General features: G+C 63.3%; 50 protein-coding genes (2 of these 50 only partly in view). 37 read left to right on the top strand and 13 right to left on the bottom strand.

Going from position 1 to position 57671, the window contains the following annotated elements; all coding sequences use genetic code 11:
- Window positions 1-584, top strand: partial view of an efflux RND transporter permease subunit gene (locus tag ACLBKR_RS14840; protein WP_113487184.1) — the end only. It extends 2476 nt beyond the left edge of the window; only the last 584 of its 3060 coding nucleotides appear in the window; the start codon falls outside the window, past its left edge; its stop codon occupies window positions 582-584.
- A 16-nt stretch (window positions 585-600) separates the two neighbouring features.
- Here the strand turns inward: ACLBKR_RS14840 and ACLBKR_RS14845 are convergent, their stop codons facing one another.
- The 6 genes from ACLBKR_RS14845 to speB all read right to left on the bottom strand — a co-directional run bounded on the left by ACLBKR_RS14845 (window position 601) and on the right by speB (window position 6691).
- Window positions 601-879: a helix-turn-helix domain-containing protein gene (locus tag ACLBKR_RS14845; RefSeq protein WP_113487187.1), complete on the bottom strand. Its 279-nt coding sequence runs from the start codon at window positions 877-879 to the stop codon at window positions 601-603.
- Between the two features lie 793 nt (window positions 880-1672).
- A complete protein-coding gene (locus tag ACLBKR_RS14850; RefSeq protein WP_113424372.1) occupies window positions 1673-2473 on the bottom strand; it encodes an ABC transporter permease in 801 nt (266 codons plus the stop codon).
- On the bottom strand, window positions 2470-3324 hold the full coding sequence (locus tag ACLBKR_RS14855; protein ID WP_113424371.1) for an ABC transporter permease: 855 nt from the start codon (window positions 3322-3324) through the stop codon (window positions 2470-2472). Before ACLBKR_RS14855 ends, ACLBKR_RS14850 begins: the two co-directional genes overlap by 4 nt.
- Window positions 3321-4352 carry an ABC transporter ATP-binding protein gene (locus ACLBKR_RS14860; RefSeq protein WP_113424370.1) on the bottom strand — a complete coding sequence of 344 codons (1032 nt, stop codon included), beginning with the start codon at window positions 4350-4352 and terminating at the stop codon, window positions 3321-3323. Before ACLBKR_RS14860 ends, ACLBKR_RS14855 begins: the two co-directional genes overlap by 4 nt.
- A 95-nt stretch (window positions 4353-4447) precedes the next feature.
- Complete coding sequence (locus ACLBKR_RS14865) at window positions 4448-5536, bottom strand: ABC transporter substrate-binding protein (protein ID WP_112829192.1); 1089 nt, start codon at window positions 5534-5536, stop codon at window positions 4448-4450.
- Window positions 5537-5635: 99 nt separating this feature from the next.
- The gene (gene speB / locus ACLBKR_RS14870) at window positions 5636-6691 is read right to left on the bottom strand and encodes an agmatinase (protein ID WP_113438124.1); all 1056 of its coding nucleotides are present in this window, start codon (window positions 6689-6691) and stop codon (window positions 5636-5638) included.
- Window positions 6692-6870: 179 nt separating this feature from the next.
- Here speB and gcvA point away from each other — a divergent pair, with 179 nt between their 5' ends.
- The 12 genes from gcvA to ACLBKR_RS14930 all read left to right on the top strand — a co-directional run bounded on the left by gcvA (window position 6871) and on the right by ACLBKR_RS14930 (window position 19940).
- On the top strand, window positions 6871-7917 hold the full coding sequence (gene gcvA / locus ACLBKR_RS14875) for a transcriptional regulator GcvA (RefSeq protein ID WP_112829190.1): 1047 nt from the start codon (window positions 6871-6873) through the stop codon (window positions 7915-7917).
- A gap of 38 nt (window positions 7918-7955) precedes the next feature.
- Window positions 7956-9131 carry an aminotransferase gene (locus tag ACLBKR_RS14880; protein ID WP_414901799.1) on the top strand — a complete coding sequence of 392 codons (1176 nt, stop codon included), beginning with the start codon at window positions 7956-7958 and terminating at the stop codon, window positions 9129-9131.
- A 9-nt stretch (window positions 9132-9140) separates the two neighbouring features.
- The gene (locus ACLBKR_RS14885; RefSeq protein ID WP_113466402.1) at window positions 9141-10358 is read left to right on the top strand and encodes a TIGR03862 family flavoprotein; all 1218 of its coding nucleotides are present in this window, start codon (window positions 9141-9143) and stop codon (window positions 10356-10358) included.
- 107 nt (window positions 10359-10465) lie between these two features.
- Window positions 10466-11323 carry a PfkB family carbohydrate kinase gene (locus ACLBKR_RS14890; RefSeq protein WP_113487192.1) on the top strand — a complete coding sequence of 286 codons (858 nt, stop codon included), beginning with the start codon at window positions 10466-10468 and terminating at the stop codon, window positions 11321-11323.
- An 85-nt stretch (window positions 11324-11408) separates the two neighbouring features.
- Window positions 11409-11690, top strand: coding sequence for a DUF982 domain-containing protein (locus ACLBKR_RS14895; protein WP_113340885.1), 282 nt, complete (start codon window positions 11409-11411; stop codon window positions 11688-11690).
- 159 nt (window positions 11691-11849) lie between these two features.
- Complete coding sequence (locus ACLBKR_RS14900) at window positions 11850-12770, top strand: LysR family transcriptional regulator (protein ID WP_113340886.1); 921 nt, start codon at window positions 11850-11852, stop codon at window positions 12768-12770.
- Window positions 12771-12898: 128 nt separating this feature from the next.
- Complete coding sequence (locus tag ACLBKR_RS14905; protein ID WP_113447790.1) at window positions 12899-14431, top strand: ABC transporter substrate-binding protein; 1533 nt, start codon at window positions 12899-12901, stop codon at window positions 14429-14431.
- Window positions 14432-14733: 302 nt separating this feature from the next.
- The gene (locus ACLBKR_RS14910) at window positions 14734-15684 is read left to right on the top strand and encodes an ABC transporter permease (RefSeq protein WP_113447791.1); all 951 of its coding nucleotides are present in this window, start codon (window positions 14734-14736) and stop codon (window positions 15682-15684) included.
- Window positions 15681-16541: an ABC transporter permease gene (locus ACLBKR_RS14915; protein ID WP_112829182.1), complete on the top strand. Its 861-nt coding sequence runs from the start codon at window positions 15681-15683 to the stop codon at window positions 16539-16541. Before ACLBKR_RS14910 ends, ACLBKR_RS14915 begins: the two co-directional genes overlap by 4 nt.
- Window positions 16538-17521 (top strand): ABC transporter ATP-binding protein, encoded by a 984-nt coding sequence (locus ACLBKR_RS14920; protein WP_113447792.1) that lies wholly within the window; start codon window positions 16538-16540, stop codon window positions 17519-17521. Before ACLBKR_RS14915 ends, ACLBKR_RS14920 begins: the two co-directional genes overlap by 4 nt.
- The gene (locus tag ACLBKR_RS14925) at window positions 17518-18504 is read left to right on the top strand and encodes an ABC transporter ATP-binding protein (RefSeq protein ID WP_112829180.1); all 987 of its coding nucleotides are present in this window, start codon (window positions 17518-17520) and stop codon (window positions 18502-18504) included. Before ACLBKR_RS14920 ends, ACLBKR_RS14925 begins: the two co-directional genes overlap by 4 nt.
- A gap of 41 nt (window positions 18505-18545) precedes the next feature.
- Complete coding sequence (locus tag ACLBKR_RS14930) at window positions 18546-19940, top strand: amidase (RefSeq protein ID WP_113447793.1); 1395 nt, start codon at window positions 18546-18548, stop codon at window positions 19938-19940.
- A 6-nt stretch (window positions 19941-19946) separates the two neighbouring features.
- Here the strand turns inward: ACLBKR_RS14930 and ACLBKR_RS14935 are convergent, their stop codons facing one another.
- Entirely contained in the window at window positions 19947-22388 is a 2442-nt protein-coding gene (locus tag ACLBKR_RS14935; protein WP_113447794.1) for a GcvT family protein, read from the bottom strand.
- The gene (locus tag ACLBKR_RS14940) at window positions 22385-23308 is read right to left on the bottom strand and encodes a choline kinase family protein (protein ID WP_113438862.1); all 924 of its coding nucleotides are present in this window, start codon (window positions 23306-23308) and stop codon (window positions 22385-22387) included. Before ACLBKR_RS14940 ends, ACLBKR_RS14935 begins: the two co-directional genes overlap by 4 nt.
- Before the next feature lie 300 nt (window positions 23309-23608).
- Between ACLBKR_RS14940 and ACLBKR_RS14945 the strand changes: the two genes are divergently transcribed.
- The 4 genes from ACLBKR_RS14945 to ACLBKR_RS14960 all read left to right on the top strand — a co-directional run bounded on the left by ACLBKR_RS14945 (window position 23609) and on the right by ACLBKR_RS14960 (window position 29516).
- The gene (locus ACLBKR_RS14945) at window positions 23609-24385 is read left to right on the top strand and encodes a DeoR/GlpR family DNA-binding transcription regulator (protein ID WP_113340894.1); all 777 of its coding nucleotides are present in this window, start codon (window positions 23609-23611) and stop codon (window positions 24383-24385) included.
- A 155-nt stretch (window positions 24386-24540) separates the two neighbouring features.
- Complete coding sequence (locus ACLBKR_RS14950) at window positions 24541-25614, top strand: HlyD family secretion protein (protein WP_414899494.1); 1074 nt, start codon at window positions 24541-24543, stop codon at window positions 25612-25614.
- On the top strand, window positions 25611-28397 hold the full coding sequence (gene rbbA, locus ACLBKR_RS14955; RefSeq protein WP_113487196.1) for a ribosome-associated ATPase/putative transporter RbbA: 2787 nt from the start codon (window positions 25611-25613) through the stop codon (window positions 28395-28397). The genes ACLBKR_RS14950 and rbbA overlap by 4 nt, the downstream gene beginning before the upstream one ends.
- A 6-nt stretch (window positions 28398-28403) precedes the next feature.
- Entirely contained in the window at window positions 28404-29516 is a 1113-nt protein-coding gene (locus ACLBKR_RS14960; protein WP_112829175.1) for an ABC transporter permease, read from the top strand.
- Window positions 29517-29538: 22 nt separating this feature from the next.
- Here ACLBKR_RS14960 and ACLBKR_RS14965 read toward each other — a convergent pair whose 3' ends face one another.
- Window positions 29539-30930: a sensor histidine kinase gene (locus tag ACLBKR_RS14965; protein ID WP_113447795.1), complete on the bottom strand. Its 1392-nt coding sequence runs from the start codon at window positions 30928-30930 to the stop codon at window positions 29539-29541.
- Window positions 30927-31604 (bottom strand): response regulator transcription factor, encoded by a 678-nt coding sequence (locus ACLBKR_RS14970; RefSeq protein WP_113340896.1) that lies wholly within the window; start codon window positions 31602-31604, stop codon window positions 30927-30929. The genes ACLBKR_RS14965 and ACLBKR_RS14970 overlap by 4 nt, the downstream gene beginning before the upstream one ends.
- 88 nt (window positions 31605-31692) lie before the next feature.
- On the opposite strand from ACLBKR_RS14970, the gene ACLBKR_RS14975 reads away from it, so the two are divergent.
- From ACLBKR_RS14975 to ACLBKR_RS14995, 5 genes are all read left to right on the top strand, one after another.
- Entirely contained in the window at window positions 31693-32760 is a 1068-nt protein-coding gene (locus tag ACLBKR_RS14975; RefSeq protein WP_113447839.1) for an ABC transporter substrate-binding protein, read from the top strand.
- Between the two features lie 237 nt (window positions 32761-32997).
- Window positions 32998-33942 (top strand): Bug family tripartite tricarboxylate transporter substrate binding protein, encoded by a 945-nt coding sequence (locus ACLBKR_RS14980; protein WP_112829171.1) that lies wholly within the window; start codon window positions 32998-33000, stop codon window positions 33940-33942.
- Window positions 33939-34430, top strand: coding sequence for a tripartite tricarboxylate transporter TctB family protein (locus ACLBKR_RS14985; RefSeq protein WP_113447796.1), 492 nt, complete (start codon window positions 33939-33941; stop codon window positions 34428-34430). The genes ACLBKR_RS14980 and ACLBKR_RS14985 overlap by 4 nt, the downstream gene beginning before the upstream one ends.
- Before the next feature lie 13 nt (window positions 34431-34443).
- Window positions 34444-35961: a tripartite tricarboxylate transporter permease gene (locus tag ACLBKR_RS14990; RefSeq protein ID WP_112829169.1), complete on the top strand. Its 1518-nt coding sequence runs from the start codon at window positions 34444-34446 to the stop codon at window positions 35959-35961.
- Window positions 35962-36112: 151 nt separating this feature from the next.
- Window positions 36113-36286, top strand: coding sequence for a hypothetical protein (locus ACLBKR_RS14995; protein ID WP_244709726.1), 174 nt, complete (start codon window positions 36113-36115; stop codon window positions 36284-36286).
- A 74-nt stretch (window positions 36287-36360) separates the two neighbouring features.
- Here the strand turns inward: ACLBKR_RS14995 and ACLBKR_RS15000 are convergent, their stop codons facing one another.
- Entirely contained in the window at window positions 36361-37302 is a 942-nt protein-coding gene (locus ACLBKR_RS15000) for a UDP-glucose 4-epimerase family protein (RefSeq protein WP_414899499.1), read from the bottom strand.
- Window positions 37299-39275, bottom strand: a complete 1977-nt coding sequence (locus tag ACLBKR_RS15005) for a polysaccharide biosynthesis protein (RefSeq protein WP_113340900.1) — start codon at window positions 39273-39275, stop codon at window positions 37299-37301. Before ACLBKR_RS15005 ends, ACLBKR_RS15000 begins: the two co-directional genes overlap by 4 nt.
- A 262-nt stretch (window positions 39276-39537) precedes the next feature.
- On the opposite strand from ACLBKR_RS15005, the gene ACLBKR_RS15010 reads away from it, so the two are divergent.
- The 14 genes from ACLBKR_RS15010 to ACLBKR_RS15075 all read left to right on the top strand — a co-directional run bounded on the left by ACLBKR_RS15010 (window position 39538) and on the right by ACLBKR_RS15075 (window position 55628).
- Complete coding sequence (locus ACLBKR_RS15010; protein ID WP_414899502.1) at window positions 39538-40275, top strand: glycosyltransferase family 25 protein; 738 nt, start codon at window positions 39538-39540, stop codon at window positions 40273-40275.
- Window positions 40272-41594 carry an O-antigen ligase family protein gene (locus tag ACLBKR_RS15015; RefSeq protein ID WP_112829164.1) on the top strand — a complete coding sequence of 441 codons (1323 nt, stop codon included), beginning with the start codon at window positions 40272-40274 and terminating at the stop codon, window positions 41592-41594. Before ACLBKR_RS15010 ends, ACLBKR_RS15015 begins: the two co-directional genes overlap by 4 nt.
- Window positions 41591-42148, top strand: a complete 558-nt coding sequence (locus ACLBKR_RS15020; protein ID WP_112829163.1) for a sugar transferase — start codon at window positions 41591-41593, stop codon at window positions 42146-42148. Before ACLBKR_RS15015 ends, ACLBKR_RS15020 begins: the two co-directional genes overlap by 4 nt.
- A 107-nt stretch (window positions 42149-42255) precedes the next feature.
- A complete protein-coding gene (locus ACLBKR_RS15025) occupies window positions 42256-42843 on the top strand; it encodes an ANTAR domain-containing response regulator (RefSeq protein WP_112829367.1) in 588 nt (195 codons plus the stop codon).
- Window positions 42844-42882: 39 nt separating this feature from the next.
- A complete protein-coding gene (locus ACLBKR_RS15030; RefSeq protein WP_414899505.1) occupies window positions 42883-44166 on the top strand; it encodes a CmpA/NrtA family ABC transporter substrate-binding protein in 1284 nt (427 codons plus the stop codon).
- Between the two features lie 355 nt (window positions 44167-44521).
- Window positions 44522-45820, top strand: a complete 1299-nt coding sequence (locus ACLBKR_RS15035; RefSeq protein WP_113340904.1) for a CmpA/NrtA family ABC transporter substrate-binding protein — start codon at window positions 44522-44524, stop codon at window positions 45818-45820.
- Window positions 45821-45939: 119 nt separating this feature from the next.
- Window positions 45940-46836, top strand: coding sequence for a nitrate ABC transporter permease (ntrB, locus tag ACLBKR_RS15040; protein ID WP_112829160.1), 897 nt, complete (start codon window positions 45940-45942; stop codon window positions 46834-46836).
- 12 nt (window positions 46837-46848) lie between these two features.
- Window positions 46849-47646 (top strand): ABC transporter ATP-binding protein, encoded by a 798-nt coding sequence (locus tag ACLBKR_RS15045; protein WP_414899508.1) that lies wholly within the window; start codon window positions 46849-46851, stop codon window positions 47644-47646.
- Window positions 47647-47659: 13 nt separating this feature from the next.
- Window positions 47660-48094 (top strand): globin family protein, encoded by a 435-nt coding sequence (locus ACLBKR_RS15050; RefSeq protein WP_414899510.1) that lies wholly within the window; start codon window positions 47660-47662, stop codon window positions 48092-48094.
- A complete protein-coding gene (nirB, locus tag ACLBKR_RS15055; protein WP_113340906.1) occupies window positions 48091-50538 on the top strand; it encodes a nitrite reductase large subunit NirB in 2448 nt (815 codons plus the stop codon). Before ACLBKR_RS15050 ends, nirB begins: the two co-directional genes overlap by 4 nt.
- 159 nt (window positions 50539-50697) lie before the next feature.
- On the top strand, window positions 50698-51027 hold the full coding sequence (gene nirD / locus ACLBKR_RS15060) for a nitrite reductase small subunit NirD (RefSeq protein WP_113340907.1): 330 nt from the start codon (window positions 50698-50700) through the stop codon (window positions 51025-51027).
- 62 nt (window positions 51028-51089) lie between these two features.
- On the top strand, window positions 51090-53750 hold the full coding sequence (locus ACLBKR_RS15065; RefSeq protein WP_414899513.1) for a molybdopterin-dependent oxidoreductase: 2661 nt from the start codon (window positions 51090-51092) through the stop codon (window positions 53748-53750).
- The gene (gene cysG, locus ACLBKR_RS15070) at window positions 53722-55212 is read left to right on the top strand and encodes a siroheme synthase CysG (protein ID WP_113340975.1); all 1491 of its coding nucleotides are present in this window, start codon (window positions 53722-53724) and stop codon (window positions 55210-55212) included. Before ACLBKR_RS15065 ends, cysG begins: the two co-directional genes overlap by 29 nt.
- 188 nt (window positions 55213-55400) lie before the next feature.
- A complete protein-coding gene (locus tag ACLBKR_RS15075; protein ID WP_113340909.1) occupies window positions 55401-55628 on the top strand; it encodes a hypothetical protein in 228 nt (75 codons plus the stop codon).
- A 37-nt stretch (window positions 55629-55665) separates the two neighbouring features.
- On the opposite strand, the gene ACLBKR_RS15080 is transcribed toward ACLBKR_RS15075, so the two are convergent.
- Window positions 55666-56607 (bottom strand): LysR family transcriptional regulator, encoded by a 942-nt coding sequence (locus ACLBKR_RS15080; RefSeq protein WP_113340910.1) that lies wholly within the window; start codon window positions 56605-56607, stop codon window positions 55666-55668.
- Window positions 56608-56710: 103 nt separating this feature from the next.
- Here ACLBKR_RS15080 and ACLBKR_RS15085 point away from each other — a divergent pair, with 103 nt between their 5' ends.
- Window positions 56711-57671, top strand: partial view of a class 1 fructose-bisphosphatase gene (locus ACLBKR_RS15085; protein ID WP_113340911.1) — the 5' portion only. The gene runs 89 nt beyond the window's last position; the window shows 961 of its 1050 coding nt (coding positions 1-961); it begins with the start codon at window positions 56711-56713; its stop codon lies off the right edge, out of view.

Here is a 57671-nt window from a genome sequence, read left to right on the forward strand (position 1 = left end):
TTCACCTGGTCGAACAGGGCGAATTGCAGCGAAGTTCAGAGCTGTTCCAGAGTTTCGGGACAGCCATGGCAATCGGTGTCTTCTGCATCTATGCGGTCCTGGTGATCCTGTTCCACGATTTCCTGCAGCCACTGACCATCCTGATGGCGCTGCCGCTGTCGCTGGGCGGTGCGCTGTTGCCGCTGATTATAACTGACACCAGCTTCTCGATGCCCGCAGTCATCGGCCTTCTGATGCTGATGGGCGTGGTGACCAAGAATTCCATCCTGCTGGTGGAATACGCGATCATGTCAAGACGCAATGGCATGTCGCGTTTCGACGCGCTGGTCGACGCCTGCCACAAGCGGGCGCGTCCGATCATCATGACGACCATCGCCATGGGTTGCGGCATGCTGCCTGCGGCCCTGAGCCTCAGCGGCGGCGACTCCAGTTTCAGGCAACCGATGGCCATCGTCGTGATCGGCGGCCTGATCACCTCCACCTTCCTCAGCCTGCTCGTGATCCCGGTGATCTTCACCTTCATCGACGATTTCCTGCAGAAACTGCGGAGGCTGTTCGGATTCACCCCAAATCCGGCAGCCTGATGAGTTGCCCGGGCGGTCACGCCCGGGCAACTTTTCCCGACGTGAGCATCCAGGGCAAACCGTGTCGGAATACTTGCAACGGCAGCATCGTATCTGGCGTCAACGCAGGCCGGACACCAGACCCAGTTTCGGCGCCGTCTCTACTGCGAGATCCCAAAATGCCGGTCTCGCGCTTGAAGAAGTGGCTGACATAGGTCTGGTCGGAGAAACCGAGTTGGGTTGCGATATCCTGGACGGATCTTGCCGATCGTTCCAGGTGCTGGCTCGCTTTCTGGACAATGCGCTTTTGGATCAAACCTGAGAAATCAACTCATTCGATGCTCAGATCGTCACGCAGTAATCGACCATCGCCGAAGATCATTTCGAAGTTGGATAGCCAAGCCGATCGCGCTGGCCTGTGCCTCTTCTCGCTTTCCTGGTTGCCCACCGGACTAAAGGCCATGATGTCGAGTCGGCGGGCGAGAGGAGGCGCATCTATCCGGTACTTCCAGGAAAGACACGCGTACCGTCGAAAAAAGATGGGAGGAACATAACTTGGGGGGTGGGGACGTCATGTTCCTCCCACGGCATCTATCGTGGCTAGGGGCCCGTCCGCCATGCGGTGCGAAACGGTTCCGATAGATGCCGTACCGGTTCCCTGGGAACAGGGAACCGATCGTGTCTATCGGGGCCTCACCACGCGGCGAAAGACGCTCCGCCGGATCGCGATACGCCACCGTCGCATGCATGAAGCAGCGCCGGCAAACCCGCGGATACCCTGGCATTGAACTGGAAATCTCCGCGCCTGAAGCGCGTCGCTGAAACGCTTTTATCCCTGCCCTGCAGGGATTTCCGGCCGGTTTCCGGCCCCGGACCCAAAGATCCGATCACATCCGCGACGATCGCGGCCTGTCCTGTGCACGTCATGTGCCCCATTCCCCATCTCTCACCATCCGCCACGTCATGCGCGGAGTCCCGTCCTGGAACGGTAAAAGAGTTAGGCCGCAAATCTGAATGAATTGATAAAATGAGGATAAAATTCTTGGTTTCCGCAAAATAAAGATCGTGCCGGCGGCTGAGCCCCCCGCCGGCAATTCCGAGGCGGTCTGTCAGCGGTCGTCGGCCGCCATCGCCCCCAGAAGTTTCGGCAGGTCGCCGAATCTTGCGACGAGGCCGAAGACGATGGCAGCGACCACGACGAAAAGGATCGTCACGGAGGCCATGGTCGGCGTGTAGCCATAGCGGAGCGCGTTGAAGATCTTGATCGGCAGGGTCTCCATGGTGAAGCCGACCGTCATGTAGGCGACGATGTATTCGTTGAGCGAAAGCACGAAGGCGAAGGCATAGCCGGACACCAGATAGGGCCGGATCAACGGCAGGACCACGGTGCGGAAAACCGTCTTGTCATCCGCGCCCATGGTCGACGCCGCCTCGACCAGAGAGCGGTCGATGGCCGAAAAGCCGAGCGAAAGCGTCACGAGCGGCAGCGTCACGAAGAAGATCGCGTGGCCAATGACCGCCGTCCAAGGCTGGCCGTAGAACCCCGTCGTCGCCCAGAAGGTCAGGAGGCCGAGCGCCGTGATGACGGGCGGAAGCGTAAACGGCGCGATGCCGAGGACCTGGAAGATATTGGCCCAGGGAGCAAGCCGGCGCCACAGGAACCAGGCAAGCGGAAGCGCGATGGCGACCGCAAGCGCGGCAGAGGCAAGCGCCAGCCCGAGGGAAGCGAAGAAGGCCGAACGCCAGCCGGCATCTTCGAAGATCGCTCCGTACCAGGAGAGCGAAAACCCCTGGGGCGGAAAGGTCAGGCTCTGCTTCTCGTTGACCGAAACGCCGGCGACGACGACGATGGGAGCCGCCAGAAAGATCGCGATCAGAACGAAATAGATCCGCGTCAGCACCGTGTTCATGCCGTCTCTCCCTTGCGTCCGATGAAGAGGGTGAGCGCCACCATGCCGAGCGTGACAAGCACGAGGAACACCGCCATGGCCGCCGCGAACGGCATGTTGGACTGGTAGATCGCCTGATCGGTAATCAGCACCGACAGCGTCCAGTGCTGCGGCCGTCCGAGAATCTGCGGCAGGAGATAGGAACCGAGCGCGAAGATGAAGACCATGATGAGCGTTGCGACGATGGTGTTGCGCAGCGCCGGCACCACGACGGTGAAGAAGGCGCGGATCGGCGAGGCGCCGAGCGTCCGCGCGGCTTCCGTCAGCGTCGGATCGAGCCGCACCAGCGCGGGATAGAGAACCAGCACCGTATAGGGCAGCGCCTGATAGGTCATGCCGGTCAGCACCGCGCCGAAATTCGGCATCAGCGCCATGGGCTTTTCCATGAGGCCGATCATGACCAAAAGGTTGGTGATGCCGGCGGTGCGCGAGAAAAGCGTCGACCAGGCAAAGCCGATGATGACTTCGGACAGCGACAGGATCGACAGCAACGCGACGAGCCAGACCACCTGTGTGCGTCGCGACACGCGCGTCAGGAGATAGGTGAAGGGCACGCCGAGCACGACGCAGACCACCGCGACCGAGATCGCCAGCATCAGCGAAAAGCCGAGGACGCCTGCGAAGAACGGACTGATGAAGCGGGCGTAATTGTCGAACACGAAGGCCGGCTCGTAAAAGCCGCCCTGCTGCCGCTTGAAGAAGCTGACGGCGATCATCGTGCCGAAGGGCACGACGAAGAACAGGATCAGCATGCCCGCCGGGAAGGCGAGCGGCGCATAGTCGAGCGCTTTCTGCGGGGGTTCGCGCCTCATGCCGGCAGCACCACGGCCGTCTGCGGATCGATCACCACGCCGACCTCCTGACCGATGCTGACCACCGGCCGCTCGCGCGGCGTGGAAACCGCGATTACTTCCGAACCGCGAATATCGACGAAGGTCTCGATAGTGCCGCCGAGATCGCGGATGAAGGTGACACGGCCGGTAAGACGCCCCTCGCCCGGCGCCGAAAGATGGATATCCTCGGGGCGGACCGAAAGGCTGCAGGCGCTTTGGCCGCTCGCCGCAATGCCTTCGACCGGCTGGCCGAGCACGAGCGTACGGCCGCTTTCGACGGTGAGCGGCAGAAGATTGGTGGAGCCGATGAAATCCGCGACGAAACGGTCGGCCGGCTTGCGGTAGATCTCGATCGGGCTTGCCGCCTGGCGGATCTTGCCGCCGTTCATCACCACGACGGTATCGGCCATGGTCATGGCTTCGCGCTGGTCGTGGGTCACGACGATGGTGGTGATGCCGAGCTGCTGCTGCAGCTTGCGCAACTCCACCTGCATGGCCTCCCGCAGTTTGGCGTCCAGCGCCGAAAGAGGCTCGTCGAGCAGGAAGAGCTTGGGCGAGATGGCCAGCGCCCGGGCAATCGCCACGCGCTGCCGCTGGCCGCCGGAAAGCTTGGTCACGGGACGGTCGGCATAACCCGGCAGATGGATCATGGCGAGCAGTTCCTCGACGCGCTTCACCTGCTGCTCGCGACCGATGCCGCGGATGCGCAAGGGATAGGCGATGTTCTCGCCGACGGTGAGGTGCGGAAACAGCGCCAGCGACTGGAAGACCATGCCGAGATTGCGCTTGTGCGTCGGAACCCGCGTAATGTCCTCGCCGTCGAGCACGATCGATCCGCCGGTCGGAAGGTCGAGCCCGGCGATCATCCTGAGCAGCGTGGTCTTACCGCAGCCGGACGGGCCGAGCATGCACACGAAAGTACCGTGCGGCACGTTCAATTGCACGTTGTCGACCGCCGTGAAGGGGCCGAATTGTTTCGTGACATCGTTGAGCGACAGTCCGGACATCATGTCTCCGCAAAAGTTCCGATGGCAGTGGGGTGAAGGTCGCATGACCCTCACCCCACCTCAAGTGCTGGATTGGTTTTTCGTTCAGGCGTCGATCAACCGACGATCAGTTCGGTCCACTTCTGATTCAGCCAGTCGGACTTGGTCTGATAGAGGTCGTAGCGCGGGGTGATCGGCTCGATATCGGACGATACGGCGGCGAATTCTTCCGCCGTCAGGTCGAGCAGTTCGCGCTTGACGGTCGGAGCCGTGCCGACCTTGCGCGACAGCGTTGCCTGGATCGAGGGCTGGCACATGTAGTCGATGAAGATGTGGGCTTCCTCGGTCTTGGTCGATGCGCGCGACAGGGCCCAGCAACCGGAATCCTGAATGCCGCCTTCCTTCGGGAAGGTGGAGCGGACCGGATTGCCGTCTGCGGCAGCAAGGCCGGTGACGTCGTGGTAGTACTGGCCCATCGGGATTTCGCCCGACTTCAGCGCCTGTTCGAACTGGGCTTCGTCACGATACCAGAGACGGACGTTCGGCTTGACCTCCGCGAGCTTTTCGAAGGCCTTGAGAATGCCTTCCTCGGTGTCGAGCGCATTGGTGCCGCCGAAATAGGTCTTGGCCGTCACTTCCAGGAGGAAGGAGTTGGAGACCAGCGCCAGAAGACCGAGCTTGTCCTCGTTTGCCGGGTCCCAGAGCGCGGACCAGGAGGTCGGGGCTTCCTTGTAGACATCCGTGTTGGTGACGAGCGTGATATACCATGCAACGGCGCCGACACCGGCAACGCGGCCGTCCGGATACTTGTTGACGAAGCGGTCGATCAGGCCGGAAGCGTTCTTGATCTTGCCCATGTCGAGTGGCGCCCACAGATCGGTGGACTGACCCTTGAGCATCGAAACCTGCGACATCATCGAGAGGTCGGCGGGCGCCTGGCCGGCCTTTGCCGCCTGTTCGAGCTGCACCAGCCATGCTTCACCGGTCGGCTCGGCGACGGACTCGACCGCGATGCCGGTCGCCTTGGTGAATTCCGGGAAGATGTTCTTGTCAAAGGAATCCTTGAAGTAGCCGCCATAGACGCCGACCTTCAGCGACTTGTCCTGGGCGCGCAGGATCGAGGGCATGGCGAGCATGCCGGCGCCGGCAAGCGAGCCGGCCAGCACGCCGCGGCGGCTGACGGAAGCGTTGAGGATGTTTTTCATGGTCCTGTTCCCTTGTCTTCGTTGCTTGGTTTTCGTTGGTTGTCTTGAAGTCGAGCCCGGGGCGCCTGATAGCGCCGTCCCGGGCAAAATGCCAGTTGCTCAACGGCCCTTGATCGCCGGACTATAGACCATGAGGCTCAGGATTTCGAAGAGAACCTGAGCGCCTGCATGGGCGGTATTGTGGGTCGCGTCGTACTGCGGCGCCACTTCGACGACATCGCCGCCGACGAGATTGATGCCCTTCAGGCCGCGGAGGAGTTCGAGCACCTCACGCGAGGAAAGGCCGCCGACCTCGGGCGTGCCGGTGCCGGGTGCGATGCTCGGGTCGAGGCTGTCGACGTCGAAGGAAAGATAGGTCGGGCCGTCGCCGACGATCTTCCTCGCCTTTTCGATGATCGCCGGAATGCCGAGCCCGGTCACTTCCTCGGCATGGATGACGGTCATGCCGGAATCGTAGGAGAACTCCCACAGATATTCGGCCGGGCCGCGAATGCCGATCTGGATGGTGCGCGTCGGATCGAGCACGCCGTCGAGCACCGCATTGCGGAACGGACCGCCGTGGTGGAACTTGGTCTGGTCGAAGGCACCGCCGGTATCGCAATGGGCATCGATATGGATCATACCGACCGGACCATGCTTCTTGGCAACGGCCTTCAGGATCGGGTGGCTGATCGAATGGTCGCCACCGACGGAAAGCGGCAGCAAGCCGGCCTCGATGATCTTCGAGTGATGCTTCTCGATATCCTCATGGCTGAGTTCCAGCCGGTAGCGGCTGGAGAACGGCACGTCGCCGATATCGGCGACCTTGAGGTCGAAGATCGGCGCGCATTCCAGAACATGGTTGTAAGGCCCGATGCGGTCGATGGCGCGCAGCGCCCGCGGCCCGAAACGCGAGCCCGGACGGTTGGACACGCCGAGATCCATCGGCACGCCGACGATCGCAACCTGCAGGTCCCCGAAATCCGGCGCTACCGGATCGATCGGGCGATGCGGCGCGGACAGGAAGGTCGGGACACCGGCATAGGGCGCGGCGCGGGTTCCGTTGGAGAAGATCTTCTCCCCGACCTTGGCGAACTTCTCGTCGAAGATCTCGCCGGCCTTGTCGCTACCGTATTTCGCGCGCAGTTCCTGAAGTCGCTTTTCGTCGAAGGTCATTTCGTCTTTCACCCCTGCTCGCCGACGCCCTGCGCAACAGGAGTTCCCGCCGCGGGCGACTGTTTAATCGGCAGTTTTTGCGCCTGCCTCTATTGTGAGCATTAAGCCGCAAAGGGGTAGAAAAGCAATTCACGATGTTATAGCAATCGACGTGAGAAAAACTAACAAGCATAAGAACCATGTCCCATCGCCTGCCACCCCTCAATCCGTTGCGCGCCTTCGAGGCAGCGGCGCGGCGCGGATCGATTTCGGCGGCGGCCCGCGAGTTGAACGTCACGCACGGCGCGGTCAGCCACCAGATCAAGTCGCTTGAGGAAACGCTGAAGGCGCAGCTCTTCGAACGGGGCGGCAAACGGCTGAAACTGACCCCGCAGGGCGCCTTGCTGCTGCCCGCCGTCTCCTCAGCCTTCGACGGCATCGCCGCCGCCACCGCGCTGATGAACCGGCCAACCACCAGCGGTAATCTCAGGATTTCCTGCGTGCCCGCCCTGCTCTCCCTCTGGCTCGTGCCGCGCATGGGCAATTTCAGCGAGCAATATCCCGATATCAGCCTGACGCTGACCTCGAGCAACGATCCGAACCTCATCTATTCGACCGACATCGACATCGCCATTCTCTACGGCCCCGGCGGCTGGCGCGACTGCTGGACAAGGCTGTGGAGCACGCTGAACCTCTTTCCCGTCGCCTCGCCCTCGCTCCTCAATTCCCGGCCGCTCAGATCGGTGCGCGACCTGCGCGACCATGTGCTGCTGCATGGCGACGACGGACAGGAATGGAATACCTGGCTCGCCGCCGCCGACCAGCTCGACATGCCACGTCACCGGGAACATTTCTTGAGCGATGCGCGGCTTTCCACGGAGGCCGCCCGCCACGGCCAGGGCATTGCGCTCGGCGACAGCATTACGGCCTCGAGCCTGATCGCCTCGGGCGAACTGATTATTCCCTTCGATCTCTCGGTGCCCGCCACCAACGCCTTTTACGTCGCCACGCGAAACGAGGTGCGCGCAGCGCCGATCGCGCGCGTCTTCATCGACTGGCTTTTCGCGACCCTTGAAAACGAACGCGGCAACCAGCCGTTGCCCTCGCTGCGCCCGGCACACAGAGGCCGCAGCATTCGAAGCGCCAGCGGAGCCGCCGGCGCGAAGACGCCGGACAAGACAACGACCATATCACGCGCCCGAAAGGCGACGGCCTCCTCTGCGAGGAAGACCGCCTCCAAGGCTTGAACCAACCACCAGAAGACATCAGGACTGCCGAAATCACCATGCCCTCCGCCTCGTTCAACTCGCTCGTCTCCCGCCTGTCGCCCCCGCCGGTGCCGTCCGTCTTCGCCTGGGCCCGCGCCTATGACGGCAGCCGCGGCCCGCTGATCGACCTGTCGCAGGCGGTCCCCGGCTACGCACCGCATCCGGACCTGCTTGTCTGGCTCGGAGAGGCCGCCGCTTCCCGCGCATTCGCCGGCTACGGTCCGATCGAGGGCGAAACCGACCTGCGCAAGGTCTATGCGGCAGATGTCGCGGAAATCTACGGCGCGCCGGTCGACGCACAGAACATCCACATCACCTCAGGCTGCAATCAGGCTTTCATGGCTGTGGCGATGGCGATTGCCGGTCCGGGCGACAAGGTGGCGCTGACCGAGCCCTTCTATTTCAACCAGGAAACCACGCTCGCCATGATGGACATCGAGCGCGTGCTGGTGCCGCTCGATCCGGCAAAGGGTTTCGTACCGGATCTCGACGCGGTCCGCGCGGCACTGGCGAAGGGCATCAAGGCCATTGCACTCGTCTCGCCGAACAATCCGACCGGCGCGATCTATCCCGCCGATCTGCTGCGGGAGATTTTCGAAGCCTGCCGTCAGGCCGGTGTCTGGCTGATCCTCGACGAGACCTATCGGGACTTCCTGCCGGAAGGCGACAAGCCGCACGATCTCCTGTCCATTCCCGGCTGGGAAGACAACCTGATCCTGCTTTATTCCTTCTCCAAGTCCTTCTGCATTCCGGGTCATCGTCTCGGCGCCGTCACCGCCGGCCCGAAAGCTGTCGCGGAAATCGCCAAGGTGATGGACAACCTGCAGATCTGTGCGCCCCGCGCGCCGCAGGCCGCTGTCGCCCGCGCCATTCCGGCGCTGCGCGACTGGCGCAACGACAACCGCAGGGAAATCCTGAAGCGCGCGGATACTCTGAGGTCCGTCATGGCGAAGCTGCCGGATTGGAAGATGGATTCGCTCGGCGCCTATTTCGCCTTCATCCGCCATCCCTTCGAAGGCAGGCCTTCCGCGCTGGTGGCCGAGAAGCTCGCCCGCGAGGCCGGTGTCGTCTGCATTCCCGGCGCCTATTTCGGCGAGGCGCAGGAAGGCTATTTGCGCTTTGCCTTCGCCAATGCGGACTCGGCAACGATCGACGCCCTGACGGATCGCCTCTTGGGCTTCCGGCTGGGTTGAGAGTGAGAAATGGTGGCGAAACGGATCGCGATCATCGGCGGCGGGCCGGCGGGGCTGATGGCGGCGGAAGAGCTTTCCCGCGCCGGCCATGCCGTCACCGTCTACGAGGCGATGCCGACCGTTGGCCGGAAGTTCCTGCTCGCGGGTAAATCCGGCCTCAACATCACCCATGCCGAACCTTACGAGCGCTTCGTCACCCGCTTCGGCACGGCAGGCGAACGGCTGCGGCCGGCGCTGGACGCCTTCACGCCGGAGGACATCCGCGACTGGGCGGCAGCACTCGGCACAGAAACCTTTATCGGTACATCGGGCCGCGTCTTTCCAAAGGCGATGAAAGCCTCGCCGCTGCTGCGCGCCTGGCTGAAACGGCTGGAGACGCAGGGCGTCACGATCCTGACGAGGCATCGCTGGACCGGCTTCGACGGGGATGCTTATCGCATAGAGACACCGGAGGGCGAAAAGCGGATCGAGGCCGATGCGGTGCTGCTGGCGCTCGGCGGCGCGAGCTGGCCGAAGCTCGGTTCCGATGCCGGCTGGACGGCGTGGCTTCGCGAAAAGAGCGTCGATATCCATGACTTCCGGCCGGCCAATTGCGGCTTCGACTGCGCATTCTCGCAAACCTTCCTCGAACGCTTCGCCGGCGAACCGCTGAAATCCGTGACCGCGACGAGCCCGGCCGGCACCATACCCGGCGAATTCGTCATCAGCCGTCACGGCATCGAGGGCAGCCTCGTCTATGCCCATGCCGCAGCGCTGCGCGAGGCGCTTGCCACCGCCGGCAGGGCCAGCCTCGTTCTCGATCTCGCCCCCGGCCGCACCGCGGAAAGACTGGTGCGCGATCTGGCACGGCAGGACGCCAAGGCGAGCTTTTCCAACCGACTGCGCAAGGCGACCGGCCTCGATGGCGTCAAGGCCGCCCTGCTGCGGGAACTCGTTCCCGACGCCAATCATCTCGATGCGGAAGCGCTTGCCGGCCTCGTCAAGGCGCTGCCCTTGCCCGTCACGTCACCGCGCCCCATCGCCGAGGCCATCTCGTCGGCCGGCGGCATTTCCTTCGACAGCATCGATGATCGTTTCATGCTGAAGGCGCTGCCCGGCAGCTTCGTTTCAGGCGAAATGCTCGACTGGGAGGCCCCGACGGGAGGTTATCTGCTGACCGCCTGCCTCGCCACCGGCAAGGCGGCGGCATCCGGCATCCGGCAATGGCTCGACGGGAAGGCAGGCTGACGCCGGCAATCGCCGCTCTTGAACAGACGGCGGCTTCCCGCCATCCTGACCGGGGGAGCGAAAAGCAATCGCAACAATGATCGTACAGGGCAGGGAAACACGTCCACATGCAGCGCGAAACACCAGCCGGCAACGACCCGGTCGTCGTCATCGGCCATGTCAACCATGACCGCGTCTGGCGGCTGAAGGAACCGTTGCGCCCCGGCGGCCGCATCGCCTGGATCGACCGCACCGTGCGCCTCGGCGGGGGTGGCTATTATACCGGCGGCATGCTGCGCGCGCTCGGCCGGAACGTCGAGCTTGTCACGACGCTTGCCGATGACGAGCACGGCCGGGGCGCCCTGGAAGAACTCAGGCGGGAAGGGTTTGGCACAGACCATGTGACCCTCGGCGAAGGTGAGACGGAATTTGCCGAAATCTTCCTCGACCCGACCGGCGAACGCACCATTCTCGGCAGCACCAAACGCATCGCTCGCCACTTCAAGCTTGAGCGCCCGCTTCAGGCGAAGGCCTTCTACGTCAACGGCATGCAGCTTTCCGACACGATCGTCGCTTCGCTCGACAAGGCGGCGCTTGTCGTCTCGCAGTTTCCGTTGAGGAACCCGACGCCCCGCCCTGCCGATGTGATCGTCGGCTCCAGGGCCGATTTTCCGGGCCAAGGCCTCGATGAAATCTGGCAGGCGGCGCGCACGATAGCGGGCAATCGCCTGAAGGACCTGATGCTGACCGACGGGCCGAATGAAATCTCCGTCTATGACGGCCGGAACGAAACCCGCGTCGTCGTGCATGAAAGGGTCGTGACCGCCGACACCATCGGAGCAGGCGACAGTTTCAGCGGCGCGCTGCTCCATGAGCTGCTGAACGGCATGCCGATCACCGCCGCCGCCGCATCCGCCTGTGAAAGAACCGCCGACTGGCTTCGCCGCCGGGACGCAGCGACGGTCGATCCCGCGGGCTCAATCTGACGCCTTGGGCACTCCGGAAAATTTTGTCGTTCCGATGGAACCTCGATGACATCAGGGAGTTAGGGCGGTCGCAATGGAGGATGTAATGATCCACACCACACCCACCTGGAACGAACCCGTCGAACTGAAACTGCAATGCGGGCTGACGAGAAGCTTCAAGGAAGCCTATGACGCCCTCTACTTCCTGGAGGAGGAATGGCCGGTCCGGCACGGCGCCGCCTATCAACGCGCCAAGCGCTGGTGCGGCATGGCCCTGGAAACGGACAGGGCTTCCGACATCGCACGCAAGGCCTTTGTCGAGGCCGCCCGCAAGGCGGGCCTGCTGGATAAAGGCTCTACGCCGGACAGCGCAAACGATCCGGAATAGGAAAACGCTCGCCTGAGGCTCGAACATCCCGGCCGACGTGGCCTCTCTCTCCTGGCCCGCCCGCAGGGCCGGACTTGTCTCAGGACGAGCAAGTCCCTACGAATTTCATCGGCGGCGGGAACAACCCCGCCGGTGAAAACGGGGACGGCAAATCCTGACATGCAGATTAGGGCTCTGATCTATTTCGACGAACTGGTGCGCGCCCGCTCGATCCGGGCCGCGGCGGACAAGCTGAACATCCAGCCGACGGCGCTCGCCCGCCAGATCGACCAGCTCGAACATTATTTCGGAACGCCGCTCGTCGAGCGATCGAGCCGCGGGGTGCGGCTGACATCCGCCGGCGAGCTGCTGGCCGCCCGCGCCGGCAAGACGCTCAGGGAACTGGATCACGTCCGGCAACTGATCGATGATCTCGAAGGGCTGAAGCGCGGCCACGTCAACATCTTCGCAAGCGGCGCCACGGTCGCCAATCTGCTCGCACCGGCGCTTGCCGATTTCAGCCTGAAATTCCCGAAGATCCGTTTTTCCGTGACCATCGCCTCCGCCCGCGCGGCGATCGAGGCCGTGGCCAATGCCGAGGCCGACATCGCCGTCACGCTGTTTTCCGAACCCGAACCGGGAACCAAGGTGCGCCTGCGCGCCGAGATCGTCTACGACGTCATCGCCGCCGCCGACCATCCGGCGGCAAGCCATGCCGAACTGACGGTTCCGCAACTGGCCGCCTATCCGCTCGCGGTGCCGGACCGCTCTTTCGGCGCGCGGCTCGCCTTCGATGCGCTGTTCAAATCGGCCGGTGTCACGCTCGATCCGGTCTTCGTGACCAGTTCGCTGGAAATGCAGAAGGAACTGGTGCTGCGGGGCGCCGCCGTAACCCTGCTGCCGGCATTGACCGTGCTGCGCGAATGCCGTGCGGGGCAACTGGTGGCGATCCCGATTGCCGGAAACAGGGGCATCCGCACCCCGATCGAGCTTTGCGTCGCCTCGGACCGCCAGTTGTCCTTTGCGGCGACAAAACTGCTCGATGCCATAGACCGCTTCATGCGTGAGGCCATGCCCCGCGCGACGGGCAAAACAGTGTAGCGATTTTCGATACACGGAGAACACAAAAAACCGCATTGTGTGCGCGCCAACGAGATGCCAGTATTTTTTGCACCGCGCCATCGGCTAAACTGCCGAAACAGAACGAGCGCCAGGAACAGGGGAATTTCATGACCAATGCTTTGCTTGCCGCAGGTCTCGCCGGACGGAAAACCCTCCGAAGCTTCGCCCTCGGCCTTGCCGCCACGGCGGCCATCGTGTTTTCCGGCTCCGCTTTCGCGGCGCAGAAGGATCTGACGCTCGGCATGGCGGTCGAGCCGACCGGCCTCGACCCGACGGTTGCAGCACCCGTCGCCATCGGCCAGGTGACGTGGCAGAACATTTTCGAAGGCCTCGTCACCATCGACCGCGACGGCAATATCCAGCCGCAGCTTGCCACGAGCTGGGACATTTCCGCAGACGGGCTGACCTACACCTTTCATCTTGCCGAAGGCGTGAAGTTCCATGACGGGGAAGCCTTCGATTCCTCCGTCGCCAAGGCTTCGCTCGACCGTGCCCGCGGCGCCGACAGCGTCAATCCTCAGAAGCGCTTCTTCGCCGCCATCGACACCATTGAGACGCCCGATGCGGCAACGCTCGTGCTGAAGCTGAAGGAGCCGGCCGGAAGCCTGCTCTATTGGCTCGGCTGGCCGTCGTCCTCCATCGTCGGCACGAAGAGCGCCGCCGACGACAAGACCACGCCGATCGGCACCGGCCCGTTCAAGTTCGTCAGCTGGGCGAAGGGCGACAAGGTCGAACTCGAGGCCAATCCGGACTACTGGAACAAGGACCGGCAGGTGAAACTGGAAAAGGTCACCTTCCGCTTCATCTCCGACCCGCAGGCACAGGCCGCCGCGCTGAAATCCGGCGATGTCGACGCCTTCGCGGAATTCAGCGCTCCGGAACTCGTGGAAACCTTCAAGGACGATCCCAGGCTTGCGACCGTGATCGGCAATACCGAGCTTAAGGTCGTGGCCGGCATGAACAACGCTCGCAAGCCGTTCGACGACAAGCGCGTCCGTCAGGCACTGATGATGGCGCTTGACCGCTCCGTCATCGTCGAGGGCGCGCGGTCCGGCTACGGCACGCCGATCGGCAGCCACTACACGCCGAACGACCGCGGCTATATCGATCTCACCGGGGTCTACCCTTACGATCCGGAAAAGGCCAAGGCTCTGCTGGCCGAGGCCGGCTATCCGAACGGCTTCAGCTTCACCATCAAGACGCCGCAGATGGCCTACGCACCGAGCAGCGCCCAGGTGATGCAGGCGATGTTCGCCGAAATCGGCGTGACGATGAACATCGAGCCGACCGAGTTTCCGGCCAAATGGGTGCAGGATGTCCTGAAGGGTCGCGACTACGAGATGACCATCGTCGCCCATGCCGAGCCGATGGACATCGATATCTATGCCCGCGATCCCTACTACTTCAACTACAAGAACCCGGCCTTCAACGACCTCCTGAAGAAGATCGAGGCAACCTCCGACACCGCCGAACAGGACAAGCTCTACGGCGAAGCCCAGAAGATCCTCGCCGAGGACGTTCCGGCGCTCTTCCTTTTCGTCATGCCGAAGCTCGGCATCTGGGACAGGAAACTCAAGGGCCTCTGGGAAAACGAGCCGATCCCGTCCAACGTGCTGACCGAGGTTTACTGGGAAGAGTGAGTGTCGCCCGCACGCCTCGCTGCGAGACGAGCCATGAGCATTGCACCCCCCTCTGCCCTGCCGGGCATCTCCCCCTCAAGGGGGGAGATCGCAGGTGGATATCACCCGCCATGCCGATCGGTGTCGAGCCGCGCTGAAAGGCTATCCCCCCGACAGATGACGAAGAAGAACCGATCCTCGATGTCGACCGAAGCATACACAGGGCAACCGTCACCGATCTCCCCCCTTGAGAGGGGTGGATTGACTGGACAGCAAAAACAAAACACGGAAAGGCAACGTCAGCGTAACGGGAGCTTACCCCCATGCTGACGCTTCTCGCCCGCCGCATCGCCGGCCTCGTCCTGACGCTTCTTGCCGTTTCGGCCCTGATCTTCGCCGTCATGGATATCCTGCCGGGCGATCCCGCCTCGATCATGCTGGGCATGTCGGCAAGTCCCGACACATTGGCAGCGCTGCGCCATGAACTCGGCCTCGACCAGCCGCTCGTCATCCGCTACCTGCAATGGCTGGCCGGCGTGGCGACAGGCGATCTGGGAAAATCCTACACCTATGGCGTTCCGGTTGCCGGCCTGATCGCGGAAAGGCTCGCCGTGACGCTGCCGCTGGCGCTGATGGCGATCCTGATTTCGATGGCGATCGCCATTCCGCTCGGCGTGGTTTCCGCCAGCCGGCGCAATTCGGCGGTCGATTACGCCGGCGGCTTCGTTTCCCAGCTTTTCATCGCCGTTCCGGGTTTCTGGGTGGCGCTGCTGCTGATCCTCGCCTTCTCGATGAGCCTCGGCTGGCTCCCGGCCGGCGGTTTTCCCGGCTGGCAGGCGGGCCTCATCGCCGGTCTCGAAGCGCTTCTCCTGCCGGCCGTGGCGCTGGCGCTGCAACAGGCGGGCGTGCTGACCCGCGTCACGCGCTCTTCGGTTCTGGAAGTGCTGAACGAGGATTTCGTCCGCACGGCGCGCGCCAAGGGCCTCTCCCGCCGCGCCGCACTCTGGCGCCATGCCGTGCGCAACGCGCTGGTGCCGGTCGCCACCATTCTCGGCCTGCAATTCACCTTCCTGATCGCCGGCGCCGTGCTGATCGAAAATGTCTTCAACCTGCCGGGGCTCGGGCGGCTGGCGCTTCAGGCGCTCTCCCAGCGGGACATCATCGTGTTGCAGGATGTGGTCCTGTTCTTCGCGGCACTGGTCATCACAATGAATTTCCTCGTCGATCTTTCCTACCTGCTGCTCGACCCTAGACTGAGGGGGCGCAGCCGATGAACGCCGCCACGCCTGCAACCGGGCGTACCCGCCCCTGGCTCGCCTTTCGCCGTCCGAACCTTGCGATCGGCGCGACGATCATCGTGTCTCTCGTGGCCATCGCCCTCGTCTCGCTGGTCTGGACGCCCCTGCCGCCGGCGAAGATGCAAATCGTCCACAAGCTGAAAGCCCCGCTCGTTCACGGCCTCCTCGGCACCGACCAGTTTGGCCGCGACATCGCCTCCATGCTGATGGTCGGCGCATGGAACTCGCTGTCGACCTCGGCCGCAGCCGTCGCCATCGGCGCTTCGCTCGGCACCCTCCTCGGCGTTTTCGCCGCCGCCCGGCGCGGTTTGACGGAAGCCTTCGTGATGCGCGTCAGCGACGTGATCTTCGCCGTGCCGCCGATCCTCTCCGCCATGATGCTCGGTGCTCTGATCGGCACCGGACGTTTTACCGCCATCATCGCGATTGCCGTCTTCATGGTTCCGGTCTTCGCCCGCGTGACCGCGGGTGCCGCCCTGCAGATCTGGTCGCGCGACTATGTGCTCGCCGCCCGCGGGGCCGGCAAGGGCGGCTTTCTCATCACCGTGGAGCATGTTTTGCCCAATATCGCCAACCAGATCATCGTGCAGGTCACGATCCAGCTCGGCCTTGCGATCCTGACCGAAGCGGGCCTGAGCTTCCTCGGCCTCGGCATGCCGCCGCCGGCCCCGACCTGGGGCCGCATGCTGGCGGACGCCCAGACCTATCTCGCCACCGCCCCCTGGCTGGCCATCATGCCGGGTCTGGCGATCGCGCTCTCCGTCTTCGGCTTCAACATGCTGGGCGACGGATTGCGGGATCTTCTCGACCCTCGCGAAAAGGGGCGTTCATGACAACGGCTCCACTGCTTTCCGTCCGGGATCTCGCCATTTCCATCCGCATGGGCGATGGCAGCCTCACCCCCATTGTCACAGACGTCGCCTTCAACGTGGAGGCCGGCGAAAGCCTTGGCGTGGTCGGCGAAAGCGGCTCGGGCAAGTCGCTCCTGTCGCTCGCCATCATGGGCCTTCTGCCGGGTGTGGCGGAAGCGACGGGAACTATCGCCTTCGAAGGCGAAAACCTGCTGACGGCATCGGAAGATCGCCTCTGCCACATCAGGGGCAACCGGATCGGCATGATCTTTCAGGAGCCGATGACCGCGCTCAATCCGGCCATGACCATCGGCGACCAGATCGCCGAGGGCCTTGTCTGGCACCGGGGCATGTCATGGCGAGATGCCCGGAGCCAAGCCGTCGACCTGCTCGATCAGGTGCGCATTCCCGATGCAGCACGGCGGGCAAAGACCTATCCGCACGAAATGTCCGGCGGACAGCGGCAGAGGGTCGGCATCGCCATCGCGCTTTCGCTCAAACCCGCGCTGATGATCGCCGACGAGCCGACCACGGCGCTCGATGTCACCGTGCAGGCGGAAGTGCTCGACATTCTCGACGATCTCGCCCGCGAACACGGCATGGCGCTGATCCTCGTCAGCCACGACCTCGGCGTCATCGCCCGCATGTGCCGGCGCACCATCGTCATGTATGCCGGCCGCCGGATGGAGGAAGGCGGCACCCGCGAGGTGCTGACCGAGCCGCGTAATCCCTATACCCGCGGGCTGATCCGGGCCATTCCGAAAAGAGTGGCCGATGGCGGTCGCCTTCAGACCATTCGCGGCACAGTGCCCGGCTTCAACAGGCTGCCCGCCGGCTGCGTCTTCTCCGACCGCTGTCCCGAGCGCATCGACGCCTGCCACATCGCCGAACCCGGCTGGACCTTCCTCAATGGCAATCGCGGCGTCCGCTGCATCCGGGCGATGGAGGAAGGAAACCAATGAGCAAGTCTCCCCTCCTGGATATCCGCGTTCTCTCCCGCGACTATGTCAGCCATTCGCTGGTCGGCGCGTCGCACAGCACACGGGCGCTGGACGAGGTGTCTCTCACCGTCGATGGCGGCGAGATCGTCGGCATTGTCGGCGAGAGCGGTTGCGGGAAATCGACGCTTGCCCGGCTGGTGGCGGCGCTCGACAGGCCGACATCGGGCCATGTGCTCTTCGATGGCGACGACCTGTTCTCGCTTCGCCCGAAAGATCTCATGCGCAAGCGCGAGAATTTCCAGATGGTGTTTCAGGACCCGTTCGGCTCGCTCGATCCGCGCCAGAAGGTCGAGCGCATCGTCGCCGAACCGCTGCATGTCCTGGCGAGACGGCCCAGCCGCGCGGAAATCCGCGAGAAGGTCGCCGATATGCTGGAAAGCGTCGGCCTGCAGGCGGCCCATGCCGGACGTTATCCGCACGAATTCTCCGGCGGCCAGCGTCAGCGCATCGCAATCGCCCGCGCCCTCGTCACCGAACCGAAGCTGGTCATCGCCGACGAGGCGGTCTCGGCGCTCGATCTCTCGGTACAGGCGCAGGTGCTGAACCTCCTGATGGACCTGCGCGAAAAACGCGGCGTGAGCTTCCTCTTCATCACCCACAATCTCGCCGTGGTCGACTGCATCGCCGACCGGGTCGGCGTCATGTATCGCGGCCGACTGGTGGAGACAGGGCCGGCGCATCATGTCTTCGAACGCCCGTTTCACCCCTATACGAGAGTGCTGGCCGATGCCGAGCCGAGCATCGAGCGTTTCGGCCGGCCGGCAGCCTCCGAGCGTTCGCCCCCGCCGCCCTCTCCTGCCGATGCCGGCGGCTGCGCCTTTCGCAACCGCTGTCCGCTGGCCATAGCCCGCTGCGCCGCCGAGCGGCCGGAACTGCGCATGATCGCGCCGGGACGGCAGGCCGCCTGCCACCGCGCGGAAGACATGGCCGAAAACGGAAACTAACGCCACAGAACGAATTTTTGAAGCAGAAGGCATAAGCCGAAATGACTGATTTGCTCAATTTGACCATCAAGGACCTTGTCGCCGGTTACCGCGCGAAAACCCTTTCGCCCTATGAATACTGGCTGGCGGTCGAAGCCCGCATCGAGGTCTTCGAACCGCATGTGGCGGCGCTTTACGCCTATGACCCGCAGGGCGCGCGCGAACAGGCCAAAGCCTCCACCGAACGCTGGCTGCGGGATGAGCCACTCGGCCCCCTCGACGGCATCCCGGTCTCGCTGAAGGAGCTGATCGCCACCAAGGGGCAGCCCGTTCCGCTCGGCACCGCCGCGGTCGAGCTTCTCCCCGCCGAGGAAGACGCGCCGATTGCCGCGCGTATGAAGGAAGACGGCGCGGTGATCTTCGCCAAGACCACCTGCCCCGACTACGGCATGCTCTCCTCCGGCCTGTCGAGCTTTCACCCGCTCTCGCGCAATCCCTGGGACCTGACGCAGAACCCCGGCGGATCGAGCGCGGGTGCGGCGGCGGCCGGCGCAGCCAGCTACGGCCCCTTGCATATCGGCACCGATATCGGCGGATCGGTGCGCCTGCCCGCCGGCTGGACCGGCCTCTTCGGCTTCAAGCCCAGCCACGGCCGCATTCCCGTCGATCCCTATTATGTCGGTCGCTGCGCCGGCCCGATGACGCGATGCGTCGACGATGCGGCCTTTTCGATGGCAACGCTTTCGCGCCCCGACTGGCGCGACGGCACCAGCCTGCCGCCCAATGATTTCGACTGGATGGACCACGATATCGACGTGCGCGGCATGAAGATCGGCGTGATGCTGGACGCCGGCTGCGGCCTTGCAGTCGAGATCGAAATCCGCGACGCGGTGCTCGCCGCGGCGAAGCGCTTCGAGGACGCAGGCGCGACCGTCTTCGAGGTCGAACCGGTCCTGACGCGCCAGATGCTCGACGGTCTCGACAATTTCTGGCGGGCCAAGTTCTGGGGCGATATCCGCAACCTCACCGCCGAACGTCGAGCCAAGATCCTGCCCTATATCTACCAGTGGGCCGAAAAGGGGGCGGATGTCTCCGGCGTCGAGGCGGTGCAGGGCTTCGGCCAGACCATCGAGATGCGCAAGACCTGCGGCAGGCTCTTCACCACCGTCGATGCGGTGCTCTCGCCGACCAATCCGATCGTTTCCTATCCGGCGGACTGGGCCTCTCCCACCAACGATCCGGAAAAGCCCTTCGAGCATATCGCCTTCACCGTTCCATGGAATATGTCCGAACAGCCGGCGGCCTCGATCAACTGCGGCTTTTCGAAAACGGGCATGCCGATCGGCCTGCAGATCGTCGGTCCCCGCTTCGACGACATGCGCGTGCTGAAGCTGTCGAAACTGTTCGAAACCTGGACCGGCGGCGTGAGAAACTGGCCGAAACCGCCGTTGGCCTGAACCGGTTCAGGCCTTGATCCGCTCCATGCCAGGATCGAACATCGGCCCGAGATGGATTTCGGCGGGGACCTTTTCCATCGCGACGACGAGTTCGTAGGAACCGCTCGTCAGGTAGTCGTCGCTGACCCCCTCGGCATTGCGGACATAGCCGTAGCCGATCGCCTTGCCGAGCGTGTAGCCATAGCCGCCGCTGGTGAGATAGCCGACCGGCTCGCCGTTGCGCAGGATCGTCTCGCGACCGAGCAGGACGACATCCGGTCCGGCGGTGAACCCCATCAGCCGCTTCTTCAGCGGTTGGCCGGCAACGGCCTCAAGCGCGGAGCGGCCGAGGAAATCGGCGTTACGCTTGAGTTTCACGGCAAAACCGAGCCCGGCTTCGAGCGGCGTATCGTTCGGTGTGATGTCGGAGCCCCAGGCGCGATAGCCCTTTTCCAGCCTAAGCGATTCCAGCGCCCGATAGCCGACCGGCTTGACGCCGAACGGCTCACCCGCCGCCATCAGGGCATCGAACACCTCGCCGATGGCGCCGATGGGGACATGCAGTTCCCAGCCGAGTTCGCCGACATAGGTGATACGCAGGGCCCGCACCGTACTTCCGGCGATGGCGATTTCCCGCGCATGGCCGAAGGGGAATGCGGCGTTCGAGACATCCGCCTTCGTCACGGCGGCCAGAACGTCCCGCGCCTTCGGCCCCATCAGCGACAGCGTGCCCCAGTCCTCGGTGACATCCACCATCTCCACCCGCGCGCCTGCCGGAACATGGTCGGCGATCCAGCCGAAATCATGGGTGCGGAAGCCGGTGCCGGTGACGATGTAGAACCTGTCTTCGCCGAAACGGGCGACCGTCAGGTCCGCCTCGATGCCGCCACGGGTGTTGAGAAGCTGGGTATAGGTCAGGCGACCGACCGGCTTGGTCACGTCGTTGGCGCAGATGTGGTCCAGTACCTTCAGCGCATCGGGGCCGGTCACCTCGTATTTGGCGAAGGAGGACTGGTCGAAGATGCCGACGGCTTCGCGCACATGGGCGTGTTCGGCGCCGACCGCATCGAACCAGTTCTGCCGGCCCATCGAGTAGACATCCCGCCCTTCCGTACCCGCGGGGGCAAACCAGTTCGGCCGTTCCCAGCCGAGCTTGGAGCCGAACACGGCGCCATGGGCCTTCAGCCGCTCGTAGAGGGGCGAGGTCAGCCGCGGCCGGCCGCTTTCATATTCCTCATGCGGGAAGGCGACGGTGTAGTGCTTGCCATAGGCCTCGAGCGTGCGGTCGAGCACCCATTGGCGGTCGCGATGCATGCCGGAGAAGCGCCGGATATCGACCACCCAGAGATCGAGCGGCGCCTCGCCATCCACGACCCACTGGGCAAGCACCCAGCCCGCACCGCCGCCGGAAGCGATGCCGAAGGCATTGAAGCCCGCGCCGACAAACATGTTGGAGCATTCCGGCGCGACGCCGAGAATGAAGTTTCCATCGGGAGTAAAGCTCTCGGGGCCGTTAATCATCTGCTTGACGCCAGCCTTTTCCAGCGCCGGAATGCGCTCGATGGCCTGCACCATGTGCTGCTCGAAATGATCGAAATCGTCGTCGAACAGGCGGAAGGCCCATTCGTCCGGCACATCGCCGGTCGTCCAGGGTTGCGGATTGGGTTCGTAGCCGCCCATCACCAGGCCGCCGACCTCCTCCTTGAAATAGGTGCGGCGGTCCGGATCGCGGATCGTCGGTGCGTCGGTCGCAAGCCCGTCGATCTTCTCGGTGATGATATACTGGTGCTTGACCGGCTGCAGCGGCACGTTGATGCCGGCCATGGCGCCGACCTGACGCGCCCACTGCCCGGCACAGTTCACGACCTTCTCGCAGGCGATGTCGCCGAGCGTCGTCTTCACCGCGACGATGCGGCCGTCCTTCATGTCGAAGCCCGTTACCCGGACGTTCTCGACGATCTTCGCGCCGTGCATGCGCGCACCCTTGGCGAGCGATTGGGTGATGTCGGAGGGGCTCGCCTGTCCGTCCGTCGGTAGCCAGCTTGCGCCGACGAGATCGTCGACATTCATCAGCGGCCACATCCGCTTCACCTCTTCCGGCGAGACCAGATGCATCTCCATGCCGAAGCTGCCGGCGGTCGTGGCAAGACGGCGGAATTCCGTCCATCGGTCCTGATTGGTCGCAAGCCGCAGGCAGCCGGTCATCTTCCAGCCGGTCGCTAGCCCGGTCTCGGCCTCCAGACCCTTGTAGAGCTCGACCGAATATTTCAGCACGCGGGTAATCGAGGCCGACGAACGCAACTGGCCGACGAGACCCGCCGCATGCCAGGTGGAACCGGAGGTCAGCGTGCCCTGCTCCAGAAGCACCACATCCGCCTTGTGGTCTCGGGCGAGATGATAGGCGGTCGAACAGCCGATGATGCCGCCGCCAATGACGACGATCTGGGCGTGGGAAGGAAGCATGGTCATGGAGACGTCTTTCCGTAAAGGCTACGATAATGGTCGAGGGCGACAGCGAGCCGGTCGAGATTTTCAGCGGTGTAGGCGACGTAGTCGGCGCCCGGCGCCGACAGATGCAGTTCCGACACCATGCTCCACATCGCCTCGCGCAGCAGCGAAGCGCATTGCATGGCTGCAAGCGAACGGCGGATGCCGGGATCTGGCGTCGTCCCGAGATAGGTGGCGAGGAAATCATCGGACTGGTCGGCCGAAAACCCCGCATTCGAGGTCACCCCGGCAAGATCGAACATCGCCGTCGAGAAGCCGGCATATTCATAATCGATCAGCCACAGACGCTTGCCGTCATCCATGATGTTGGCCGGCAGAAGATCGTTGTGGCCGAAGACGATCGGCAGCGGCGATTGCGCTTTCTCGAGTTCATCGGCAATCGCCAGATAGCCGGGCAGTTCCGCCGTCATGCGGCTTTTGCCCTTCTCTAGCGTGTAGGCGTAATCGCGAATGACATGGAAGGGCCAGAACAGGAAGGCCACGCCCCTGACAAAGCGAGGCATGGTGTCATGAAAATCCCTGAGCAGCCGGGCGATCCGTCCCCGTTCGGCGATCACGTCCTGCGCGGTGAACGTCTTGCCCTCGATGAACCCCGTCACCATCACGCCCGGTTCGGCGTAATGAATGTCCGGGCCGAAGCCCGCGGCCTGCGCGGCCTCGGCCGTCATAAGCTCGCGGTCGCGAAAGACATGGTGAAACGGATAGTCGCTGCCGAAACGCACGACATGCAGACCGCCGGCATCGCGCACCACATAGCTCTCATTGCTGATGCCACCCTTGAGCAGGGAAATCTCGATCGCACCGTTCCAGCAGGGCAAGGCCCTTATCCGCTCTTCCCCGGCCTTCGGGACGATGGCTTCCGACGGCATGGAAACGCTCATCGCGCCACCCTGCCCGCCTGCTGGCATGGGCCATCGGACGTCATGAAGGCTGGCTGGCGGAAAGACATGCAGCTTCTCCCGGTCGAACGCTTGAAATGTTTCAGGCCAATCCCTCGCGCCGTTCCCGCATTGTTTTTGTCGTGGGACGCGACAGGATCGCCGGCAATCTCACGCGAGAAAAGCCGGCCTGTCAATCGGCCAATGTGGTTTTATGTGTTTTTCTGCCCGTTTTTGTGACTTTACATTTTCCCGTCGCCAAAGCATCGCTATCTGCTTGCGACAGCGATGAAACGGGGAGCCATGAACGAACCGAAGCGCCACAGGGAGATCTTGCGATTTCTACAGCAGGACGGAACGCTTTCGATTTCCGATCTTGCCCGCCGATTGCGCGTTTCGCTTGAAACCGTGCGCCGCGACATAAAGCCGCTCGCCGAAAACGGCGTCGTCGTGCGGATGCACGGCGCGATTGCACTGCCGACCTCGGTCGGCGAAGCGCCGTTTGAGAAGCGGATGCGGGAAAACGCCCCTGCCAAGAAAGCCATTGCCCGGGCAGTCGCCGCCACGATCCGCGACGGCGATTCCATCATGCTCGACACTGGCACGACGACGAGTTTTCTCGCACGCGAACTGCTGGGCCACCGGCGGCTGACCGTCGTCACCAATTCCTCGGACATCGCCCGCACGCTTGCAACCGTCAACGACAACAAGGTCTATATGGCCGGAGGCGAACTGCGCAGCGACAATGCCGCGGCTTTCGGCGTGTCGGCCATCGAATTCGTCAGCCGTTTCAACGTCACCCATGCGGTGATCTCGGCAGGCGCCGTCGACGCGGCAACCGGCATCATGGATTACGATCTGAACGAGGCCGAATTCGCACGCACCGTGCTGTCTCGCGGGAAACGCACCCTCGTCGTGACCGACCATTCCAAATTCGGCCGCCAGGGCCTCGTCAAGGTCTGTGATTTTGCCGAAATCGCCGAATTGGCAACGGACAGGCCGCCGCCGCCGGATATCGCCGAAGCGCTCTCGGCGGCGGGCGTCGCGCTTTTTCTTGCCGAAAACAGCTCCGCAACCTAAAATCGAAACAGGATCCGCCCTCGCCGATTTTTTCGGCTGGTGTCATCCCGAAGCTATTGCGCCTGCCTGGACCATAGTGTTTTAATCAAACGATTAGACGCGATGCGTATCCCTCCCGAAAAAGGGGAGATCGCACTTCGATACGGGGGCTACCGGTGAAACTTCCCAAACTGAACGGCATCATTCTGGCGATCATCGTGGCTCTTGCCGCCGGCGGCGGCTACTACGCATGGCAGTCGATCTCAGCCTCGGAGCTTCCCGCCGGGATCGCCAGCGGCAATGGCCGCATCGAGGCCGTGGAGGTGGACGTTTCCGCCAAGTTTGCCGGCCGTATCAGCGAAATCTTCGTGGACGAAGGGGATTTCGTCAAAGCCGGCGACAGGATCGCCCAGATCGACACCCGCGAACTCGACACCCAGCTCAAGCAGGCCGAGGCGCAAGCCCGGCGCGCCGTCATCGGCATCGATACGGCCAATGCGCAGGTCATCCAGCGCAATGCAGAAAAACGCGCCGCCGAGGCGGCCATCGCCCAGCGCAGGGTGCAGCTCGAAAGCGCGATGAACCAGGAAGCCCGCGCCGAGCAGTTGGCGAAATCGAGCACCATCTCCACCCAGCAGCTGGAAGACGCCCGCTTTGCCGTGGAGGGCGCCCGCGCAGCCGTTGCGGCGGCGGAAGCCGAATCGGCAGCGGCCGACGCAGCCGTCAGCTCGGCCGATGCCCAGGTGGTCGATGCCAAGGCGGCGTCCGATGCCGCGAACGCGGCCATCGATACCATCAGGACGCAAATCGAAGACAGCCTGCTGACGGCGCCGCGCGACGGTCGCGTGCAGTTTCGCGTTGCCCAGCCGGGTGAAATCGTCGCCGGGGGCGGTCGCGTCGTCAACCTCGTCGATCTCGGCGACGTCTATATGAGCTTCTTCCTGCCGACGGAATCCGCCGGCAAGCTGTCGATCGGCTCAGAGGCCCGCCTGAAGCTCGATGCCCTGCCGGACTATCTGGTGCCGGCCACGGTCACCTATGTCGCCAGTGTCGCCCAGTTCACGCCGAAATCGGTGGAGACGGCCGTCGAGCGGGAGAAGCTGATGTTCCGCGTCAAGGCCAAGATCAAGCCGGAACTCTTGCAGAAATACCTCCAGCTCGTGAAGACCGGCGTGCCCGGCGTGGCCTATGTCCGCGTCGATCCCGAGACATCGTGGCCGGCCGATCTGGAGGGCAAGCTCGTCCAATGAGCTCCGCTCTCCCATCGGCCGACACAGAGGCGCAACCCGTCGCCAGCCTGCGCAGCGTTTCGCTCACCTATGGCAAGACGACGGCACTTGATACCATCACGCTCGACATTCCCGGCGACGGGCTGGTCGGCCTTGTCGGCCCGGACGGCGTCGGCAAATCGAGCCTGCTCTCGCTGATCGCCGGCGCCCGCGCCATTCAGGGCGGCGAGGTCGAGGTGCTGGGCGGCAGCATGGCCGATGCAGGACACCGGGCGAGAACCTGCCCGCGCATCGCCTACATGCCCCAGGGTTTGGGCAAGAACCTCTATCCGACACTCTCGGTCTTCGAGAATATCGACTTCTTCGGCCAGCTCTTCGGGCACAGCCGTAGAGAGCGCGAACGCCGCATCGCCGAACTCCTCGACAGCACCGGGCTCGCCCCCTTTGCCGACCGCCCTGCCGGCAAGCTTTCGGGCGGCATGAAGCAGAAGCTCAGCCTCTGCTGCTCGCTGATCCACGACCCGGATCTTTTGATCCTCGACGAGCCGACGACCGGTGTCGACCCGCTGTCGCGCCGGCAGTTCTGGGAACTGATCGACCGCATCCGCGCCGGCAGGCCGGGCATGGCCGTCATCGTCGCCACCGCCTACATGGAGGAAGCCGCCCGTTTCGACTGGCTCGTCGCGATGGACGAGGGCCGCGTGCTCGCAACCGGAACGCCGCAGGAGCTGCTGGAACGCACCGGCACGCCGACCGTCGACGACGCCTTCATAGCACTCCTGCCCGAAGACAAACGCAGCGGCCACGGCACCCTGGTCATCCCCCCGAGGGACCCCGCGATGGACGGCGCAATCGCCATCGAGGCGGAGCATCTTTCGATGCGCTTCGGGGATTTCACCGCCGTCAACGATGTCAGCTTCCGGATCGAGCGAGGCGAGATCTTCGGCTTCCTCGGATCGAACGGCTGCGGCAAGACGACCACGATGAAGATGCTGACCGGGCTTCTGCAGGCATCGGAAGGCACAGCCAAACTCTTCGGCAAGGAACTCGAAAGCTCCGACCTCGCCGCCCGCCGGCGCATCGGCTACATGAGCCAGGCCTTCTCGCTCTATACGGAGCTGACGGTTCGCCAGAACCTCGAACTGCATGCCAAGCTCTTCGATCTTCCCTCGGAAACGATCGAGCCCCGCATCCGGGAAATGGCCGAGCGCTTCGGCCTCACCGACATCATGGACACGCTGCCGGAAGCATTGCCGCTCGGCATCCGCCAGCGCCTGTCGCTTGCCGTCGCCATGGTGCATGCGCCCGAAATCCTGATCCTCGACGAGCCGACCTCCGGCGTCGATCCCGTGGCGCGCGACAATTTCTGGCAGATCCTCGCCGATCTCTCCCGCAAGGACGGTGTGACGATCTTCGTCTCGACCCATTTCATGAACGAGGCGGAACGCTGCGACCGCATCTCGCTGATGCATGCGGGAACGGTCCTCATCAGCGACCGCCCCGCGGAAATCGTCGCAAAACGAGCAGCGGCCTCGCTAGAGGAGGCCTTCATCGCCTATCTCGAGGATGCGATCGCAAAGGCCGGTGACGCAGAGCCCTCAGCGGCTGGGACCTCCGCGACATCGGCCGGGGCACCGGCGGCATCCGCCTCCGCCCCGGTCCGCACGACCCGGCGCTTCTTCGACCTCATGCGGATGTTCAGCTATTCCCGCCGGGAAATGCTGGAGCTGCAGCGCGATCCGATCCGCGGCACGCTGGCAATTTTCGGCAGCGTCATCCTGATGTTCGTCATCGGATACGGCATCAATCTCGACGTCGACGACCTGACCTTCGCCGTTCTCGACCACGACCGCACGACGATCAGCGACGACTATGCGCAACAGCTTTCCGGCTCGCGCTATTTCGTCGAGAAGCCGCCGATCACCGACTATGCCGATCTCGACCGACGCATGCGCAGCGGCGAGATCAGCCTGGCGATAGAAATCCCGCCGAATTTCGGCCGCGATGCCCTGCGCGGCGCGACACCGGAAATCGGCGCCTGGATCGACGGCGCCATGCCGACGCGAGCCGAAACCATCAGCGGCTATGTCCAGGGCGTGCACGCCCACTGGATCATGGAGAAAATCCGCGAAGCCTATGGCGAGGACGCCACCAGGGGCAATTACACGCTGGAAACGCGCTATCGCTACAATCCCGACGTCAAGAGCCTCGTCGCCATGGCTCCTGCCGTGATCCCGCTGCTCCTGCTGCTCATCCCCGCGATCCTTTCCGCGCTCAGCGTGGTGCGCGAGAAGGAACTCGGTTCGATCATCAATTTCTACGTGACGCCGACCACCCGGCTGGAATTCCTGCTCGGCAAGCAACTGCCCTACGTGGTCCTTGCCATGTTGAATTTCGCGCTGCTGACCGCCTTCGCCGTCTTCATCTTCCGCGTTCCCTTCACCGGCAGCTTTTTCGCCTTCACGCTTGCAGCACTCCTCTACGTCACCTGCACGACGGCGCTGGGCATGCTGGTGTCGACCTTCGTTTCCAGCCAGATTGCCGCCCTGTTCGGCACCGCACTGCTGACGCTGATCCCGGCGGTCCAATATGCCGGCATCATCGACCCGGTCTCCTCGCTAAAGGGTGCAGGACAGGTAATCGGCACCTACTATCCGACGACGCATTTCGTGACGGTCGCGCGCGGCGCCTTTTCCAAGGCGCTGGGCCTTGCCGATGTGCAGAAGGAGATCCTGTATCTCCTCGTCTCCATACCGGTGCTGATCGGGCTGACGGCGATCTTTCTCAAGAAGCAGGCGAGGTAGTCATCCATGCGCATGCGCCATGTCGGCAATCTGATCCTGAAGGAACTGCGCGGCCTCATGCAGGACCGAATGCTCTTCGCCTTCATCCTCTATTCCTTCACGCTGTCGATCTATACCGAGGCGCGCGCGCTGCCGCAGGTCCTCAACATGGCGGCGATTGCGATCGTCGACGAGGACCGCTCGCAACTGTCGACCCGTCTCGTCGATGCCTTCTATCCCCCCTATTTCACGAAGCCCGAACTCATCACCGCGGCGGAGATGGACAAACGGATGGACGCCGGACAGGCGACCTTCGCCCTCGATATTCCGGTCAACTTCCAGCAGGACGTGCTCGCGGGACGTGCCCCCGCCATACAGCTCAACATCGATGCCACGCGCATGACGCAAGCCTTTACCGGTGCGGGCTATATCCAGCAGATCGTCAACAGCGAGGTCAGCGAATTCGTCAATCGCTACCGCGGCGAAACCGCGGTGCCGGTGAACCTGACGCTCAGATCGCGTTTCAACCCGCAGCTCGACAGCACCTGGTTCGGCGCGATCAACAACATCATCATGAACGTCACGATGCTCTCCATCATCCTGACGGGTGCGGCCCTCATCCGCGAGCGCGAACACGGCACGATCGAGCATCTGCTGGTCATGCCTGTCACCGCGCTCGAAATCATGGTGAGCAAGGTGCTGGCCATGAGCCTGGTGGTGCTGGTCGCCTCCACCTTCTCGCTGATCTTCGTGGCACATTATCTGCTGGAGGTGCCGCTCCAGGGCTCCGTGCCGCTGTTCGTGGCCGGCACCGCGCTCCAGCTATTTGCAGCGACCTCCCTTGGCATCTTCCTTGCGACCGTCGCCGGCTCGATGCCCCAGTTCGGGCTGCTGCTGATGCTGATCCTCTTGCCGCTGCAGGTTCTCTCAGGCGGACTGACCCCGCGCGAAAGCATGCCCGAGATCATCCAGTTCATCATGTCCTTCGCCCCCAACACCCATTTCATTTCGCTCGCGCAGGCGATCCTGTTCCGCGGCGCCGGCTTTGACGTGGTCTGGCCGCAATTCCTCTGGCTCGCGGCCATCGGGACGGTGCTGTTCACCTTCGCGCTCGGCCGCTTCCGCGCCTTCCTCCGCTAAGGACCGGCACCGCAGGCCCGCATCAGCGCGCCGGGCCGATGGCCGCCGGAAACGTCACCGCGGCGAGCAACCCGCGGCCGCCGCCGCCCGGCGAAAGCTGAAACGTGCCGCTGAAAAGCCTTGCGATTTCCTCGACGATCGCGAGGCCGAGGCCGAGGCCTTCCCCGCGCTCGCCTCGAACGAAGCGCTGCTTCAGGCTTTCCATGCGGGCCGCGGGAATGCCGGGGCCGTTGTCTTCCACCTCCAGGCGCACGCTTCCTCCAGGCTGGCTCACCCGGACGGTGACCTCCGCATCACGCCCCGCATAGGCGATGGCATTTCCGATCAGGTTTCCAAGCAGCTCTCCGATCAGGAGGGGCTCCGCCGCCACCCAGGCCTGCCCTTCTCCCTCGAAACCGAGATCGATGGAGGCTTTCGCGGCGGAGGGAACCTTGTCGGCGGTGATCTGCTGGGCAAGCGCCACGAGGTCGATCGGCTCCGGCATCTGCCGCGCCTCCGGCTCCACGGAATCGATCTTGGCCATCAGAAGAAGTTGCGCCAGCACCCGTTCGGCATGCACCACCGCCTTGTCGCCCTCCTTTGCCGCCGCGCGGGCTTCTTCGAGCGTGGTCGCCCTCTGGGCAAGCTCGAGCTGGGTGCGCACGATGGCAAGCGGGGTCCGCAATTGGTGGCTGGCGTTGCCGGTGAAGTTGCGCAGCGCCGCAAGAGCCGAGGCGAGCCGCGTCATGAAAGAATTGACGGTGTCGACCAGCCCCTGAACCTCGCTCGGCACCGATTGCTCGATCGGGTGGAGATCGTCAGGGTTACGCTCCGATATCGCATCGCTCAGCCGATAAAGGGGCCGCAGCGAAAAGGTGACGGCGATCCAGACGATGACCGCCGCCCCGGCGATCATCAGGGCAAGACGCGCCGCCGAATTGAGGAGGATCGAACGGGCAAGCTGCCGGCGGGCGATGGTGGTTTCGGCGACCGTCACGGAAAACGGCACCGAATTGATGCCGGTCGAGGCGGAACGCTGCAGCACGGCGATGCGTATCCGCTCTCCTCGGAACACCGCATCCGTGTAAAAGGCCGCCTGCCCCCCGAGATCGGCGAAGGTCGGAAGGTTCTGGTAGCCGGTGATGAACTGCCCCGGCGGCCCGTCGACCCGATAGAACACCCGGTCCTGCGCGGCCGACGTCAGCATTTCCAGCGCGACATAGGGAATATCGACCTGCAACTCGCCGTCCTCCGACACGATCACCCGCTCGGCAATCGCCATGGCGGACCCCGCGAGCACACGGTCGGAAACGGTATCTGCCGTGCGCACGGCATCGCGATAGGTATCGATGAGCGCCAGGAAACCCATGATGAGCGTCGCAAGAAGCAGCCATCCGAGCAACTGTCGCCGAAGCGAATAGACCGAGACAGTCATGCCGGTTCCGATGGCCGGTCGAGATAATAGCCGATGCCGCGCGCCGTCTTCACTGTCAGCCCATAGGGCGCGAGCCGCCGGCGCAGCCGGCTGACATACTGCTCGATCGCATTGGCGCTGAGATCGTCGTCGAAGGCCGCGAGCGACTGCATGATCGCCTCCTTCGAGACCACCTTGCCGGCGCGGAGGAACAAGAGCTCAAGCAGACCGAGCTCGCGGGCCGGCAGGTCTATCGGCGCGCCGTCCGCGGAAAAGCTGCGCGAATTGAGATCGAGCGAAACCTTGCCGTAATGAACCGCCGACGAGCGCAGGCCGGCCTGACGCCTGAGAAGAACGCGGACACGCGCCTCAAGCTCGCTGACATCGAACGGCTTGCTCATGTAGTCGTCCGCTCCGAGGTCGAGCCCGCGCACCCGCTCTTCCGTCGCGCCACGGGCGGTGAGGATCAGCACCGCCGCCTTGCTCTGGCGGGCGCGCATGCCCTTCAGCACATCGAGCCCGCCCATGTCGGGGAGGTTGAGATCGAGGATGACAAGGTCAAAACTTTCCGTGGCAGTCACCGCTTCGGCGGACGCACCGTCGTGCACGACGTCCACGGCATAGCCGCTGCCGCGCAAGATCGCGGACAGGCCGTCGGCCAGCGCCGTATTGTCTTCCACCAGCAGGATGCGCAAGACAGACCTCCTCCATGCGCGTTGAACCTTCAAACTACAGAGCCCGGCGGCACTTGTGAACGCCCCTCCGCTTCTGCAATATGAATTCATGAGGAGTTTCATTGCCCTGCTGCTGACCGTGACCTCCGCCACCATGGCCTGGGCGGAGCCGGTTGTCTTTCCGGCGCTGTCGGGAAACCCGGCGGCGCGGCAGCTCGTCGTCTATTCCTCGCTCGACGAACCCGTTGCCCAACCGATGATCGCCGCCTTCCAGAAGGCGCATCCCGACATTGCCGTGCGCTACGAGGACATGCTGACCGGCGAAATCTACGACCGCATCGTCAAGGAAACCGATTCCGGGGGGAAGACCGCCGACTTCGCCTTTTCCTCCGCCATGGACCTGCAGGTGAAGCTCAGCAACGACGGCTACGCCCAGCGCAGCGACCTGCCGATGAGCGACCTCTGGCCGGGCTGGGCGAACTGGCGCAACACCGCCTATGCGCTCACCTTCGAACCCGCCGTCTTCGTCTATCACAAGCCGAGCTTCATCCACGAGAAACCGCCGGCGACCCGCGCGGAGTTCGTAGAATATCTGAAACGCAAGGGCAACGAAGTCCACGGCCGGATCGGCACCTATGACATCGAGCGTTCGAGCGTGGGCTTCCTCTTCATGGCCCGCGACCAGGAACAGTTCGGCGACATCTGGTCGGTCATCCGGACCATGGGATCGGCCGGCGTGAAGCTCTATTCCACCAGTTCCGCCATCCTCGAGCGCATAGCCGACGGGCGATTCGTGCTCGGCTACAACATCATCGGTTCCTATGCCGCGGATTGGGCCTCGCGCCATCCGGACGTCGGGATCGTATTGCCGAAGGATTACACCGTCGTCATGTCGCGGATCGGCCTTGTGCCGCAAGCGGCCGCATCGCCCGATCTCGGCCGCGCCTACCTCGAATTCTTCATGTCGAAAGAGGGCCAGACCCTCATGGCTCGGGAGTTGCAGATCGCCGCCGTCAGCCCCGAGGTCAACGGCGAAAATACCGCAAACACCATGCGCGACCTGCTCGGCGCCCAGCTTCGGCCGGTGCCCGTCAGCCCCGGCCTCATGGTCTACCTCGATCAGGTGAAGCGTGCCCGGCTGATCGATCGGTGGAACGAGGTTTTACGGCTACAGTAAATGCGCTAGGCTGCGGCGAACGCCAACCCACACGAATTTTGACCGGCGTCAGCTAGATGTCAGCTTTGTGTGGTGCGTTGGTGTCATTGGCATCCGTGGAGGCGGATCCAAGGCTCGGGAGGAGCTTCGGCGCAAATTGCATTCGCAGCCATGGCATAAGGCAGTGGCAACCGTTCTCCCCCTCTGCACGGCAAAAGAAACGAGCTGCAAAAGCAGCACCTGACGGAGGACAACATCATGAAACACTTCTTCCTCGCATCCATTCTCGCCGGCGCCATGGCGCTTCCGGCTTTCGCCGCCGACTACACCATCATCGCGCCCGCCAATCCCGGCGGCGGCTGGGACCAGACGGCCCGTTCGATGCAGACGGCCATGCAGCAGGAGGGCATCTCCTCCAACGTGCAGGTGCAGAACGTTCCCGGCGCCGGCGGCACCATCGGCCTTGCCCAGTTCGCCAACCAGAGCAAGGGCAACCCCGGTTCGCTGATCGTCGGCGGTTACGTCATGGTCGGCGCAATCCTCACCAACAAGGCGCCGGTTACCTTGAAGGACGTCACCCCGATCGCTCGCCTTACCGGCGAGTACGAGGCGATCGTCGTTCCGGCCTCTTCCCCGATCCAGACCATGGCGGACCTGGTCGAAGCCCTGAAGAAGGACCCCGGCTCCGTATCCTGGGGCGGCGGCTCGGCGGGCGGCACCGACCACATCGCCGTCGGCCTGATCGCCAAGGCAGCCGGCGTCGATCCGACCAAGATCAACTACATCGCCTTCTCCGGCGGCGGTGAAGCGCTTGCCGCAATCCTCGGCAGCCAGGTCACGGCCGGCATTTCCGGCTATGGCGAATTCGAATCGCAGGTCAAGTCAGGCACGCTGCGTCTGCTCGCCGTCACCAGCGCCGAACGTCTTCCCGGCGTGGACGCTCCGACGCTCAAGGAAAGCGGCCTCGACGTGGTCGTCGAGAACTGGCGCATGGTTGCCGCCGCTCCCGGCCTCACAGCCGAGCAGGAAGCCGCGGTTTCCGCCGACATCGAGAAGCTGGTGAAGTCCGCAAGCTGGCAGGAAATCCTGAAGACCAAGGGCTGGCAGGACTCCTACCTGTCCGGCGACGCCTTCAAGGCCCAGCTCGACAAGGACGTCGCCGCGACCGAAGGCGTCCTCAAGGACATCGGACTGGTGAAATGAGCACCGGATCGAACCCCAAGCATGAGACACGCCGCCCCGACGGGGCGGCGCTTTTCATCGCCGTCTTCCTTGCCGCTCTCGCCGGCCTGATCTTCTGGGACGTGGCGCGCCTTGGCGAGGTTACAGGCTATTCGCCCGTCGGCCCCGCGACCGTGCCGAGATGGATCGCCTTCGGACTGCTCGGACTTGCGGTGTGGACGGCAGTTGCCGCCATCCGCCGCGATTTCCCCGAACGCGAGCATCAGGAAGTCTCTCCCGTCCTCTGGATCGTCGGCGGACTGGCTGGACAGATGCTGCTTCTGAAAACCGCGGGTTTTTCGATCGCCACCGGCATCCTCTTCGCCGCCACGGCCTTCGCCTTCGGCAAGAGAAAGCTCTGGATCTCGCTGCCCCTTGGCATCGCCATCTGTCTTGCGATCTGGCTGGTTTTTGCCGGACTGCTGCAGCTTTCCCTGCCGGCAGGGCCGCTCGAGCATCTTTTCCTCTGAGGAGTAGCCCCGCATGAATACCTTTGAATTCCTCCTGCAGGGCCTCACGATTGCCGCCCAGCCGGCGAATCTCCTCTACGCCCTGATCGGTGTGACACTCGGCACCGCCGTCGGCGTGCTGCCAGGCATCGGACCGGCCCTGACCGTCGCCCTGCTTCTGCCCGTCACCTTCAAGCTCGATCCGGCGGGTTCGCTCATCATGTTCGCCGGCATCTATTACGGCGGCATGTATGGCGGCTCGACCACCTCGATCCTGCTCAACACGCCGGGCGAGAGCTCCTCGATCGTCACGGCGCTCGAAGGCAACAAGATGGCGCGCGCCGGCCGCGGCGGCCCCGCCCTTGCGACCGCCGCCATAGGCTCATTCGTCGCCGGCCTGATCGCCACTGTCGCGCTCGCGCTCGTCGCGCCCTACATCGTCAAGCTCGCCCTGGTCTTCGGCCCGCGCGAATATTTCGCCCTGATGGTGCTGGCTTTTGTAACGGTATCGTCCGCCTTCGGCGATTCCACCCTGCGCGGCCTCACTTCGCTCTTCATCGGACTGACGCTCGCAACCATCGGCATCGACCAGTTGACCGGCCAGACCCGTATGAGCTTCGGCGTGCCGGACCTGCTCGACGGGATCGAGGTGACGACGCTTGCCGTCGCCATGTTCGCGGTCGGCGAAAGCCTCTTCCTCGCGGCGCAGGGCGATCGCGGCCCCGACAAGGTCGAAGCCGTCAAGGGATCGATCTGGATGACCGCGGCCGACTGGGCGCGTTCCTGGAAGCCCTGGCTGCGCGGCACGTTGATCGGCTTCCCGATCGGCGCCATGCCGGCCGGCGGCGCAGAGATCGGCACCTTCCTCTCCTACGCGACGGAAAAGCGGCTGACCAAACATCCGGAAGAATTCGGCAACGGCGCTATCGAAGGCGTCGCCGGTCCGGAAGCGGCCAATAACGCTTCGGCCGCTGGAACGCTCGTGCCGTTGCTCACGCTCGGCCTGCCGACGACGGCGACCGCCGCCATCATGCTCGCCGGTTTCCAGCAGTATGGACTGCAGCCCGGCCCGCTGCTGTTTGCGACCAATCCGCAACTCGTCTGGGGCCTCATCGCCAGCCTGCTGATCGCCAACCTGATGCTGCTGGTGCTCAACCTGCCGCTGATCGGGCTCTGGGTCCGCCTGCTGACGATCCCCAAGCCCTGGCTCTATGCCGGCATCCTGCTGTTTGCGACGCTCGGCACCATCGGCGCAAACCCCTCGGTATTCGAACTCGGCATGCTGCTCGCCTTCGGCCTGATGGGCTATGCCATGCGCGTCTTCGGCTACCCGATCGCCCCCGTGGTCGTCGGCCTGATCCTCGGCCCGCTGGCCGAGCAACAGCTTCGCCGCGCACTGGCGATCAGCCAGGGCGACGTGACCGTCCTCGTCACCTCGCCGATCGCAGCCGTACTGCTGGCCATCGCGGCCATTGCCCTGATACTGCCACTCATTCTGCGGGCACGCGGCAAGGGCGAAATGCTTTCGCATCTGGCCGCAAGCGAAGACTGAGCGCCTGTATTTGACCAGGATCAGGAAGGGCCGGTTCCACGGGAGCCGGCCCTTCTTTATTGCATAGCAGCAGTGTCTGAATCGCCATTGTAGAATACGCTAACAAAGCCCATCTTCATCCCGTAAACAAACGAAGATGAAGGCAAAGAAGATGTCTGTCCTTAACGGCGCTATCCGCATGGGTTTCCTTGGTCGCGCGATTGCAGTGTTCGGCGCAGCAAGTGCAGCCGCCGCCGCTGTCGAAGCTCACCGCAGCCCCAACCGCCACGACCTGCGTGCACTCGGCATCAAGCCCGAGGATTTCAGCAAGGTTCGCCTGGACTGAGGTTTGGGTTCTGAAGGGAAGCGATACGCTTCCACCATCCGCTGAGCCGGGGAGCCAGGAATGGCTGTCCGGCTTTATTTTTGTCCGCTCGTCAATGGCTGTTCCGCCGCCATCGCCTTCAGGCCGTCTTCCATGGTGAAGGGCGGCGCCCATTCCAGTGCGGCGCGGCTGTCGGTTATGTCGGCCTCGAGCGAACCGAGAAGTCGTTGCGCGACAGCCTGCTTTCCGAGCAATCGCGCGGCAAGCGTGAACATGAACGGCGGCACCGGAAAAAGGCGCGCGGGCCTGCCGAGCGACGCCCTGATCCGTGAGATCAACACCGGCAGGGAAACGTCATCGCCGTCGCTGACGAGGAAAACGCGGTTCGCCGCCGCCGGATGCTCCAGGCAGCGCAGGATGAAATCGACGAGATTTCCGACATAGACCATCGACCGCCTGTTGCGGATCGCCAGGAAGGGGAGCGGAAAACCGCTCGACGCCAGCTTGTGAAGTGCGGCGAAATTGGCCTTCACGCCGGGGCCATAAACGAGCGGCGGCCGGATACACACCACCTCCATGCCCGTCCTTGCCGCAATGTCGAACAATCCCTCCTCGGCCTCACGCTTGGAAATGCCGTAGGGATCGAGTGGATGCGGCGTATCGTCGGCGCGAAACGCGCGCCCCGGCGCGGTTTCCTCGCCATTGACCTTCAGCGTGCTGACGAACACGAAACGCTTCACGCCGAAAGCCGCGGCCTGTCGCGCAAGATTGAGCGCGCCGTCCCTGTTGCTGGTTCGGAAAGCCGCAAGCGGGTCGCTCGTATTGTCATGCATAACATGAACACGCGCGGCGAGATGGACGACCTGATCGATGCCGGCAAGCGCCCCGGCCCAGTCGGTGGCGCCGTCAATGTCACCCACGACGAAATCGCATGAACCCGCCCTGCGACCGGCCGTCCTGAAGGGGAGACCGCGACGGGCAAGTTCCCGTGTCAGCGCCCGGCCGACGAAACCGCTCCCGCCGGTAACGAGAATCATCGCGTCATTCCGCCGAAGTCGGACCCCTCGTCCTCGGACAGGGAACCAAACCGATCCGTCCGCTCCATCTGGCGCAGCGCCACGAAATCGACGATGTCGGCGCTCGGGCGATAGCCGGACACAAGCTTGCCCATGAGCTCCCGCGTCGCCACGAGATCGCCGCGGTCCATGGCCTGCTGAAGCGCGTTGAGCGCCTTTTCCAGCGCCGGCCACGGCAGGAAATCCTCATGGGCCTTCATAATCAGCGGATGAGCCGTGGGCTCCGGATTGTCGCTGATGAGCAATTCCTCATAGAGTTTTTCCGCAGGTCTCAGCCCGGTCATCTCGAAAGCGATATCCCCGTCGGGATTGTCCTCGTCCCGCACGGTGAGGCCGGAAAGTTCCACCATACGCCGCGCCAGATCGATGATCTTCACCGGTTCGCCCATGTCCAGAAGGAAGACATCGCCGCCTTCCGCCATGGCGCCGGCCTGGATGACCAGTTGCGAGGCCTCCGGAATGGTCATGAAGAAGCGCGTCATTTCCGGATGGGTGAGCGTAATCGGCCCTCCCTGCGCGATCTGCTGCCGGAACAGCGGCACGACGGAACCCGACGAACCCAGCACATTGCCGAAGCGCACCATGGAGAACACGGTGGAGCCGCCCCGTGCGGCAAGGGCCTGCAGCACCAGCTCGGCGACCCGCTTGCTGGCGCCCATGATGTTGGTCGGCCGCACGGCCTTGTCGGTGGAGATCAGGACGAAGGACGGAACGCCGATTTCGATTGCGGCCCTGGCGACCACCAGCGTTCCGAAGATATTGTTGCTGATCCCCTCGATCGGATTATGTTCGACCAGCGGCACATGCTTGTAGGCCGCAGCATGATAGATCGCGTGCGGACGGAACGTCGTCATGATCTCCCGCATTCGCCGCGCATCGCGCACCGATCCGAGCAGCGGCACCACCTTGAGCTCATCGTCACGTCCGTCCCGCGTCAGTTCGGCATGGATGGCGTAGAGACCGTATTCGTTCTGATCGACCAGCAGCAGGCATTCCGGCCCGATCTTCATGATCTGGCGACAGAGTTCGCTGCCGATGGAGCCGCCGGCCCCCGTGACCATGACCACCTTGCCGAGGATATTGCGGGCGAGCAGCGCCTTGTCCGGCGCAACTGACTGACGGCCTAGCAGATCCTCGATGGCGAGTTCCTGGAAATCCGAGAGGCGAACGCGGCCCTGCGCCAGTTCGCTCACATCGGGCAGCAGGCGCACGGCGACCCGCGCGCCACGCAAGCTCTCGATGACCGCATTGCGCTGCTTCGAATCGATACCCGGCATCGCAAGCAGCACCGTCCTCACGTTCAGCGTCGCCACGAGCTTCTTCAGATTTTTCGGATCATAGACCCTGATGCCGCCGATATAGGAACCGTAGAGCGACCGATCGTCATCCAGATAACCGACGACATGCAGTTCGGTGCCGTTCTCCAGCGCGGTCCCGAGTTGCCGGCCCATCGAGCCTGCGCCGTAGATCAGGACATTCGACTGGTTTTTGTCCCGCAATATGTTCCGGTAGGCGCCGCCGAGCAGATAGCGCGTGACCATGCGGGACATGCCGACCGCGATCAACAGCAGGAGCGGCTGAAGAATGCCGACCGTCCGCGGCACGCCGGGCACGCTGACCACGGTAAAGATCGTCATGAAGATCAGGCCATAAAGCGAGATGGCCTTGATGATCGCGATATAGGCATCCCATCCGATGAAGCGGAAAATCGCGCGGTAGAGCCCGAAGCGAATGAAGATCGGCAGAGCGACCACAAGCGACGTCGGGATCGTGACCAGTTGTATCCCGCTCAAAGGCCCCCAGTAATCGAGGCGCAGGCAGAAGGCGAACCAAAGCGTCAGGACGCAAAGCGCCGCATCGACCGCAAGCGCCAACAAACGCTTCACCCAACGAGGGAAAGCGAGAACCGCCGGTATGTAACGCTCCCAGGCCATCAGGACTTTCCACCAGACTCTCTAAAAAAGGCAATAGTCACGTTTTCATCCCTGACACCGTGAACATTCCAATGCAAGTTATTAACGCCCACGGGAGAGCCCCCTGCAACAGCAAAGGTTGAGATGACAACATGTTTCGTTCGCCTACCCGAAAGTGGGGCTGGACATATCGCCTCCATTTTCGTTGCCTGAATGAATTCGCTCGGCTAAAAGACCGTTCCCGGGAGCAGGCTGGCGCGCGATCTAAAGAATTGGCACACAAATGAAAATTGGCGCCTATGTCATAAATCTCGATCGCTCCATCGAGCGGTGGCGAAGTCTGATCGCCCAGACGGCGCAGTTCGGCATGCAATTTGTGCGTGTTGTCGGTATCGACGGGGCAGCGATACCCGCCCAGCAACGCACCGATATCGACGAGCGCGCCTTCCTTAGGCAGAACGGCCGGCTGATGCTGGACGGAGAATATGGCTGCTATCGCAGCCACCTCAAGGCCCTTTCGACCTTTCTGGAAAGCGATGACGACGCGGCAATCATTATCGAGGACGATGTCGAGGTTCCGCCCGAACTCATAGAGCGCGCCGAGGCGATACTCGCGGCAGTTCCGGAAGCGGAACTGGTCAAGCTTCTCAATCATCGCTCCCGCTGGTTTCGTCTAAGAGCGACATCCCGCCTGGGAGACCGGATCGGCCGATGTCTTCACGGGCCGCAGGGCTCCGCCGCATGTTATCTCGTCACCCGGACGGGCGCCGAAAAGCTGCTTCGCAATATCCGGGTCATGAGCTACCCGCTGGATATCGCGCTGGAGCGCGGCTGGCAGAACGGCGTGAACGTCTTCACGGTAAAGGACAACATCGCCCGCCTCAGCCCCACCACGAGCAAGATGACGGAAATCGGCACACGCGCCGATTACAGGAAACGGAAATTCAGGGGACCGCGCCGGGCCATCACCCATCTCATGCGCGCCCTCGAATACACGCGCCGGATCAGATACGCCCTATGACCAGCAGCACGCCCATCGAAAAGCTCCGAGACTGGAAATGGTCTCCTTACCTACTCATGATCCTGTGGGTCGGGATGATTTCCGCGCCGATCGCCGAAAGCGATACCTATCGCTATACGGCGCTGACGCTGATCGCCATCGGCTTTATTTTCTTCAGGGAGAACTATCGCTTCCTGCGGGGCGATTATCTCGCATATCTCTGCATCGGCTGGGGCGTATACGCCTTCCTCCGCTTCGCTTATGGCGTGTTCGTTCTCGATGAGAAAGGCACCTCGGAATGGCTCTACGTCTTTCCGATCTTCTTTCCGGGTCTGGGCATCGCGCTCTATTCGAGCCGGCACTATGTTTTTCGGGCAATAAGCCTCTTCATGGCGATCGCCCTGGCCGCTCTGCTGGTATCGACCGACTATCACGGAATTCTGGCGGGAGAGCGGACCTATCCGTTGTTCCACAACAATCCCATCCACAGTGCCATCGGCTGCGGGCTGATCGTGATCGGCGCGTTCTACTGGATGCTGGAGGCGGCCGAAAGCGGAAGGCTCGTTGGCTGGAAGCGGCATGCAATTCTCGCCGCCGGCTCCCTGATCGTCGCTCTCGGTCTCTTCAACATCTACGGCGCCAAGTCCAAGGGTGTCTGGCTGGCGCTGATTTTCACCGTCGCAGCGATGGCAGCAACCTCCTTCCTGCACCAGCACAGACGTCATATCGTTCCTCTCCTCCTCGGCGCTTTCGCGATCCTGGCGGTCGGTCTTTACACCGTGCAGGACAACATCGAGGAATTTGCAGGGCCGACGTTCGACGCTGCGGTAAACCTGTCGGAAAACGCGCTGGAGTCACCGAGCATCGAGGGCGCCATGCGGTCGGCAATCGAGGCGCCCGAAACCCCGGACTCGATGCGTGAGCGTTTGGAACTCTGGTCGAATGCGCTGGAACTGATTAGCATGGCCCCGCTTTTCGGCCACGGCAACGACTGGCTGCGGCTCTGGCGCCAGACGACTTACGGCGAAACCCGCTATGTGCTGCTGCATAACGGCTATCTGGAAATCATGGTTCGCCACGGCTTCTTCGGTTTGACGCTTCTTGCCGTCGGCATCTGGATGTCATGGCGCCGGCTGAGCGAGGCCTACCGGCGAAAGGTCATCAGCCACAGTACGCTGATGGGCGCTTACGTGCTCAGCGTCTTTTTTCTGGTGACACTCTTCAGCAATTCGAATAATCGGCTGGCACTCGGGGAGTCTTTTTTCATGGTGATGGCGGCAGCCGTGTTCGCCATATCCTTCCTGAGCAAGACGAGCGTCGAGGCCTCCGACAACAGATGATGAAACGCCTGTTCGACTTTTCCGCCGCGCTGGTCGGACTGATCCTGACGAGCCCGGTCATGGCCGTCATCGCCATCGTCGTCCGCGCCACCTCGCCGGGACCCGCGCTCTTCATCCAGACGCGCGTGGGACGCAATGAGGTGCCGTTCCGATGCTACAAGTTCCGCACCATGGCCACCGGCACGCCCGATGTCGCCTCCCATCATGCGTCCACCGCCTGGATCACCCCGGTCGGCGGCTGGCTGCGCGCCTACAAGCTCGACGAACTGCCGCAACTCCTCAATGTCGTTCTTGGCGAGATGAGCCTCGTCGGCCCCCGTCCCTGCCTGCCGAGCCAGGCGGAGATGATTAGCGAACGCCGCAAACAGGGGGTTTTTTCCGCCCGCCCGGGAATTACCGGCAGTGCCCAGCTTGCCGGCATCGACATGTCGGAACCGGCGCGGCTGGCGGAAGCGGACAGACAATACATAGAGCGGCAGTCCTTCACTGGCGATCTCGCCATCCTGATTGCAACGGCGCTCGGCCGCGGAGCAGGCGACGCCGCCCGCAAATAGGCGGAAAAGTCACCTCGCTAAGGTGACTTTTTATGCAAATGGACAGACAGCGCATATTTTAAGCATTTCGCTTGCCAAGTTTTTCGCGCTGCGTCATCTATGATCCCATGATGCATACCGATCTCACCATTCTCGTGATCGACGAAAACGCCATCCGCGCCTCCATCATCGAAGAGGGCCTGCGCGAGGCGGGGCATGAGCACGTCACCGTTGTGCACGAGGTCAACGGGATCGCAAGGATCATCGAGACGCTGCAGCCCGATGTCATCATCATCGATATCGAGAGCCCCAATCGCGACATGATGGAGCATCTTTTCCAGCTGACACGCACGGTCAGTCGCCCGATCGCCATGTTCGTCGACCGTTCCGACACAGCGTCGATCGAAGCGGCCGTCGACGCCGGCGTCTCGGCCTATATCGTCGACGGACTGAAAAAGGAGCGGGTAAAGCCCATCCTCGACATGGCCGTCAGCCGCTTCAACGCCTTCAGCCGCCTGCAGCGGGAACTGGCCGATGCCAAGACCGCGCTGGAAGAACGCAAGGTGATCGAACGGGCCAAGGGCATCCTGATGAAGATGCGGGGCCTTTCCGAGGAGGAAGCTTTCGCGCTGCTGCGTCAGACGGCCATGAACGAGAAGAAGAAGCTCGCCGAAATCGCCCAGAGCGTGGTGACAGCGGCGGGCCTGCTGATGTGATGCCGGCCGCAATCAAGGCCGCCGTCCGGAGGAACCGGAGTGAATGAGATGACGAAAACGGCAGACATCAAGGCGGGTCATCCCGCCCCGGCCATCGGCGGCGCGAGCGATCCGAAGACGCTCCGGGCCGGCTTCATCCCGCTGATGGACGCCTCGATCCTGATTGTCGCCTCCGAATACGGCTTTGCTCGACGGGAGGGCCTGCACCTCGACCTGGCGCGCGATGTCTCCTGGGCCAACGTTCGCGATCGCCTCGCCTTCCGACAGTTCGACATCGCCCATATGCTCTCGCCCATGCCGGTCGCCTCCATGCTGGGACTGGGCTCCAATCCATCGCCGACGATAACGCCCTTTTCGTTGGGACGGGGCGGCAACGCCATTACCCTGTCGCTGCGTCTCTACGAACGCATGCAGGCAACAGCAGGCCTGACGGAAACGGCGGGCGCCCTCGACAATGCCCGCGCATTCGCCCGGGTGCTCTCGGATATGAAAAGGCAGGGAGAACCACTGCCGACGCTCGGCATGACCTATCCGTTTTCGTCCCACAATTACGAATTCCGCTACTGGCTTGCCGCCGGCGGCATCGATCCGGACAAGGACGTCAAGCTCGTCGTCGTCCCGCCGCCGCTCACATCCGACGCGCTGGCCGCCGGCGCGATCGACGGCTTCTGCGTCGGGGCACCGTGGAACATGGTTGCCTCCGAACGCGGCGTCGGCCGTATCGTCGCCGCCAAGCAGGATATCTGGCCTTCCGCACCCGAGAAGGTGATCGGCATGCGGCCGGAATGGGCCGAAAGCCATCCGGAAACGGTGTCCCGCCTGATCGTCGCCCTCGATGCCGCCGCCCGCTGGTGCGACGCCCCTGAAAACCACGACGCGCTCGCCGAACTTTTGGCCGGCCCGCGCTTCATCGCAGCGCCTGTCAACATCATCCGCCGCGTTCTCTCCGGCGAATTCAGCCTCGACGCCAAGGGCAATGTCCGCGTCATCCCGGATTACTTCCTGTTCCACAAGGATCACGCCAACTATCCCCGGCCCAGCCAGGCGCTCTGGATCTACAGCCAGATGATCCGCTGGGGTCAGGCGGAATTCAGCAAAGCCGGGACAGAAGCCGCGGCATCCGCCTTTCGACCCGACCTCTATCGCACGGCGCTCGGCGATACCGGACTGCCGACGGACGCGGATATCCGCATCGAAGGCTCGAGGACGGAAGACCGCTTCATGGACGGCCACGTCTTCGATCCGGCAAGGATAAAGGACTACGTGGAGGGCTTTGCCGTCCGCTCCAGCGAGAGCCCGAATGCCAGCCAGCACGACGCCTGATCGGAACGCACTGCACAATGCACCGGCGAAAATTCGCGCTGGAATGACGCAGTCGCACAATCCTTAGGCAAGCCTGTTTTTCGGACAGACACATTCGCAGCCCATCGAAGTACGAAATTTCGCCCAAAATTCATAACCTTAAAAAGCAAGACCGGAAACTGGCACGACACTTGCTTCGATATTTTCGCACCGGTCAACGGCGACCGGAAGGCAGATGAGCGCTCAACAAGCGCACAACCATCAGACATCGACGTCGCAAGGTTTTTGCTGTCCAGGCTTCTCCCGGTCCTGAAGACGCAAACTCCATGCGGCGTTTTTTTGTTTCCGGATTTCCGCCAACCATAAGGGGACAGCAATGACGAAGACCGCAGGCCAGGGCATCAATCGCCGTACCATTCTGAAGACCACCGCTGCCGCCGCGCTGATCGGCGCCGTGCGCACCGCCTTCCCTTCCGGCGCCTTCGCCGCGACCGCCGCCCCTGAAGTCACGGGCGCCAAGCTCGGCTTCATTGCGCTCACCGACGCCGCCCCCCTGATTATCGCCAAGGAGAAAGGCCTCTTCGAGAAGTACGGCCTGCCGGATGTCGAGGTGGCGAAGCAGGCCTCCTGGGGCGCAACCCGCGACAACCTCGTGCTCGGAGGCGCCGCGAACGGCATCGACGGCGCCCATATCCTCACCCCGATGCCCTATCTCATGGAAGCCGGCAAGGTCACCCAGAACAACGTTCCCGTGCCCATGTCGATCCTCGCCCGCCTGAACCTCGACAGTCAGGGCATCTCGGTCGCCAGCGAATATGCGCAAACCGGCGTCGGCCTGGATTCCTCGAAGCTCAAGGAGGTCTTCGCCGCGAAGAAGGCCGAGGGCAAGGAAATCAAGGTCGCCATGACCTTCCCCGGCGGCACCCATGACCTCTGGCTCCGCTACTGGCTCGCCGCCGGCGGCATCGATCCGGACAAGGACGTCTCCACCATCGTCGTGCCGCCGCCGCAGATGGTCGCCAACATGAAGGTCGGCAACATGGACGCATTCTGCGTCGGCGAGCCATGGAACGAACAGCTCGTCAACCAGGGCATCGGCTTTACCGCCTGCACCACCGGCGAGCTCTGGAAGGGACATCCGGAAAAGGCGTTTTCCATGCGCTCCGAATGGATCGAGAAGAACCCCAACGCCGCAAAGGCCCTGATGATGGCGGTGATGGAAGCCCAGATCTGGGCCGACAGCATGGACAACAAGGAGGAGATGGCGACGATCCTCGGCAAGCGCCAATGGTTCAACGTGCCGCCGAAGGATGTGCTCGGCCGTCTCAAGGGCAACATCAACTACGGCAACGGCCGCGTCGCGGAAAACACCGGCCTCGAGATGAAGTTCTGGAAGGACCATGCCTCCTACCCGTTCAAGAGCCACGATCTCTGGTTCCTTACCGAGAATATCCGCTGGGGCAAGTTCGCGCCCGACACGGACACCAAGGCGCTGATCGACAAGGTGAACCGCGAAGACATCTGGCGTTCCGCCGCCAAGGATCTCGGCGTTGCCGAGGCCGACATTCCCGCCTCGACCTCGCGCGGTCCGGAAACCTTCTTCGACGGGAAGGTCTTCGACCCGGAAAACCCGAAGGCCTATCTCGAAAGCCTGGCAATCAAGGCAGGCGCGTAAGTCGTGCGGCCCCTCACCCGGCTGTTGCCACCTTCTCCCCGGTCACGGGGGAAGGGTCCGGCAACGGATGAGGGGCTGGATTTGACCACAACGAACACCACTCGACAGAGGACCCAAACATGACCGCAACCGCCCGCAAAGCCGATACCGAGGCGCCGGCCATTGCCGCGATCAAGACCGGCACCGTCGTGCAGATGGCAAAGCGTCCTGCCGCGAAACTCGACCTGAAGCGCGTCGGCATTGCCACTCTGCGCAACATCCTGCCGCCGCTCGTCGTCCTGCTGGTCCTGCTCGGCGTCTGGCAGATTGCCTGTTCCCATCCCGGCGCGACGCTGCCGCCGCCCTCCCAGGTCTGGGCCGACAGCTTCGACCTGATCGCCTATCCCTTCTTCGATTACGGATCGCAGGATATCGGCCTTGCCTGGCGGGTTCTGGTGTCGCTTCAGCGCGTGGCGATCGGCTTCGGCCTTGCGGCAGTTGCCGGCGTCGTGCTCGGCGCCATCGTCGGCCAGTCGGTCTGGGCGATGCGCGGTCTCGACCCGATCTTCCAGATCCTGCGCACCGTGCCGCCACTTGCCTGGCTGCCGCTGTCGCTGGCTGCCTTCCAGGACTCGAACCCCTCGGCGATCTTCGTCATCTTCATCACCTCGATCTGGCCGGTCATTATCAACACCGCCGTCGGCGTTCGCAACATTCCGGACGACTATCGCAACATCGCCCGCGTGCTGCGCCTCAACCCGCTCGAATTCTTCATCCGCATCATGATCCCGGCGGCGGCTCCCTACATCTTCACCGGTCTGCGGATCGGCGTCGGTCTTTCCTGGCTCGCCATCGTCGCCGCAGAAATGCTGACCGGCGGCGTCGGCATCGGCTTCTTCATCTGGGACGCGTGGAACTCGTCCCGGCTCTCCGACATCATCGTGGCGCTCGCCTATATCGGCGTGACCGGCTTCGTTCTCGACAAGCTGGTCGCCCTGCTCGGCAGCGTCGTCACCCGCGGCACGGCCGCCAACTGAGGAGACGACACCATGAACGCCTATCTCAAGATCGACCATATCGACAAAAGCTTCGAACGCAGCGGCACGAAGACCGAAGTGCTGAAAGACGTCACGCTGACCATCGACAAGGGCGAGTTCGTCTCGATCATCGGCCATTCCGGCTGCGGCAAGTCCACGCTGCTCAACCTGATCGCCGGCCTGACCCGCGTTTCGAGCGGCGCCGTGCTGCTCGAAAACGCCGAGGTGAACGAGCCCGGCCCGGAACGCGCCGTGGTTTTCCAGAACCACTCGCTGCTGCCCTGGCTTTCCGTCTACGAAAACGTCAACCTCGCGGTCTCCAAGGTTTTCGCCGGCCGCAAGAGCAAGTCCGAAAAGCACGAATGGGTCATGCGCAATCTGGACCTCGTGCAGATGGCCCATGCCAGGGACAAGCGCCCCTCCGAAATCTCCGGCGGCATGAAGCAGCGCGTCGGCATTGCCCGGGCGCTCGCCATGGAGCCGAAGATCCTGCTGCTCGACGAGCCCTTCGGCGCGCTCGACGCACTCACCCGCGCGCACCTTCAGGATGCCGTGATGGAGATCCATGCCCGGCTCGGCAACACCATGATTATGATTACCCATGACGTGGACGAGGCCGTCCTGCTCTCCGACCGCATCGTCATGATGACCAACGGTCCCGCTGCACGCATCGGCGAAGTGCTGGAAGTCCCGATCCCGCGCCCGCGCGACCGCATCGCGCTCGCCTCAGACCGCACCTACCTCAAATCCCGCGAAGCCGTGCTGAAGTTCCTTTACGAACGCCACCGCTTCGTCGAAGCCGCTGAATGAGGAGGAGAGCGTCATGACACCCAAGGATATTGACCTCGTCCAGTCTTCCTTCGCGAAGGTCGTACCCATCAGGGAAGCTGCAGCGGAGCTCTTTTACGGCAGGCTCTTCGAAATCGCGCCCGAAGTGAAGCCTCTCTTCAAGGGGGAAATGAAGGAACAGGGGCGGAAGCTGATGACGACGCTCGGCGTCGTCGTCAACGGTCTCAGGGATCTTCAGAGCATCGTGCCTGCCGCCGTGGCGCTGGCCGTCAAGCACAACGATTATGGCGTGAAGCCGGCCCATTACGAGGTGGTGGGCGACGCCCTTCTCTGGACACTGGAACAGGGCCTGGGCCCGGACTTCACCCCGGAGACCAAGGCTGCCTGGACGTCCGCCTATGGGACGCTGTCCGGTGTGATGATCGCGGCAAGCACCCGCAGCACGAAAGACATGGAGCCAACGGTATGACCGAAAAACTCGTCATCATCGGCAACGGCATGGCCCCCGGCCGCATGCTGGAAGAACTCTTCGAAAAGGCCCCCGGCCTTTACGACGTCACGATCTTCAACGCCGAGCCGCGCGTCAATTACGACCGCATCATGCTCTCGCCCGTGCTGTCAGGCGAGAAGGCTTACGAGGACATCGTCATCCACAACGACGCCTGGTATGCCGCCCATAACGTGACGCTGCACAAGGGCGCGAAAGTCACCGGGATCGACCGTCATGCAAAGACCGTCACCTCGGCGAACGGCATCACGGCGGCTTACGACAAGCTGGTGATCGCCACGGGTTCGCTGCCCTTCATCATCCCGGTTCCCGGACATCAACTGCCGGGCGTGCTGCCCTACCGCGATCTCGACGACGTCGAAAACATGCTGAAGATCGCCAGCGGCAAGGGCCGAGCCATTGTCATCGGCGCCGGCCTGCTGGGACTTGAGGCAGCCTACGGCCTGAAACGGCAGGGCATGGATGTCACCGTCATCCACCTGATGCCGACCATCATGGAACGCCAGCTCGATCCCGCCGCCGCCTACCTTCTGGAAAAGGCGCTCAACGAACGCGGCATCGACATCATCACCAAGGCCAATACCAAGGCAATCCTCGGGACGGAGAAGGTCGAAGGCATCGAACTGGAAGACGGCCGCGTCATTGAAGGCGACATGGTCGTCATGGCCGTCGGCATCCGCCCGGCCTCTCAGCTTGCCAAGGAGGCGGGCCTCGCCGTCAACAGGGGCATCGTCGTCGACGACGGCATGATGACCTCGGATGCTTCGATCTTCGCGCTCGGCGAATGCGCCGAACACCGCGGCATCTGCTACGGTCTCGTCGCGCCGCTCTATGAGAGCGCGAAGGTACTGGCCGACCGGCTGACGGGCGGCAGCGCCGAATATCACGGCTCCGTCACCAACACGAAGCTCAAGGTCACCGGCATCAACCTGTTTTCCGCAGGCGATTTCGCCGAGGCTCCCGACCGGCAGGAAATCGTGCTGCGCGATGCCGCCGCCGGCGTCTACAAACGCCTCGTCCTCAAGGAAAACCGCATCATCGGTGCCGTGCTCTACGGCGAGACGGCGGACGGTTCCTGGTTCTTCGACCTGATGAAGAAGGGCACCGACATTTCCGAGATGCGCGAGACGCTGATCTTCGGTCAGGCCTACCAGGGGGGTGTCGCGCTGGACCCTATGGCGGCCGTTGCAGCCTTGCCGGATGATGCGGAAATCTGCGGCTGCAACGGCGTCTGCAAGGGCAAGATCGTTTCCACCATCACCGGCAAGGGACTGACGACGCTGGACGGTGTCAGGGCGCATACCAAGGCGTCCGCCTCCTGCGGCAACTGCACCGGCCTTGTCGAGCAGCTGATGTCACTGACGCTGGGCGACGCCTATAATCCGGCCGCAGTCACGCCCATGTGCACCTGCACCGAACTTGGCCATGACGACGTGCGCCGCCTCATCAAGGCGAAAGGTCTGAAGACCATTCCGGCCGTGATGCAGGAACTGGAATGGAAGACCTCCTGCGGCTGCGCCAAGTGCCGCCCGGCGCTCAACTACTACCTCGTCTGCGACTGGCCGGACGAATATGCCGACGACTACCAGTCGCGCTTCATCAACGAGCGCGTACACGCCAACATCCAGAAGGACGGCACCTATTCCGTCGTGCCGCGCATGTGGGGCGGCGTCACCAGTTCCTCGGAACTGCGGGCGATCGCCGATGTCGTCGACAAGTTCGACATTCCTATGGTGAAGGTCACAGGCGGTCAGCGCATAGACCTGCTCGGCGTTCACAAGGAAGACCTGCCGGCGGTCTGGGCCGATCTCGGCAAGGCCGGTTTCATCTCCGGCCAGGCCTATGCCAAGGGCCTGCGCACCGTGAAGACCTGCGTCGGCGAGCAATGGTGTCGCTTCGGCACGCAGGATTCGACCGGCCTCGGCATCCGCATCGAGAAGTTCATGTGGGGTTCGTGGACGCCGGCCAAGTTGAAGCTCGCCGTCTCCGGCTGCCCGAGGAATTGCGCGGAAGCGACCTGCAAGGACATCGGCGTCATCTGCGTCGATAGCGGCTTCGAGATCCACTTCGCCGGTGCCGCCGGCCTCGACATCAAGGGCACGGAGGTGCTCGGCCTCGTGAAGACCGAGGACGAGGCGCTGGAGGTGATCGTGGCGCTGACCCAGATGTATCGCGAGCAGGCCCGCTACCTCGAGCGCATCTACAAATGGGCAAAACGCATCGGCACCGAAGAGATCCGCCGCCAGATCGTGGAGGATCACGACAAGCGCCGGGCCTATTTCGACCGCTTCGTCTTCTCCCAGAAATTCGCCCAGGTCGACCCGTGGTCGGAGCGCGTTTCCGGCAAGGACAAGCACGAGTTCAAGCCCATGGCGACGGTCGGTTACTCGGCCGCAGCGGAATAGAAGACCCTCTCTGGCCTGCCGGCCATCTCCCCCACAAGGGGGGAGAAGACCTGGCGGAAACCGCTCGGTTCTCTCCGCCAAGGGTTCGGCTGGGTTAAGCCCTCCTCCTTGTGGGGAGGGTGGGGAGGGGTCTTAGGCAACAACAAGGAAACGAAACCCATGAACTGGATCGCAATCGGCCATATCGACGACATTCCGCTCCGCGGCGCCCGCTGCGTGAAGACGCCGGAAGGCAAGATCGCCGTCTTCCGCACGGCCGAAAACGAGGTTTTCGCCATCGAGGATCATTGCCCCCACAAGGGAGGTCCGCTCTCCCAAGGCATCGTCCACGGCAAGGCCGTGACCTGCCCGCTGCACAACTGGGTAATCTCGCTGGAAAGCGGCAAGGCGCTCGGCGCCGACGAAGGAGAGGTCAGGACCATTCCGCTGCGCAACGAGGATGGCCGTCTATCGATCATGCTCGAAAGCCTGCTGCAGGCGGCGGAGTAGCGGGATGCAGGCTTTGGCGATTGCGGTTGCGGGTATGGTTTTACCACGTCGGGGTTGCAGATATGTCCACTGAAACCAGGACCACCTGTCCCTATTGCGGCGTCGGCTGCGGGGTGATCGCAACCGTGGACGATGCGGGCTCCGTCTCGGTGAAGGGCGATCCAGATCACCCGGCCAATTTCGGACGCCTCTGCTCCAAAGGTTCGGCGCTTGCGGAAACGCTCGATCTCGAGGGACGCACGCTTTATCCGGAAATCATGGGCGAGCGCGCCAGCTGGGACACGGCTCTCGACACGGTGGCCCGCACCTTCGCGGAGACGATCGCCAAGAGCGGCCCGGATTCGGTCGCCTTCTATGTCTCCGGCCAGTTGCTCACCGAAGACTATTACGTCGCCAACAAGCTGATGAAGGGCTTCATCGGCTCGGCCAATATCGACACCAATTCCAGGCTCTGCATGGCCTCGTCGGTGGCCGGCCACCGCAGAGCATTCGGGGCCGACACGGTGCCTGGAACCTATGAGGATCTGGAACTCGCCGATCTCGTCGTGCTGGTCGGCTCCAACATGGGCTGGTGCCACCCGGTGCTCTACCAGCGGCTTGCCGCCGCCAAGACAGCCCGACCCGGCATGAAGGTCGTCGTCATAGACCCGCGCCGCACGGCAACCTCCGACATCGCCGATCTGCATCTTTCCATTCGCCCCGACGGCGACGTGGCGCTCTTCAACGGCCTGCTCGCCCATCTGGCGAAGAGCACGGCGATCGACGAGAATTACCTTGCCGCCCATACGACAGGTTTCGCGGACGCCTTCGCCGCTGCAAGCGCCCTGAGCTTTGCCGGACTGATCGACAACACGGGCCTTGGCGCCAGCGAACTGCGCCAGTTCTTCGGCCTTTTCGAACGGACGGAGAAGGTCGTTACCTGCTACAGCCAGGGTGTCAATCAGTCCTCGGTCGGCACGGACAAGGTCAACGCCATCATAAACTGCCATCTGGCGACCGGCCGGATCGGTCGTCCCGGCATGGGGCCGTTCTCGCTGACCGGCCAACCGAACGCCATGGGAGGCCGCGAGGTCGGCGGTCTCGCCAATATGCTTGCCGCCCACATGACGATCGAAAATCCTGAACATCGCGACTGTGTTCAGCGCTTCTGGAATGCACCGACAATAGCAAGCAGACCGGGACTGAAGGCAGTCGATATGTTCGAGGCCGTCGCCGACGGACGCATCAAGGCGCTGTGGATCATGTCGACGAACCCCGTCGTTTCCATGCCCGATGCCGACCGCGTGAAGGCTGCCATCGAAGCCTGCCCCTTCGTCGTCGTCTCCGACATCCTGAAGGAGACCGACACAGCAAGGCTTGCCCACGTTCTTCTGCCTGCCACCGGCTGGGGCGAAAAATCCGGCACCGTGACGAATTCCGAACGGCGCATCTCCCGGCAGCGGCCCTTCCTGCCGGCCCCCGGCGAGGCCCGGCCGGACTGGTGGCAGATTGCCGAGGTCGCCCGCCGCATGGGCTTTGAGGCGGCCTTTTCCTTCCGTTCGGCGGCGGAGATCTTCGCCGAGCATGCCGCCCTTTCCGCCTTCGAAAACGACGGCGCCCGCGACTTCGACATCGGCGCGTATGCGGCAATCGACGAGACCGGCTTCAACGCTCTCGCGCCATTCCAGTGGCCCCAGCCCGCCGGCACCGGCCCCGGGACGACGCGGTTCTTCGCCGAGGGGCGCTTCTTTCATCCCGACGGCAAGGCCCGCTTCGTGCCCGTTGCACCCGATGTGCCGCAGCGGACGTGCAGCGACTTTCCGCTGGTGCTGAACACGGGCCGAGTACGCGACCACTGGCACACCATGACGCGGACCGGCAAGAGCGCCCGCCTCTCCGCCCATATCGCCGAACCCTATGCGGAGATGCATCCGGCCGACGCGCGCGGCCTCGGCATAGGGGATGCGGATCTCGTTGAGTTAGCGAGCGAAACGGGCAGCCGCGCAATCGTCCGCACCCTGCTGAGCGCACGACAATCCCGAGGTTCGATTTTCGTGCCGATGCACTGGACCGGAGAGACCTCCGCCCAAGGCCGCATCGACGCGCTGGTGCCACCGGTGACGGACCCGGTCTCCGGCCAGCCTGCCTCCAAACATGTCGCAGTGCAGGCAAAGCGCTTTGCTGCAGCGGCCTACGGGTTCGCAATCAGCGCGAACAGACCGGAAGGGCTTGATCTGCCTTATTTCGCCCTTGCCCGCGCGCCCGGCGGCTGGCGCACGGAACTCGCATGGCAACAGCCCGCCGAAGATTGGGACGGCTGGTGCCGCGCCCGGTTCAGGCTTCCCGCGAAAGCCGAACTGATCGGATACGGCGACCGCGCCACCGGCATTACAAGGCTGGCCTATTTCCTCGAAGAGCGGTTGCTGCTGGCTCTCTTCGTCGCGACAACCCCGGTTGCCGTCTCCCGCCAGTGGGCGGTCGGGCAATTGCAGCAATGCCATTCGGATGCCCGTACGCGCTTTGCCGTGATCGCCGGCCGGCCGGCGGCGGACAGGCCCGATCCGGGCGCAACCGTCTGCTCCTGCTTCTCGGTGGGCGTGAACCAGATCGTTACCGCGGTAAAGGGCGGTTGCCGGACAGTGGAAGCCGTCGGCGAGGCACTTTCCGCGGGCACCAATTGCGGTTCCTGCCGCGCAGAAATCAGGGGGATCATCGATGCCTGCCATGCCGCTGCGGCTGAGTGAGCCGAAACCGACCACGACGGCGCGTGTCGCCCCGCTCGCCAAGCTTCCCGTTTTCTGGTCGCTTGGAGAAAAACAGGCAGTCGTCGCCGGCGGCTCCGACGGTGCGGCCTGGAAGGCCGAGCTGCTGGCCGCCTGCGGGGCGGAGGTGCATGTCTATTGCGCCGAAGAGGAACTGGGCGATGCCATGAGGGCGCTGATCGATGAGACAGCAGTCCGCTCCATCATCCACCACCACCATGCCTGGCATCCCGGCATCTTTACAGGCAAGGCTCTCGCGCTCGCCGACTGCGAAACGCAAGAGGAGGCGCAGGCCTTTCACGATGCCGCCCGTGCGGCCGGTGTTCCCGTCAACGTCATCGACAAGCCCGATTTCTGCCAGTTCCAGTTCGGCTCCATCGTCAACCGTTCGCCGGTCGTTGTGGCGATTTCCACCGACGGCGCCGCCCCGATTCTCGCCCAGGCGATCCGCCGGCGTATCGAGACGCTGCTGCCGCCTGCGCTGAAGTCATGGGCGGAACTGGCGCAGGCGTTGCGAGAAAGGGCGAACACGCTTCTGACAACGCCGCAGTCACGCCGGAATTTCTGGGAACGCTTCGTCGACCGCGCTTTCGCCGGCAACCGCCCACCGGAGGAGAGCGATGGCCAATCCTTGCTCGCCGACGCCGAACGGCTGGCCGTCGATCAGACCCACGGCCATGTCACCCTGGTCGGAGCCGGTCCGGGCGATGCCGAACTCCTGACCCTGAAAGCCGTGCGCGCCCTTCAATCGGCCGATGCGATCCTGTTCGACGATCTGGTTTCGGCCGAAGTCCTGGAGCTTGCCCGACGGGAAGCCAAGCGCATGCTGGTAGGAAAACGCGGCGGACGCGAAAGCTGCCGGCAGGAGGACATCAACGATACCATGCTGGCGCTCGCCAAGGCAGGCAAACGGGTAGTGCGGCTGAAATCCGGCGACCCCATGATCTTCGGCCGGGCCGGTGAAGAGATCGCCTTCCTCGAACGGCACGGTATCTCCTGCGATGTCGTGCCCGGCATCACCGCCGCAAGCGCGATGGCGGCAAGCCTCGGCGTCTCCTTGACCCACCGAGATCGTGCCCAGGCAGTCCGCTTCGTCACCGGCCATGCCCGCAGCGGGGATCTGCCCGCCGACCTCGATTGGCGCAACCTCGCCGACCCGAAGACGACCACGGTCTTCTACATGGGCGGGCGAACGGCCGGCAAGATCCGCAGCCGCCTGCTCGACGCGGGCATGGCGCCCGATCTGCCCGTCGTCGTCGCAAGTTCCGTGACCCGCTCCAGCCAGAGAAGCTGGGCAGGTTGCCTGAACGATCTCGAACGGGGAATAAGCGAAATCGGCTACGAGAACCCGGTTCTCATCGGCATCGGGCCGGTCTTCCAAGCATGCCGTCGGAACACAGATCGCTCAGACTTGCCGGCACCCGCCCATGCAGGGCGCGTGTAATCCCGCTCGACATGCCGCAAGAACACACCGGAAGAACGATATAGCTGACTAAAATTGGGCGAGGCGATGAAAAGCCTCGCGCAAGCTTCATGGATATTTCGAAAATCAGAACAAGATAATATTATTTATTAAAGATCGATTCGTATCGGTCAGATGACAAAATCTATGACTTAGCCGCAGGAGCTGAAATGAATCAGCAATCAAATCTTGAGGCCTGGGCGTTAAATCGGGCACAGCAGATCGTGTTGCAGCAAGGCGTCAATCTGGTCGCCGCAGCCCAAAGACTGGATCGCAAACAAACGACGGCCAATACTTATGCTCTTCGCAAGGCCATCATGGATTCATTGCTGGAAGCCGTAGCGGTAACTTCCTCGACCACCCCACCCCACAGCGAAGACATTTTCGGGGCCGGCTGAAGCGCGGAGCCCCTGTCCCCTTGCCGGCATGCTGCAATCAGCCGAAGGCATTTGCCGGATAGGGCTTTGCCACCACCGGCAGATGACGGGCTCCTTCCGTCAGCAGAAAGCGCTCGAATGCCTGCATGGCGGGATTGAAGGACCGGTCGCGGCGCGACACGCTGAACCACTGCCGGCGGATCGGCGTATCCACCACGTCGAGGATGACGAGGCGGCCGAGCTTGACCTCCTGCTCGATGGTATGCGCCGAGATGAAGGCAATGCCGAGCCCGGCAATCACAGCCTGCTTGATGGTTTCGTTGGACCCCATTTCCGTCCCCAGATCCTCCAGACGCCGGGGAACGGCACTCAGGAAAATCTCGAGCGAAATCCGCGTCCCCGACCCTCTTTCGCGCACGAGGAACTGCTCCTCCGCGATGCGCTCGCGGGAGATGTCGAGCACACCGGCCAGGGGGTGATCGGCGGGCGCGATGAAGACCAGCGGATGATCGCCGAAGACCTGCGAGCGGACCTCGAAATCGCGGGGCGGACGCCCCATCAGGGCGATGTCGAACTCATGGTCTCGGAGCTTCTGGATGATCTCGGCCCGGTTGCCGATGAAGAGATTGATCTCGATGGACGGCGCATGCTTGCGAAAGGCGGCGATCAACTGCGGGGCGAAATACTTGCCTGTCGACACCACCCCGAGCCGCAGCCGGCCCTTACGTAACCCCTTCATGGCGCTGATGGATTCTTCGAGCGCCGAAAGACTGTCCTCCACCGAACGGGCCGCTTCCAGAAACGCAAGGCCGAACCCTGTCGGCACCATGCCCTCACGTCCCCGGTCGAACAGTGCAACGCCCGCATCCCGCTCGAGCTGCTGGATCTGCAAGGTCAGCGCAGGACCGGTGAGGCCGAGTTCGGCTGCGGCAAGATTGATCTTGCCCAGACGGCAGACGGCTTCGATCGTGCGGAGTTGGCGGATGGTGACGTTACGCATATTAGAAAGTAAATATTTCTAACTTCGATAGTCAACATAATAAATTTTACAAACTTACCGATTGCTTCATCCTTGCCTCGACCGTCGATGGGGAGGAGACATCATGTCGGGCGCAACACTGGAGGCCTATCTCGTTTCATGCATGGGAGAGCGCGGCGAAGCGGGCCGCGACCTGGCCTTAATCATTCAGCGGCTGGCGATGGCCGCACTCGAAATCCGCAAGCTCGTGGGGCAAGGGGCGCTCAACGACACCTTCCACGGGCTGCGCGAAAGCTCCAATGCGGACGGCGATATTCAGAAGGAACTGGACGTCATCTGCGACGACCTGTTCCTCTCCTGCCTGCAGGGAGCGCCGGTCGCCTATTATGCCTCGGAGGAGCTGGAAAACCCGATCCTGCTCGATCCAGCCGCCCGCCTCGCCGTCGCCATCGATCCGCTCGACGGTTCCTCGAACATCGACACCAACGTCTCGATCGGCACGATCTTTTCGATCCTGCCGGCCCTGAAGGGTGTCGAAGCCGATGTGACCGCCACCTTCCTGCAACCCGGACACCGTCAGCTTGCCGCCGGTTTCTTCATCTACGGGCCGCAGACCGCGCTGGTCCTCTCGCTCGGCAAGGGCACGGAGATCTTCATTTTCTCGAGCCGGCTCGGTTGCTTCGTGCAAGCCTACAAGTCTGTTGCCATTCCGGACCGCGCGCATGAATTCGCCATCAACACCTCGAACTACCGCCACTGGGAAGAGGCGATCAGGCTTTACGTCGACGACTGCCTTGCCGGCGCGGAGGGCCCGCGCGAGCGGGATTTCAACATGCGCTGGATCGCCTCACTGGTGACGGAAGCCTACCGCATTCTCGTTCGCGGCGGCATTTTCCTTTATCCCTCCGACGGCCGGAAAGGCTATTCCCACGGCCGCCTGCGGCTCGTCTACGAAGCCAACCCCATCGCCTTCCTCATCGAGAACGCTTCAGGCGCGGCGACCGACAGCGTCACCCGCATTCTCGACCTCGAACCGGAGAGCCTGCACCAGCGCACACCACTGGTCTTCGGCTCGCGCCGCGAGG

The sequence above is a fragment of the Paenirhizobium cremeum genome, assembly GCF_047553425.1.
GTDB classification, from domain to species: domain Bacteria; phylum Pseudomonadota; class Alphaproteobacteria; order Rhizobiales; family Rhizobiaceae; genus Allorhizobium; species Allorhizobium cremeum.

Bases quoted from the DNA above. Each gene is read 5' to 3' on its own strand.
- ntrB (WP_112829160.1), top strand. From the start codon at position 45,940: ATGACCGCAACCGCCCGCAAAGCCGATACCGAGGCGCCGGCCATTGCC.
- ACLBKR_RS14975 (WP_113447839.1), top strand. From the start codon at position 31,693: ATGAGGAGTTTCATTGCCCTGCTGCTGACCGTGACCTCCGCCACCATG.
- ACLBKR_RS15045 (WP_414899508.1), top strand. From the start codon at position 46,849: ATGAACGCCTATCTCAAGATCGACCATATCGACAAAAGCTTCGAACGC.
- ACLBKR_RS14945 (WP_113340894.1), top strand. From the start codon at position 23,609: ATGAACGAACCGAAGCGCCACAGGGAGATCTTGCGATTTCTACAGCAG.
- nirD (WP_113340907.1), top strand. From the start codon at position 50,698: ATGAACTGGATCGCAATCGGCCATATCGACGACATTCCGCTCCGCGGC.
- ACLBKR_RS14860 (WP_113424370.1), bottom strand. From the start codon at position 4,352: ATGTCCGGACTGTCGCTCAACGATGTCACGAAACAATTCGGCCCCTTC.
- ACLBKR_RS15000 (WP_414899499.1), bottom strand. From the start codon at position 37,302: ATGATTCTCGTTACCGGCGGGAGCGGTTTCGTCGGCCGGGCGCTGACA.
- ACLBKR_RS14990 (WP_112829169.1), top strand. From the start codon at position 34,444: ATGAATACCTTTGAATTCCTCCTGCAGGGCCTCACGATTGCCGCCCAG.
- ACLBKR_RS14900 (WP_113340886.1), top strand. From the start codon at position 11,850: ATGCAGATTAGGGCTCTGATCTATTTCGACGAACTGGTGCGCGCCCGC.
- ACLBKR_RS14850 (WP_113424372.1), bottom strand. From the start codon at position 2,473: ATGAACACGGTGCTGACGCGGATCTATTTCGTTCTGATCGCGATCTTT.
- gcvA (WP_112829190.1), top strand. From the start codon at position 6,871: ATGTCCCATCGCCTGCCACCCCTCAATCCGTTGCGCGCCTTCGAGGCA.
- ACLBKR_RS15065 (WP_414899513.1), top strand. From the start codon at position 51,090: ATGTCCACTGAAACCAGGACCACCTGTCCCTATTGCGGCGTCGGCTGC.
- ACLBKR_RS14880 (WP_414901799.1), top strand. From the start codon at position 7,956: ATGCCCTCCGCCTCGTTCAACTCGCTCGTCTCCCGCCTGTCGCCCCCG.
- ACLBKR_RS14910 (WP_113447791.1), top strand. From the start codon at position 14,734: ATGCTGACGCTTCTCGCCCGCCGCATCGCCGGCCTCGTCCTGACGCTT.
- ACLBKR_RS15005 (WP_113340900.1), bottom strand. From the start codon at position 39,275: ATGGCCTGGGAGCGTTACATACCGGCGGTTCTCGCTTTCCCTCGTTGG.
- ACLBKR_RS15010 (WP_414899502.1), top strand. From the start codon at position 39,538: ATGAAAATTGGCGCCTATGTCATAAATCTCGATCGCTCCATCGAGCGG.
- ACLBKR_RS14855 (WP_113424371.1), bottom strand. From the start codon at position 3,324: ATGAGGCGCGAACCCCCGCAGAAAGCGCTCGACTATGCGCCGCTCGCC.
- speB (WP_113438124.1), bottom strand. From the start codon at position 6,691: ATGACCTTCGACGAAAAGCGACTTCAGGAACTGCGCGCGAAATACGGT.
- cysG (WP_113340975.1), top strand. From the start codon at position 53,722: ATGCCTGCCATGCCGCTGCGGCTGAGTGAGCCGAAACCGACCACGACG.
- ACLBKR_RS15015 (WP_112829164.1), top strand. From the start codon at position 40,272: ATGACCAGCAGCACGCCCATCGAAAAGCTCCGAGACTGGAAATGGTCT.
- ACLBKR_RS14865 (WP_112829192.1), bottom strand. From the start codon at position 5,536: ATGAAAAACATCCTCAACGCTTCCGTCAGCCGCCGCGGCGTGCTGGCC.
- ACLBKR_RS14885 (WP_113466402.1), top strand. From the start codon at position 9,141: ATGGTGGCGAAACGGATCGCGATCATCGGCGGCGGGCCGGCGGGGCTG.
- ACLBKR_RS15080 (WP_113340910.1), bottom strand. From the start codon at position 56,607: ATGCGTAACGTCACCATCCGCCAACTCCGCACGATCGAAGCCGTCTGC.
- ACLBKR_RS15075 (WP_113340909.1), top strand. From the start codon at position 55,401: ATGAATCAGCAATCAAATCTTGAGGCCTGGGCGTTAAATCGGGCACAG.
- ACLBKR_RS14930 (WP_113447793.1), top strand. From the start codon at position 18,546: ATGACTGATTTGCTCAATTTGACCATCAAGGACCTTGTCGCCGGTTAC.
- ACLBKR_RS14890 (WP_113487192.1), top strand. From the start codon at position 10,466: ATGCAGCGCGAAACACCAGCCGGCAACGACCCGGTCGTCGTCATCGGC.
- ACLBKR_RS15020 (WP_112829163.1), top strand. From the start codon at position 41,591: ATGATGAAACGCCTGTTCGACTTTTCCGCCGCGCTGGTCGGACTGATC.
- ACLBKR_RS15050 (WP_414899510.1), top strand. From the start codon at position 47,660: ATGACACCCAAGGATATTGACCTCGTCCAGTCTTCCTTCGCGAAGGTC.
- ACLBKR_RS14895 (WP_113340885.1), top strand. From the start codon at position 11,409: ATGATCCACACCACACCCACCTGGAACGAACCCGTCGAACTGAAACTG.
- ACLBKR_RS14935 (WP_113447794.1), bottom strand. From the start codon at position 22,388: ATGACCATGCTTCCTTCCCACGCCCAGATCGTCGTCATTGGCGGCGGC.
- ACLBKR_RS14915 (WP_112829182.1), top strand. From the start codon at position 15,681: ATGAACGCCGCCACGCCTGCAACCGGGCGTACCCGCCCCTGGCTCGCC.
- ACLBKR_RS14960 (WP_112829175.1), top strand. From the start codon at position 28,404: ATGCGCATGCGCCATGTCGGCAATCTGATCCTGAAGGAACTGCGCGGC.
- ACLBKR_RS14905 (WP_113447790.1), top strand. From the start codon at position 12,899: ATGACCAATGCTTTGCTTGCCGCAGGTCTCGCCGGACGGAAAACCCTC.
- rbbA (WP_113487196.1), top strand. From the start codon at position 25,611: ATGAGCTCCGCTCTCCCATCGGCCGACACAGAGGCGCAACCCGTCGCC.
- ACLBKR_RS14920 (WP_113447792.1), top strand. From the start codon at position 16,538: ATGACAACGGCTCCACTGCTTTCCGTCCGGGATCTCGCCATTTCCATC.
- ACLBKR_RS14980 (WP_112829171.1), top strand. From the start codon at position 32,998: ATGAAACACTTCTTCCTCGCATCCATTCTCGCCGGCGCCATGGCGCTT.
- ACLBKR_RS14995 (WP_244709726.1), top strand. From the start codon at position 36,113: ATGTCTGTCCTTAACGGCGCTATCCGCATGGGTTTCCTTGGTCGCGCG.
- ACLBKR_RS14985 (WP_113447796.1), top strand. From the start codon at position 33,939: ATGAGCACCGGATCGAACCCCAAGCATGAGACACGCCGCCCCGACGGG.
- ACLBKR_RS14925 (WP_112829180.1), top strand. From the start codon at position 17,518: ATGAGCAAGTCTCCCCTCCTGGATATCCGCGTTCTCTCCCGCGACTAT.
- ACLBKR_RS14965 (WP_113447795.1), bottom strand. From the start codon at position 30,930: ATGACTGTCTCGGTCTATTCGCTTCGGCGACAGTTGCTCGGATGGCTG.
- ACLBKR_RS15025 (WP_112829367.1), top strand. From the start codon at position 42,256: ATGATGCATACCGATCTCACCATTCTCGTGATCGACGAAAACGCCATC.
- nirB (WP_113340906.1), top strand. From the start codon at position 48,091: ATGACCGAAAAACTCGTCATCATCGGCAACGGCATGGCCCCCGGCCGC.
- ACLBKR_RS14940 (WP_113438862.1), bottom strand. From the start codon at position 23,308: ATGAGCGTTTCCATGCCGTCGGAAGCCATCGTCCCGAAGGCCGGGGAA.
- ACLBKR_RS15035 (WP_113340904.1), top strand. From the start codon at position 44,522: ATGACGAAGACCGCAGGCCAGGGCATCAATCGCCGTACCATTCTGAAG.